This window comes from Bradyrhizobium cosmicum, assembly GCF_032290525.1.
Classification (GTDB): Bacteria; Pseudomonadota; Alphaproteobacteria; order Rhizobiales; family Xanthobacteraceae; genus Bradyrhizobium; species Bradyrhizobium cosmicum_A.
Window position 1 is genome coordinate 1 of record NZ_JASXTA010000006.1, and the last position, 56209, is coordinate 56209.

Annotated in this window: 51 protein-coding genes, 1 tRNA gene and 1 pseudogene (1 of these 53 cut by a window edge); 25 read left to right on the plus strand and 28 right to left on the minus strand. The window is 63.7% G+C overall.

All coding sequences use genetic code 11. From position 1 onward, the window contains the following. Window positions 1-214: 214 nt before the first annotated feature. The 3 genes from QSV46_RS12650 to QSV46_RS12660 all read right to left on the minus strand — a co-directional run bounded on the left by QSV46_RS12650 (window position 215) and on the right by QSV46_RS12660 (window position 2906). Window positions 215-856, minus strand: a complete 642-nt coding sequence (locus QSV46_RS12650; RefSeq protein ID WP_314950974.1) for a hypothetical protein — start codon at window positions 854-856, stop codon at window positions 215-217. An 895-nt stretch (window positions 857-1751) separates the two neighbouring features. Further along, on the minus strand, window positions 1752-1925 hold the full coding sequence (locus QSV46_RS12655; protein WP_314950977.1) for a hypothetical protein: 174 nt from the start codon (window positions 1923-1925) through the stop codon (window positions 1752-1754). Between the two features lie 228 nt (window positions 1926-2153). Then, window positions 2154-2906, minus strand: a complete 753-nt coding sequence (locus QSV46_RS12660; RefSeq protein WP_314950980.1) for a sulfite exporter TauE/SafE family protein — start codon at window positions 2904-2906, stop codon at window positions 2154-2156. 90 nt (window positions 2907-2996) lie between these two features. Between QSV46_RS12660 and QSV46_RS12665 the strand changes: the two genes are divergently transcribed. After that, entirely contained in the window at window positions 2997-3887 is an 891-nt protein-coding gene (locus QSV46_RS12665) for a LysR substrate-binding domain-containing protein (RefSeq protein WP_314950983.1), read from the plus strand. A gap of 34 nt (window positions 3888-3921) precedes the next feature. On the opposite strand, the gene QSV46_RS12670 is transcribed toward QSV46_RS12665, so the two are convergent. The 3 genes from QSV46_RS12670 to QSV46_RS12680 all read right to left on the minus strand — a co-directional run bounded on the left by QSV46_RS12670 (window position 3922) and on the right by QSV46_RS12680 (window position 7110). Then, entirely contained in the window at window positions 3922-4887 is a 966-nt protein-coding gene (locus tag QSV46_RS12670) for a tripartite tricarboxylate transporter substrate binding protein (RefSeq protein ID WP_314950984.1), read from the minus strand. 17 nt (window positions 4888-4904) lie between these two features. Continuing rightward, window positions 4905-5687 (minus strand): histidinol-phosphatase, encoded by a 783-nt coding sequence (gene hisN, locus QSV46_RS12675; RefSeq protein WP_314950985.1) that lies wholly within the window; start codon window positions 5685-5687, stop codon window positions 4905-4907. A gap of 532 nt (window positions 5688-6219) precedes the next feature. Next, on the minus strand, window positions 6220-7110 hold the full coding sequence (locus tag QSV46_RS12680; protein ID WP_314950987.1) for an N-formylglutamate amidohydrolase: 891 nt from the start codon (window positions 7108-7110) through the stop codon (window positions 6220-6222). A gap of 333 nt (window positions 7111-7443) precedes the next feature. On the opposite strand from QSV46_RS12680, the gene cpdR reads away from it, so the two are divergent. Together cpdR and QSV46_RS12690 are read left to right on the plus strand one after the other, a co-directional pair. Next, window positions 7444-7803 (plus strand): cell cycle two-component system response regulator CpdR, encoded by a 360-nt coding sequence (gene cpdR, locus QSV46_RS12685; protein ID WP_028179810.1) that lies wholly within the window; start codon window positions 7444-7446, stop codon window positions 7801-7803. 74 nt (window positions 7804-7877) lie between these two features. Further along, a tRNA-Val gene (locus QSV46_RS12690) sits at window positions 7878-7952 on the plus strand. Window positions 7953-8140: 188 nt separating this feature from the next. Here QSV46_RS12690 and QSV46_RS12695 read toward each other — a convergent pair. Next, a complete protein-coding gene (locus QSV46_RS12695) occupies window positions 8141-8659 on the minus strand; it encodes a DUF4440 domain-containing protein (RefSeq protein ID WP_314951000.1) in 519 nt (172 codons plus the stop codon). 212 nt (window positions 8660-8871) lie between these two features. Between QSV46_RS12695 and QSV46_RS12700 the strand changes: the two genes are divergently transcribed. Both QSV46_RS12700 and QSV46_RS12705 read left to right on the plus strand, forming a co-directional pair. Further along, window positions 8872-9345, plus strand: a complete 474-nt coding sequence (locus QSV46_RS12700) for an L-2-amino-thiazoline-4-carboxylic acid hydrolase (protein WP_314951003.1) — start codon at window positions 8872-8874, stop codon at window positions 9343-9345. Between the two features lie 10 nt (window positions 9346-9355). Continuing rightward, window positions 9356-9601: a hypothetical protein gene (locus tag QSV46_RS12705; RefSeq protein WP_314951005.1), complete on the plus strand. Its 246-nt coding sequence runs from the start codon at window positions 9356-9358 to the stop codon at window positions 9599-9601. Window positions 9602-9755: 154 nt separating this feature from the next. Here the strand turns inward: QSV46_RS12705 and QSV46_RS12710 are convergent. Then, window positions 9756-10228 (minus strand): annotated as a pseudogene (locus QSV46_RS12710) (NUDIX hydrolase). A gap of 178 nt (window positions 10229-10406) precedes the next feature. On the opposite strand from QSV46_RS12710, the gene QSV46_RS12715 reads away from it, so the two are divergent. Further along, window positions 10407-10829 (plus strand): RidA family protein, encoded by a 423-nt coding sequence (locus QSV46_RS12715; RefSeq protein ID WP_314951008.1) that lies wholly within the window; start codon window positions 10407-10409, stop codon window positions 10827-10829. Between the two features lie 9 nt (window positions 10830-10838). On the opposite strand, the gene QSV46_RS12720 is transcribed toward QSV46_RS12715, so the two are convergent. Both QSV46_RS12720 and QSV46_RS12725 read right to left on the minus strand, forming a co-directional pair. Beyond that, window positions 10839-11930, minus strand: coding sequence for an enolase C-terminal domain-like protein (locus tag QSV46_RS12720; RefSeq protein ID WP_314951011.1), 1092 nt, complete (start codon window positions 11928-11930; stop codon window positions 10839-10841). Window positions 11931-12334: 404 nt separating this feature from the next. Beyond that, on the minus strand, window positions 12335-13552 hold the full coding sequence (locus QSV46_RS12725) for an ABC transporter substrate-binding protein (RefSeq protein ID WP_314951014.1): 1218 nt from the start codon (window positions 13550-13552) through the stop codon (window positions 12335-12337). A 222-nt stretch (window positions 13553-13774) separates the two neighbouring features. Between QSV46_RS12725 and QSV46_RS12730 the strand changes: the two genes are divergently transcribed. Both QSV46_RS12730 and QSV46_RS12735 read left to right on the plus strand, forming a co-directional pair. After that, complete coding sequence (locus QSV46_RS12730; protein ID WP_314951017.1) at window positions 13775-14002, plus strand: hypothetical protein; 228 nt, start codon at window positions 13775-13777, stop codon at window positions 14000-14002. Between the two features lie 80 nt (window positions 14003-14082). Beyond that, window positions 14083-14244 (plus strand): response regulator, encoded by a 162-nt coding sequence (locus tag QSV46_RS12735; RefSeq protein ID WP_314951018.1) that lies wholly within the window; start codon window positions 14083-14085, stop codon window positions 14242-14244. A 224-nt stretch (window positions 14245-14468) separates the two neighbouring features. Here QSV46_RS12735 and QSV46_RS12740 read toward each other — a convergent pair whose 3' ends face one another. The 4 genes from QSV46_RS12740 to QSV46_RS12755 form a co-directional block, all read right to left on the minus strand. Then, window positions 14469-16472 (minus strand): putative bifunctional diguanylate cyclase/phosphodiesterase, encoded by a 2004-nt coding sequence (locus QSV46_RS12740; protein WP_314951021.1) that lies wholly within the window; start codon window positions 16470-16472, stop codon window positions 14469-14471. Between the two features lie 6 nt (window positions 16473-16478). Beyond that, on the minus strand, window positions 16479-17483 hold the full coding sequence (dctP, locus tag QSV46_RS12745; protein WP_314951024.1) for a TRAP transporter substrate-binding protein DctP: 1005 nt from the start codon (window positions 17481-17483) through the stop codon (window positions 16479-16481). A gap of 258 nt (window positions 17484-17741) precedes the next feature. Beyond that, the gene (locus tag QSV46_RS12750) at window positions 17742-18674 is read right to left on the minus strand and encodes an alpha/beta hydrolase (RefSeq protein ID WP_314951027.1); all 933 of its coding nucleotides are present in this window, start codon (window positions 18672-18674) and stop codon (window positions 17742-17744) included. Between the two features lie 442 nt (window positions 18675-19116). Further along, complete coding sequence (locus tag QSV46_RS12755; RefSeq protein ID WP_314951030.1) at window positions 19117-19686, minus strand: alpha-ketoglutarate-dependent dioxygenase AlkB; 570 nt, start codon at window positions 19684-19686, stop codon at window positions 19117-19119. A 79-nt stretch (window positions 19687-19765) separates the two neighbouring features. On the opposite strand from QSV46_RS12755, the gene QSV46_RS12760 reads away from it, so the two are divergent. Then, window positions 19766-19906, plus strand: a complete 141-nt coding sequence (locus tag QSV46_RS12760) for a hypothetical protein (RefSeq protein WP_164718835.1) — start codon at window positions 19766-19768, stop codon at window positions 19904-19906. Here the strand turns inward: QSV46_RS12760 and QSV46_RS12765 are convergent. From QSV46_RS12765 to QSV46_RS12775, 3 genes are read right to left on the minus strand one after another with little or no spacing between them, the layout of a single operon-like run. Further along, window positions 19903-21489, minus strand: a complete 1587-nt coding sequence (locus QSV46_RS12765; protein ID WP_314951038.1) for an ATP-binding protein — start codon at window positions 21487-21489, stop codon at window positions 19903-19905. The genes QSV46_RS12760 and QSV46_RS12765 overlap by 4 nt on opposite strands. Beyond that, window positions 21486-22190, minus strand: coding sequence for a response regulator transcription factor (locus QSV46_RS12770; RefSeq protein WP_314951041.1), 705 nt, complete (start codon window positions 22188-22190; stop codon window positions 21486-21488). Before QSV46_RS12770 ends, QSV46_RS12765 begins: the two co-directional genes overlap by 4 nt. 12 nt (window positions 22191-22202) lie before the next feature. Then, complete coding sequence (locus tag QSV46_RS12775) at window positions 22203-23693, minus strand: DUF4173 domain-containing protein (protein ID WP_314951989.1); 1491 nt, start codon at window positions 23691-23693, stop codon at window positions 22203-22205. Between the two features lie 189 nt (window positions 23694-23882). Here QSV46_RS12775 and QSV46_RS12780 point away from each other — a divergent pair, with 189 nt between their 5' ends. Beyond that, complete coding sequence (locus QSV46_RS12780) at window positions 23883-25226, plus strand: glycoside hydrolase family 3 N-terminal domain-containing protein (protein ID WP_314951044.1); 1344 nt, start codon at window positions 23883-23885, stop codon at window positions 25224-25226. Here QSV46_RS12780 and QSV46_RS12785 read toward each other — a convergent pair. The 4 genes from QSV46_RS12785 to QSV46_RS12800 form a co-directional block, all read right to left on the minus strand. Continuing rightward, complete coding sequence (locus QSV46_RS12785; protein ID WP_314951048.1) at window positions 25223-26833, minus strand: ABC transporter substrate-binding protein; 1611 nt, start codon at window positions 26831-26833, stop codon at window positions 25223-25225. The two genes, QSV46_RS12780 and QSV46_RS12785, sit on opposite strands and share 4 nt — an antisense overlap. Window positions 26834-26981: 148 nt before the next feature. Further along, complete coding sequence (locus QSV46_RS12790) at window positions 26982-28259, minus strand: DUF892 family protein (protein ID WP_314951051.1); 1278 nt, start codon at window positions 28257-28259, stop codon at window positions 26982-26984. A 129-nt stretch (window positions 28260-28388) separates the two neighbouring features. Further along, a complete protein-coding gene (gene hydA / locus QSV46_RS12795) occupies window positions 28389-29843 on the minus strand; it encodes a dihydropyrimidinase (RefSeq protein WP_314951053.1) in 1455 nt (484 codons plus the stop codon). An 87-nt stretch (window positions 29844-29930) separates the two neighbouring features. Continuing rightward, window positions 29931-30539: a TetR-like C-terminal domain-containing protein gene (locus QSV46_RS12800; protein WP_314951992.1), complete on the minus strand. Its 609-nt coding sequence runs from the start codon at window positions 30537-30539 to the stop codon at window positions 29931-29933. 103 nt (window positions 30540-30642) lie between these two features. Here QSV46_RS12800 and QSV46_RS12805 point away from each other — a divergent pair, with 103 nt between their 5' ends. The 3 genes from QSV46_RS12805 (at window position 30643) to QSV46_RS12815 (ending at window position 32058) form a co-directional block, all read left to right on the plus strand. Then, complete coding sequence (locus QSV46_RS12805; RefSeq protein WP_314951055.1) at window positions 30643-31338, plus strand: PspA/IM30 family protein; 696 nt, start codon at window positions 30643-30645, stop codon at window positions 31336-31338. A 37-nt stretch (window positions 31339-31375) separates the two neighbouring features. Next, a complete protein-coding gene (locus tag QSV46_RS12810) occupies window positions 31376-31651 on the plus strand; it encodes a YiaA/YiaB family inner membrane protein (protein WP_018321499.1) in 276 nt (91 codons plus the stop codon). A gap of 200 nt (window positions 31652-31851) precedes the next feature. Then, on the plus strand, window positions 31852-32058 hold the full coding sequence (locus tag QSV46_RS12815; protein ID WP_148778869.1) for a hypothetical protein: 207 nt from the start codon (window positions 31852-31854) through the stop codon (window positions 32056-32058). Window positions 32059-32171: 113 nt separating this feature from the next. On the opposite strand, the gene QSV46_RS12820 is transcribed toward QSV46_RS12815, so the two are convergent. Further along, window positions 32172-33017: an SDR family NAD(P)-dependent oxidoreductase gene (locus QSV46_RS12820; protein ID WP_314951067.1), complete on the minus strand. Its 846-nt coding sequence runs from the start codon at window positions 33015-33017 to the stop codon at window positions 32172-32174. 188 nt (window positions 33018-33205) lie between these two features. Between QSV46_RS12820 and QSV46_RS12825 the strand changes: the two genes are divergently transcribed. The 4 genes from QSV46_RS12825 to QSV46_RS12840 all read left to right on the plus strand — a co-directional run bounded on the left by QSV46_RS12825 (window position 33206) and on the right by QSV46_RS12840 (window position 38417). Next, entirely contained in the window at window positions 33206-34702 is a 1497-nt protein-coding gene (locus tag QSV46_RS12825; protein ID WP_027547444.1) for an aldehyde dehydrogenase family protein, read from the plus strand. A gap of 119 nt (window positions 34703-34821) precedes the next feature. Then, window positions 34822-35949, plus strand: coding sequence for an alkene reductase (locus QSV46_RS12830; protein WP_314951075.1), 1128 nt, complete (start codon window positions 34822-34824; stop codon window positions 35947-35949). Between the two features lie 196 nt (window positions 35950-36145). Beyond that, window positions 36146-36649: a GFA family protein gene (locus QSV46_RS12835; RefSeq protein WP_314951078.1), complete on the plus strand. Its 504-nt coding sequence runs from the start codon at window positions 36146-36148 to the stop codon at window positions 36647-36649. 106 nt (window positions 36650-36755) lie between these two features. After that, window positions 36756-38417: a thiamine pyrophosphate-binding protein gene (locus tag QSV46_RS12840; protein WP_314951080.1), complete on the plus strand. Its 1662-nt coding sequence runs from the start codon at window positions 36756-36758 to the stop codon at window positions 38415-38417. Between the two features lie 158 nt (window positions 38418-38575). Here the strand turns inward: QSV46_RS12840 and QSV46_RS12845 are convergent, their stop codons facing one another. After that, entirely contained in the window at window positions 38576-39955 is a 1380-nt protein-coding gene (locus QSV46_RS12845; RefSeq protein WP_314951083.1) for an LLM class flavin-dependent oxidoreductase, read from the minus strand. A gap of 261 nt (window positions 39956-40216) precedes the next feature. On the opposite strand from QSV46_RS12845, the gene QSV46_RS12850 reads away from it, so the two are divergent. From QSV46_RS12850 to QSV46_RS12875, 6 genes are all read left to right on the plus strand, one after another. After that, window positions 40217-41602, plus strand: coding sequence for a M20 family metallopeptidase (locus QSV46_RS12850; RefSeq protein ID WP_314951085.1), 1386 nt, complete (start codon window positions 40217-40219; stop codon window positions 41600-41602). Between the two features lie 100 nt (window positions 41603-41702). Then, on the plus strand, window positions 41703-42614 hold the full coding sequence (locus QSV46_RS12855; RefSeq protein WP_314951088.1) for an amino acid ABC transporter substrate-binding protein: 912 nt from the start codon (window positions 41703-41705) through the stop codon (window positions 42612-42614). A gap of 120 nt (window positions 42615-42734) precedes the next feature. Next, a complete protein-coding gene (locus tag QSV46_RS12860) occupies window positions 42735-43466 on the plus strand; it encodes an amino acid ABC transporter permease (RefSeq protein WP_314951090.1) in 732 nt (243 codons plus the stop codon). A 4-nt stretch (window positions 43467-43470) separates the two neighbouring features. Continuing rightward, window positions 43471-44163, plus strand: a complete 693-nt coding sequence (locus QSV46_RS12865) for an ABC transporter permease subunit (RefSeq protein ID WP_314951093.1) — start codon at window positions 43471-43473, stop codon at window positions 44161-44163. 12 nt (window positions 44164-44175) lie between these two features. Next, on the plus strand, window positions 44176-44907 hold the full coding sequence (locus QSV46_RS12870) for an amino acid ABC transporter ATP-binding protein (RefSeq protein ID WP_314951096.1): 732 nt from the start codon (window positions 44176-44178) through the stop codon (window positions 44905-44907). A gap of 204 nt (window positions 44908-45111) precedes the next feature. Further along, window positions 45112-45972, plus strand: a complete 861-nt coding sequence (locus QSV46_RS12875; protein WP_314951098.1) for a D-amino-acid transaminase — start codon at window positions 45112-45114, stop codon at window positions 45970-45972. A gap of 160 nt (window positions 45973-46132) precedes the next feature. Here the strand turns inward: QSV46_RS12875 and QSV46_RS12880 are convergent, their stop codons facing one another. From QSV46_RS12880 to QSV46_RS12890, 3 genes are all read right to left on the minus strand, one after another. Beyond that, window positions 46133-46594 (minus strand): carboxymuconolactone decarboxylase family protein, encoded by a 462-nt coding sequence (locus tag QSV46_RS12880; protein ID WP_007615070.1) that lies wholly within the window; start codon window positions 46592-46594, stop codon window positions 46133-46135. A gap of 23 nt (window positions 46595-46617) precedes the next feature. Next, on the minus strand, window positions 46618-48231 hold the full coding sequence (locus tag QSV46_RS12885; protein WP_314951120.1) for an MDR family MFS transporter: 1614 nt from the start codon (window positions 48229-48231) through the stop codon (window positions 46618-46620). Window positions 48232-48347: 116 nt separating this feature from the next. Then, complete coding sequence (locus tag QSV46_RS12890) at window positions 48348-49529, minus strand: HlyD family secretion protein (protein WP_314951122.1); 1182 nt, start codon at window positions 49527-49529, stop codon at window positions 48348-48350. Window positions 49530-49821: 292 nt separating this feature from the next. Here QSV46_RS12890 and QSV46_RS12895 point away from each other — a divergent pair, with 292 nt between their 5' ends. Continuing rightward, window positions 49822-50733, plus strand: coding sequence for a LysR family transcriptional regulator (locus tag QSV46_RS12895; protein WP_314951124.1), 912 nt, complete (start codon window positions 49822-49824; stop codon window positions 50731-50733). Between the two features lie 120 nt (window positions 50734-50853). On the opposite strand, the gene iaaH is transcribed toward QSV46_RS12895, so the two are convergent. Then, window positions 50854-52272 (minus strand): indoleacetamide hydrolase, encoded by a 1419-nt coding sequence (gene iaaH / locus QSV46_RS12900; RefSeq protein WP_314951127.1) that lies wholly within the window; start codon window positions 52270-52272, stop codon window positions 50854-50856. Window positions 52273-52347: 75 nt separating this feature from the next. After that, window positions 52348-55797: an indolepyruvate ferredoxin oxidoreductase family protein gene (locus tag QSV46_RS12905; protein ID WP_314951129.1), complete on the minus strand. Its 3450-nt coding sequence runs from the start codon at window positions 55795-55797 to the stop codon at window positions 52348-52350. Between the two features lie 152 nt (window positions 55798-55949). On the opposite strand from QSV46_RS12905, the gene QSV46_RS12910 reads away from it, so the two are divergent. Then, on the plus strand, window positions 55950-56209 hold the 5' portion of the coding sequence (locus tag QSV46_RS12910; RefSeq protein ID WP_314951131.1) for an Lrp/AsnC family transcriptional regulator. 196 nt of this gene lie beyond the right edge of the window; only the first 260 of its 456 coding nucleotides appear in the window; the start codon lies at window positions 55950-55952; its stop codon lies beyond the right edge, outside the window.

Below are 56209 nucleotides of genomic sequence, written 5' to 3' on the forward strand. Positions count from 1 at the left end.
CTCAGCAGTGCCCATATTGCCGAAAGCAAATCCTTGAAAAACAGTGGCGCAAACACATTCTGCCAAAGTAGTGCTAGGGCGTGTACTCATAAATCGGGGACGCGGTTTGATGTCCGCTACCGTCGATAACGGCGCGAAATCGGAGAGTTGCAGGACTTCCGCGTTGGGCCAGGAGCTGACGCGCTAGTTCGCTCCCTTCAGGGCTGCGAGTTTGTCAAAAGGATTTGGTCGGAACACTCCAGCGCTGATTGGGCGACTGCTTTGTGCGCTTCGGTGCCGACGACGGTAATCGTTCGTATCCGGCAGGCACACCGGCCGGGTCATAGTTCCAAGGTTTCGGCGGAGGAGTGTGAATCCAGGTCGGCTCCATAATGCCGTGTACAACGTTGGCAATAAGTTCGACGTCGCTGGCGGCGTCGAGCAACATCTGAGTCGAAAAGTGGAGGTTATTATTCTTCTCAATTTCTCTTATGGCTGTGCTGTTGGATGTGGAGAACCAGCCTCTGTTGTTGAGATCAGGATACCCCGCGTTGTGCGCCAACCGGTTTCGAAGAGTCGTTATGACACTAAGGTGATTGAGCACAAACGCCAGATCTTTCTGACGAGGTGCCGGCGCCTTCGTGACGCGCAAAAGTCTTTTTAAAGTGTCGGATATCGCGGAAATTCCAATTGGCCCCATAACAGCGCGAATGGCGAACGCATCTTGAACATCGCGCGCTACAAACCGGGCTGATAGGAAGTTTGCAGCGACCGCGTGAAGAGAATCCTCTGTCCGAGCGAACATGTGGATGAATTTGCCAAGTGCGTAATAGTAGTCATCCCAAATGCGAGGCAGATCGTCTTCCAGCTTATTCATGAAGGTTTTCCGATACGAATGGCAGTGATGCCTTCTGACTTCGCTGAGCTGACGGTTATTTCGGGAGGGGGGTCGGGCGGAGCGGAGAAGGGCTCGAACACCTTCCAATATGCAGCTTGGATCGCATCAAGCACCGCGGCCGTTGCCTCGGAGATATCGCAAGACACGAGCTGTCCCTTCCATATCGAAGAGAAAAGCGATCCTTGAGAGACTCGTCAAGCTGAAGGGTATCTCCTGGTGCAACTTCAATGCTCAATCCCGGCGAGTTGGCTGCGGCGGGGCCGTGCATCACATGCTTCTTCGTGGAGCGCGGTGAGTTGCACCGCTCTCCCGTATGCGCCAGAGCGTGGCGGAGTTTCCGAGCCCATGGAAAGGCTTTGGCATAGCGCCGCTGAGCCGAGCGCATGTGCATCGATCCTATTTCTGAAAGTCGGGCACAAGCCCAGCGTCTCGTAGACGCCCTCAATAACCTGGCCAAAGTGATCGACGCTCATACAGGCATCGCGGGCTGCGACGTGCGCCCAATCGAAGAATGAGAGGGCGCCGCCTTCGTCACCTGTCGATCCGGCGTGACCCTCTCCACTGTGCAATATTGAAACAGCTCAACGCAGTGCGGAACTTTTCCGCCCAATGGGCGAGATCGTTCAGCGCGTTGAATCCGTCGATAACGTGCCGCTCCTTTTCAGGCACTAGGTTTCGATCAACGTGCATGAAAATCAATCCGAGTTACCGCGCGACGTAGTCGCTCAATTCGCTATCGTGGAGCATCTGCGTAGGTCGGCCTACAGAGACAACTACGAGCTGATCCACATTTCCAAAGAAATCACAGGCCGTTAAGGCTGTCCGTCACGGGCGCGGGTCACCCCTCCGGAGGGCCAATAGCGGGATGCCGCCCTCAACTGAGGGCGGCGATAGCGGCTGGGTCGGTTATATCGAGGCGGATGGTAGTCACGTACGTCTGAGGACGTCTCGCACCTGCCTGTAGCGCCGCGGCCTCGGTTCGGTGGGCGATACCACTGAAATAGATGTGGCCTTCGGAGTTGCGGAAAACGTTGGTGAAATAGGTCATTTGTAATCTCCAATTTTTGAAAGAATTCGGAGATTGTACGCCGTTTGGGGGTGCTTTCAAATTTCTGGACCGAAAATCTTTCTGATCCGCGCCCTCAGGCGCCCGTCCACTCCCTTCAAGAAAGAGCAAAAGCAGTGGCAAAGTCCGCTAAGGGTCATAAACGTCGATGCCGACCGAATGGGGGACTTCCGCTTAACCCTCGGAAGCTGACGTTTATGAGTACACGCGCTAGGCGAACTCTTTCACCAGCGCGCTGCCGGCGAGATAGAGTCCCAGCAAAATCATCGCGATCAGGAACCAGCGGCGAAATGCTTCGGCCGGCATCCGCGCCCGCACCGACTGACCGATATACATGCCGGCAAAGGCGCAGGCCATGCCCACCGCGCCAGGCACCACATTGGCCGGCGTCAGTAATCCGCCGGCGGTCAGGTTGAAGGCGAGCGCCAGCGTCGCTGTCGTGAAGAACACGCCGAGCGCCTGCACCAACTCGTCCTTCTCCATGCCGATCGCCTGCATGAACGGCATCGAGGGGATCACCTGCACGCCGGTCGAGGCCGAGATCACGCCGGTGATCACGCCGACCACGCCGCCGACCCATTTCTCGTTCTGCGGCGCGACGCGGAACTGGAATTTGTTCAACCCGATGACCGCGTAGATCACCAGCAAGACGCCGAGCACGATGGTGCCGTAGCGCGCATGCGGGCCGGTCAGCGCGCCGGCATTGAGCCAGCATCCGATCACGGTGCCGATCATCAGCGGCCACAGCCGCCTCAGGATGTCGCGCAGGTGAGGGCCGACGAAGGTCTGCCAGATGTTGGTGACGATGGCGGGCACGATCACGATGGCGATCGCGCGGCTCGGCGCCATGCTCACCGCGAGCAGGCCCATCGATACGGTCGGCAGGCCGAGCCCGACCACGCCCTTGACGAATCCGGCGATCAGGAAGACGGCGGCGATGAGAATGAGGAGCGGGTCGATCATATCTCGCACATTGACCGAAGCCGCGGGCCGGCACAATCTGAAGCTTACGGAGACTGCCTTCGGCCACGACGAAGGCTGAGGAAACCCGCCATGCGCTTCGACCTCGTCGACCTCCAGCTCTTCATCGCGGTTGCCGACCAGCGCAGCATCACCCGCGGCGCCGAGCGGTCGCATCTGGCGCTGGCCTCGGCCAGCGCGCGCATCAAGGGGCTCGAGGACGCGCTCGGCGTCGCGCTGCTCAAGCGCGGGCGCCGCGGCATCGAGCTGACCGCGGCCGGCGAGAGCCTGCTCGACCATGCGCGGCTCGTCATCCACCAGATCGACGCCATGCGCGGCGACCTCGCCGGATTTGCCAGCGGCGTGCGCGCCAGCGTGCACTTGCTCGCCAACACCTCCGGGCTCTCGGAGCATCTGCCGAAGGCGCTGGCCGGCTTCCTGCGCGAGCATCGCGACGTCGCCATCGACATCGAGGAGCGCGAGAGCACCGACATCGCGGCAGCGATCACCGCGGGGGCCGCCGATCTCGGCTTCGCCGCCGAGCACGCGCTGCCCGACCATATCGAGCGCTTCGTCTTCAGCGAGGATCGCCTGACGCTGGTGACGTCCAGGCGGGGTCCGTTCGCCGGCCGCCGCCAGATCGATTTCCAGGAGGCGGGGACTTGCGAGTTCGTCGGGCTGACCAGCGCCACCGCGCTTCAGATGCATATTTCGAAGCATGCGGCCCGGCTCGGCATGCGTCCGCATTTTCGCGCGCGGCTGCGCGATTTCGACGCGATCTGCCAGTTGGTCGCCGCCGAGGTCGGCGTCGCGCTCGTGCCGGAAGCCGCGGCCCGGCGCTGCGCCAAGCTGATGCCGCTCGCCATGGTCCGCCTGCGCGATGCCTTCGCCAACCGCAGGCTCGTGATCTGTGCGCGCAGCTTCAAGGCGCTGCCGAGGCCGGCCAAGATGCTGGTGGAGCATCTGCGTGCGGCGGCGGTGTGAGGGCTTACCCTCCCCCTCCAGGGGAGGGTGAGAGCTACTTCCCCGTCTCCACCCCGGCGTCCTTGATCACCTTCGCCCACTTCCTGGTCTCGTCGGCGATGAATGCGCGAAAATGCTCCGGCTCGTCGCCGACAAGCGTCGCGCCCTGGGCTGCCAGCTTCTCCTTCACCGCGGGATCCGCCATCGCCTTGGTCGCGAGGCCATGCAGCGCGGTGACGATCTCCTTCGGCGTGCCCTTCGGCGCGACCATGCCGTACCAGTTCTCGATGCGCAGATCAGGAAAGCCCGCTTCCGTGGTGGTTGGCACGTCAGGCGCGGTCGGTGCGCGCTGGACCGAGCCGACCGCGATCGGCCGCAGGGCGCCGGCCTTGACCTGCGGCAGCAGCACCGGAAGATCGAGGAACGCCATCTGCACCTGCTGGCCCAAGAGATCGTTCACCGCGGGAGCTGCGCCGCGATAGGGCACATGCACGATGTCGATCCTGGCCGTCAGCTTGAACAGTTCACCGGCCAGATGCGGCAGGCTGCCGGGGCCGGAGGAGGCGAAATTGAGCTTTCCCGGCTGCGCCTTGGCCAGCGCGATCAGCTCGCCGATGTCTTTCGCCTGCACATTGGCGGCGACGACGAGCATTTCCGGCACGGTCGCAACCAGCGTCACCGGCGTGAGGTCGCTCGAGGTGTCGTAGGCGACCCGCTCCATGCTCGGGCTGATGGCGAGCGCGCCGGCTGAGGAGATCGCGATGGTGTACCCGTCGGGCGCGGCCTTCGAGACCGCATCGGTGCCGAGCACGCCGCCCTGGCCGCCGCGATTGTCGATCAGCACCGGCTGTCCCGACAGTTCCGACATGCGGTGCCCGATCACTCGCGCAATGATGTCGTTGGGGCCGCCGGCTGGGAACGGCACGATCAGCTTGATCGGCTTGGCTGGAAAATTCTGCGCGGATGCCGCTGACGGCAGCAGAAGCAGGATTGCGAGGAGGAGCGAGCGGCGGGATTTCATGCAGGCTCCCAATTCGCCTATCCGTTGAGCAGCTTCATTGCTTCTTCGTGAACCCTGGGGTCGCCGGCCGCGATGATGCGGCCGCCGCCCTGCGCGGGCTTGCCTTCCCAGGTGGTGACGACGCCGCCTGCGCCGGTCACGATCGGGATCAGGGCTGCGATATCGTAAGGCTTCAACTCGGTCTCGACCACGAGATCGACGTGGCCGGCCGCCAGCATGCAATAGGAGTAGCAGTCGCCGCCATAGCGCGACAGACGCGCGCCCTTCTCGATGCGGCCGAAGATGGCACGGTCGCGCTCGTTCATCAGCAGCGGGCTGGTCGTATAGGTCGTCGCCTCCGAGAGCGAAGCGCAGCGGCGGACCTGGAGCCGGCGCTCGCCCGAGGGGCCTTTATAGTGGGCCGAGCCGTTGTCGCCGGAAAATCGCTCGCCGATGAAGGGCTGGTGCATCATGCCGTACACCGGCGTGCCCTTGTGCAAGAGTGCGATCAGCGTGCCCCAGATCGGAAATCCGCCGATGAAGGATTTTGTGCCGTCGATGGGATCGAGCACCCAGACATAATCTGAATCCTCGCGCTCATTGCCGAATTCCTCGCCGACGATACCGTGCTGGGGGAAGCTGGCCTTGATCACCCGCCGCATCACCGCCTCCGCCGCACGATCGGCCTCAGTGACGGGGTCGAATTCCCTGGTCTTGCTCTTGTCGTCGATCGACAGCGAGGTGCGGAAGAACGGCAGGATGGTTTCGCCGGAGGCAGTGGCGAGTCGTCCGATGAAGGCGGAGAAGTCGATCACCGTCACGGCGTATCCTCAAAAGCGAAAGTCGGATGAAGTTCGTTCCTGCCTAACCCAAATCGCCGTGCGCGTGCAGCGTTGTCTTGATTTGCACCCTGGTATTTTGAATGCCGGAGCCGGCTGTCAGACCAAGTCACCAAGCTGGCCAAATATCGATCACAGACTTGAAAACTTAGTTCCGAACATGCCTTGTTCGTATGCAAATGACTATCAACCCATTGAATTTCCTTATCAAAGAAACTGAATCCGGGTTTCGCTAGAAGCAACCGAGCCATGTGCATATCGCATGGGAAACCGCTCAAAAGCCCTTGCGCTTTGTGCGTCGCGGTCGCATATTGTTGCGGTGCGGTAGCGCTTTGCGTTATCGCTGCCCTCCTTGGGCGTTTCCTCCCTAGACTTGGGCCGCTTCTTCATCAGAAGCGGCCCTTTTTTCTTTGGCCCATCTGTTTCGCTTCGCGCGCGTGAAAACGCGAAGTGAAGATGCGGCGTTCGATACGCGCGTTGTTTTTCTTCCAGCGCGACGCGGCGCGGCGAGCGCCTATTCCGCCGCGGCCTGGAACGGGCCGAGATCGCCGAACGGGATCGTGGTTGCCAGCACGTCGGCGAGGACGCCGAAATCGCTTGCGACTTGCGCAAAGCGCGGACCACGCTCGCGCCGGCGCTCATCCATGTAGATCGCGCGGTTGAGCTCGAGCTGCACGGCGTGCAGCCCGCTCGCCGGATTGCCGTAATGCTCGGTGATGAAGCCGCCGGCATAGGGCTTGTTGCGGCCGATCGAATAGCCGAGCCCCGTCATGGTCTCCTCGACCCGATCGGGCAGCAGCGGCGTGCAGCTCGTGCCGTAACGGTCGCCGATGACGACGTCGGGCCGGCGCGGCTCGTCGCGGGAGACGCCGACCGAGGGCATCGAGTGGCAGTCGACCAGCACCACGGTGCCGAACATCTGGTGCACCTTGTTGATCAGCCGGCGCAGCGCGCGATGATAGGGCTTGTAGAGCGTCTCGATCCGCGCCAGCGCATCGTCGACCAGGATGCGGTCGCGATAGATCTCCTGGCCGTCGCCGACGACGCGCGGAATCGTGCCGAGGCCGCCCGCGACCCGCATCGAGCGGGTGTTGGCAAAGCTCGGCAGGCGCCCGGTGAACATGCGCGGGTCGAGCTCATAGGGCTCGCGATTGACGTCGACATAGGAGCGGGGAAAGTTGACCCGCACGGTCGGAAAACCGCGCGCGACGAGATGGCCGATCAGCTCGTCCATGAAGGAATCTTCGGACCGCCGCAGCGTCGGCAGGTCGATCCTGGAGGCGCTCAGGAATTCGTCCGGATAGGTCGAGCCGGAATGGGGCGAGTTGAAGATGACAGGCGCGCGCCACTCGGCGGGCTCCACGATCTCGAAGGCTGGCGACATCTCGCCGTCAAACCGGGTCATCTGAGGGGCTTCGTCCCATTGCAGCCGCAGGATCCGGCAAAGCCCGGATCGAATTGATTCGGCCGGTCGAGCGGCTCTTATGTGTCGTCATTGTCCGGAATCGCAACCATTCTGCCAAGCGAAAAGATGTGATCGGTGGTGGAACATGTCTTAACCGTGCGGGCATCGCGCCGGGGACACGCCGGCGCGGCTCGATTGATTCGTGCGGCATTCCGGTTCACAAGGGACCGGCAGCGCGAGCCGGCCGAGGTTAAAGATTTTCACCTCAAATTTACCCTCTGTCGGGCTTAGTGACCTCTGCTGATACTCTCTGGGGATGCGACGTTTCCTGCCATGGCAAAAATCCTGCTCGCCGAAGACGACAACGACATGCGCCGTTTCCTGGTCAAGGCGCTGGAAAACGCCGGTTTTCAGGTTTCGTCCCATGACAACGGCATGGCCGCCTATCAGCGGCTCCGGGAAGAGCCGTTCGAGATGCTGCTGACCGACATCGTGATGCCGGAGATGGACGGCATCGAGCTCGCCCGCCGGGCCTCGGAACTCGACCCCGACATCAAGATCATGTTCATCACCGGCTTCGCCGCAGTCGCCCTGAACTCGGATTCGGACGCGCCCAAGAACGCCAAAGTGCTGTCCAAGCCCGTGCATCTGCGCGAATTGGTCAGCGAAGTGAACAAGATGCTGGCGGCCTAAATCGGCCCCGTTCCGTCCTTGCACCGGCTCCCGTGAGCCGTTATAGGGACCCGACCCGATCTAGACGACATCTAGGGCGCGTAGCTCAGCGGGAGAGCACTACCTTGACATGGTAGGGGTCACAGGTTCGATCCCTGTCGCGCCCACCATCCTTCGCTCGCGATAGCGAGAGAAGGATGCCACGCCAAAGCCCAAAGGGCGAAGGCGGACTGCAGCCGCGAGCTACGGCTCGGCAAGCCACCAATCTCATTGCGAGAAGCGTGTCCGGCGCAGCCCGAAGAGCGTAGACGGACTGGTGCGCCTTGTCATCTCCCCCAGCCGAGGACTCGGCTCGCCGCTATTTCAGTTCTGTGTTTGCGACCGGCAGGATGGAGGCGACGTGCCAACCGTCGGCATCCTGAACGTAGGTCTGGCTGATCAGAAACGTATTTTGTTGTGGCGGCTTGCCTGGAAGACCGCGCGTGAAAACGATCGGGACGAGGATCTGCATGACCTCGTTCGAGATTACGGCGACGTGGAATTTCGACATGTCGGGTTCCAGGTGCCAGGTGCCTTCGTAATACGCCTTGAAGCGGTCGGCGACCGTATCACGACCTCTGGTCTCGATGCCTCTCGCAAACAATAGCGTGCTCGGCGAATTCCAGAGCATGGCTTTCACATCGTCCGCGTTATGCGCATTCTGCGCGGTAATGAACTTTTCGAAGATGGTTCGTGCCTCGGCATCGTTTGCCGCCGCCAGCGCAGGTCCGGCCGACCAGAACGTTGCGGCGAGAAACAGCGCTGCGGCCGCAAGACGAGGGCGTCGTGCAAATAGTCGTGGCTTAACGCTGGCTGGAGACATATCGGACGGGGGCATGTTCACCTCTCTTTTGGATGACGATAATCATACCACCGATCGCCTCGCCGGCGTTTCAGGATCGCGCGAGTAGCGGTCACCGCTGCATCACAGATGCGTAAGGTCAGGTCATGCCGGATGCCGCGGGACGTAGCCGGCAAACTCTCGCCGCCAGCGACAAGTTGAGTTATTGTGGCGCGATGTGAAGTGTCGCCTTAGACGTGAGCCCGCCCATGACAGTTTCCGTCATCCAACAGGCCAAAATCCAGGCACAGGTGCTGGTGCCGCTGGTCAGGGCATTGCAAGCCGAGCTCGGCGAGGCGCGTGCCAACGCGCTGGTGCGCAAGGCGCTCGGCGATCTCTATCGCGGCTTCGGCGAGGAATTCTGGAAGACGAAGAACGAAAGCGATCTCGGCAAGGCGGTGTCGTCGGCGTTCAAAACCTACGCCCGCGACGATGCGCTCGCTTACGACGTGATCGAGCTGACCCGCGATGCCTTCGCGTTCGACGTGAAGCGCTGCGCCTATGCCGAGTTCTACAAGGCACTGGGCGAGCCGGAGCTCGGTTTCCTGCTGGTCTGCACAGCGGACTTCGCGACCGCGGAAGGATTTGGCCCCGATGTCAGGCTCACGCGCACGCAGACTATCATGCAGGGCGCCGATCATTGCGACTTCCGCTACCGGCGCGATGGAGGCGGGTCACCGTGAAGGCATGCAAATGATGCGGGCGAGCTGTCTTGCCGTGGCGGTGCTATTGCTGATCGCATCACGCGCGGACGCGGCGATCGTCGACTGGCAGGCCGAGCTGCAGCGCTGCCGCGAGCTGCGCCAGAATGTTGCGCCGCTGCTTCAGGCCGGCGAGGGGATATCCGCCGTCGGCCGCTCCAACAGGTCCGTGCGTCGCTGTATCTGGATCCAGCGTATCGCGGTGCGCAGGAAAATCCCCGGCGCGGAAGTGTGGTAGCACTCCGTCATTGCGAGCGCCCCGATCTCACACCGTCACCCTGAGGTGCTCGCCTCTTCGGCGAGCCTCGAAGGATGAACGGCCCCGCTGCATCCGGGCCGTTCATCCTTCGAGGCTCCCGGCGCGATGCTTTTCGCATCGCGCCATTCGCACCTCAGGATAACGGAATTGAGAGCTTGCTCCCGCGCAGCAGGCCCTTCAATCCGGTCGGATAGAGGCTCGGTGCGCCATCCCCGTCGAGATCGTCAAGATCGAACCAGCGGGCGACGATCTGCTCGCCGCTATCCTCGTGGAAATCGATGCGATCCTGGGCGCCGAACGTGCCGCCTGGAAACGCGACCTCGGCGATGAACATTACCTCGTGCCCGGTCGCTCCCTCGTGCACGAAAATGTTCTCCATCACCAGCGGCTCGCCGACGACGGTGACATCGATGCCGAGCTCTTCGTTGAATTCCCGTACCAGCGCCGTCCGCCAGCTCTCACCGAACTCGATCTCGCCGCCGAGAGGGCGCACCCCTTGATCCGCCCCGCATCGTCGCGCACCTCGGCCGCGAGCAGCCGCCCGTCCCGCCAGTGCAGGCCGATCGCGACGACGCGGATGTGGGGATGAGGGCGCCATGTGGTCATGAGGGATCGTTATCGTGCGCGCCGTCGCTGCGCAATGCGCGGAGGCGAGGCCTCGTCGGGCAACCTTGATCCGTGACTCGCCCCCTGCCATTGTCCGATCCTTCACCGCGGCGACGAACCTGGCGTTCGGCGAAACTGTATCGCTTCGTGGGATGTGGAAAGAAGGCAGGTGACCGAGATGAGCAGCGTGAACAAGCCCGGCGGCAACTATCTGCCGGTGATCATCCATGGTGGGATTGCGTATGTCAGCGGCCAGCTGCCGCGTCGCGGCGAAAACCTGCTGTACGCGGGCAAGGTTGGCGCAGCCGTCGATCTCGCGGCCGCGCAGGAAGCTGCTGCCCTCTGCGCCGATCTCTGCATTGCCGCCATCAACCACGCAACGGGCGGAGAGGACAGGATCATCCAGGTCCTGCAGCTCGTTGGCTACATTGCGTCAGCGCCTGGATTTACCCAGCAGTCGCAAGTCATGAACGGGGCCTCCGACCGGCTGATCGACCGCCTTGGCGATCGCGGTCGTCACACGCGGACGTCCGTCGGCGTTGCCGAGCTGCCGCGGGGGGCTCCGGTCGAGCTGAGCATGATTGCCGCTGTTCGGTCATAGCAGGCAGCCTTATCCGACGAGATACTTCTTCACCGCCGCCTCGTCCCACGCAATGCCGTTGCCGGGCTCCTCGCCCGGCAGCGCGAAGCCGTCCTTGATCGTCAGCCGCGTCGCCAGCACCGCATCGGCCCAGTCGACATATTCCAGCCAATGCGCGGTCGGCGTGACGCAGAGCAGGTGCGCGCTGACTTCCGAGAACAGGTGCGTCGACATCTCGATTCCGGCGGCATGCGCCAGCGCGGCGGCGCGCAGCCAGCCGGTGACGCCGCCGATGCGCTGCACGTCGGGCATCACGTAGTCGCAGGCTTCCGCCGACAGGGCGGCCTGCATCGCGAACGCGCTGTCGAAATTCTCGCCGATCTGGACCGGGGTGCGCAGCGCGTCGGCAATGCGGGCGCAGCCCTCGTAATCGTCGTGGCGGATCGGCTCCTCGATCCAGCTCAACCCCTCGTCGTCGAGCATCTCGCCGCGGCGGATGGCATCAGTGACCGTAAGCGCCTGATTGTAGTCGCACATCAGCGTGACCTGATCGCCGACGGCTTTGCGCACCGCGCGCACCACGGCGAGGTCCTCGCGCGCATCCGGCCGGCCGACGCGGATTTTTGCGGCCTGAAACCCCTCGGCAAGCAGCTTCTGCGCCTCGTCAACCGCGGCGCCCGCCGGCATGATGCCGAGGCCCTTCGAATTGTAAGCCTTGACCGGCTTCGGTGCGCCGCCGAGCAGGCGCGCGAGCGGCAGGCCTTTGCTGCGCGCCAATGCGTCCCACGTCGCCATGTCGATGCCGGATTGCGCCAGCCGCTGCAGGCCGGCGAGGCCGAGCAGGGTGAAGCGCTGGGCCAGCTTGCGCTCGATCTCGAACGGCAGCAGCTCGTCGCCTGTGAGCAGCTCCGACATTTCTATGACCATCGCGGTCAGCGGCTTCAAGGCCGTAGGCGTGATCGAGAACAGATAGGCATGCCCCACCGCGCCCTGGTCGGTCTCGCAGTCGATCAGCACCAGCGGCGCCTTGGCGACTGCCCCGGTCGAGGTCTTGAGCGGCAAATTCATCGGCACGATCACGGCGCGCGCATTGAATCGCTTGATGCGGATTGTCTCAGTCATTTGCAGGATCTCCCGGCGGGGTGAATGCTGGTTAACGCCGATCTTAAACATTCGTGATGAAACGAAAAGCCGCTTGCCGGGACCACCATAAAATGGGGTTGCGCCGCCCAGCGTTTGTTGGCTGTGTGCCGCCGCAGGGCCTTGCCGCAAATCCCGGGAGTTTGCGTCGATCCCGCGGTGGTGAAATCCGGCGACGCCGCGCTGGTGCGCTCGCTGCTGGAGAACGCGCTGGCTTCGCTGAAGCCGGTGTGAGGTCTCAAAAGCCTCACAGCGTCATGGCCGGGCTTGTCCCGGCCATCCACGACCTTCCTTTGCAGGTCGAAGAACGTGGATGCCCGGGACAAGCCGGGGCATGACGGCGTCTTGTGAATCCAGATGCGATGGCCCTAGCGGACCGGGTAAACTCACCGCGCCGCCCCTTCCGTGAAGGCCGTCTCGATCACATCGCCAAAAGGCTGCCAGGACCGGCCGTCGAACTGGACGAGCCGCATCTGCCTGATCGGCAGGTAGTTGTTCGGCGAGGTGTTCATCCTGATTTTTGGCAAAGCCACCGAGGGCTGATAATCCCTCAGCGAAGCCGCCTGACGCATGATGTTCTCGCGCGAGAGGTCGTCGCCGCACTGCTTCAGCACCTGCGTCAGCGCCTCGGCTGCGGCGTAGCCGTAGAGCGCGGCGCTGCTGTTGGTGCTTTCGTCGTGATGGTATTTGTCCATGAAGGCGAACCAGTCCCTCATGGCGGGATCGTCCTTCCATGCTGGATCGCTCGGATCCTTCAGGAAGGCCGCCGAGATCACGCCAGAAGAATTCTCCAATCCTGCGGGCGCCATCGCGTTGGCGATCGAGGCCGAGGCGTCGTTGACGATGAAGACCGGGCGCCATTTCATCGATGCCGCCAGCTTGATCACCTTCGACGCCGTCGACGGCACGCCGAGGAAGACGAAGATGTCGGCGCCGGCGCGCTTGAGGATCGAGACGTGTCCGTCGAGATGCTCGTCATTGATGTCGAAGGCGATGTCGACGAGGACGAGACGGTTCAGGTCGCCGAGACCTTCCTCCATGCCCCTGAGGAGCGCTCGCCCAAACTGGTCGTTCTGCCAGAGCACCACGATCTTCTTCCTGGGATAATAGGCCTGGATATAGTTGGCGTAGATGCGCCCCTCCGACCGGAATGACGGTTGCCAGCCCATGGTCCAGGGAAACGCCCTGGCCTGGCTCAGTTCCTCGTCGCCGGAGGCGACGAACAGCTGCGGGATTTTCTTCTCGTTCAGATACCAGCGCGCGGCGAGATTGCCGGGCGTGCCGAACGAGCCGAACATCACATGCACGTCGTCCTTCTCGACCAGGTTGCGCGTCAGCTCCAGCGCGGTCGCGGGATCGGAATTGTCGTCGCGCGTGATGAAGCGGATCTTGCGGCCGTTGATGCCGCCGCGCGCATTGACCATGTCGAAATAGGCGGCTTCCGCCTGGCCGATGGCGCCGAATTCCGACAGCGGTCCCGAATACGGCATGACATTGCCAATGCGGATTTCCGTGTCGGGTTGCTCGGCCCGCTCCTGGGACATCGCCCCCAGCGAGGTGACGGCGGCGATCAAAACGAACAGCAGTCTGCCGGTGACGCGCATGCTCGGCACCTTGTCGTTGGCCCCCAACGAAGTCGGCTCAATCCGCGCCCAATCGAGTTGATCTACGTCAAGCGTTTGTCATTCGTGTGGCCTGGCGGCTCGTTTCGAAGCAGCGCACCTGTCATCCTCGAAGGAAAATGGCAGGCGTGCTGACGCGGCGCCGACTGTGGCGCGCGGCTAGGGCAGCCCGCGGACTTTGAACTCCATCTCGACCGGGCGGTCGTGAAATCGGGCGATGCAGCCCGGGTGCGCTCGCTGCTGGAAAGCGCGCTGGCTTCGCCGAAGCCGGCGGGAGGACGTGCGCCGATGAAAAATGAATCGATCTGTGAAAGATCACGTTTGGGAAAGCGGCGCTTAATTTGGGTGATGGTCAAAATTGACCCGGGGGCAGCAGAGCTTTCGGTCTATGATGGCCCATCACCGCCCCCATTGGCATCCATCGGTGACTGAGAGTATCGCGCTCCCGCCGGACCCGGGCGAGCCTCATGACCATTCAGCGACCATCTTGTCCAAAATGCCAGGCAACGACGATGCTGGCGCGCATCACACCCGGCCCCGCCGGTTTTCACATTCGTACCCTCGAATGTCCCGCTTGCGATTTCGTCGATCAGATCGCGGTCGAGCTGGTCGACCCGATGAGATCGGCTAATACCCTGGCTTGGTTTCAGAGCGAATTGCGGGCGCCTACGTAGGACGCGCGCTACCGGGAACGATCAAGCGCCGAAGGCCTGGATGTCTGCATTGGTCGAGAAGAACCGATCGCAGCGAGCGACTTGGCAATGACGGTGACGTGCTGAGTATGGATCGGTGTCCGGCCTTGAATGTTCCGCTCAGCGATATTTTTCAGCGATCATAGTGCTGCGCGTCGACCAACATGTCGAAGGATGATTTCCGCCGAACGGGCACAGGGTCGGTGCTACCGTTCGGCTGATAAGTTGACGAGGTGCAGCCTGGTCGCTTGGGCCGTCGCGGGCGAAGCCGGCGGCATTGCCTTCTCAAAGTCCGCGAGAATGCTGGCGCCGAGCCCCGAGGCGGGGATCGGCCGGCCGAAGAAGAAGCCCTGGACCTGATCACCGTCGGCCGCGTCGAGAAAAGCTGCCTGGTTGGCGGTTTCGACGCCTTCGACCGTCACGCGCATGTGCAACTCCCGTCCGAGCGCGATGATCGCTTTCACCACTGTCCCGACCTGAAAATAGGAGCCGTCAAGGCCCTGCATGAAGCTTCGATCGATCTTGATCTTGTCGAACGGAAAACGCCACAGATAGCTGAAGCTCGAATAGCCAGCCCCGAAATCATCCATCACGATGGCTACGCCCAACTCCTTGAGCGTCAGCAGCTGCGTCATGATCGTTTCGGTATTGCCGAGCAGCAGGCCTTCGGTGATCTCCAATTCGAGCCGGTGCGGCGCGAGTCCCGCCTCCTTCAGTGCGGCGGCGACGATGTCACTGATATTGCCGGCCGCGAACTGCGCGGGTGACAGGTTCACTGCAACAGTCAGGTGCGCCGGCCAGGTCGCAGCCGTGCGGCATGCTTCCCGCAACACCCACGCCCCGATCTTGTCGATAAGCCGCAAGTCCTCGGCGACGGGAATGAAGGTCAATGGCGGAATCAGCGTTCCGTCCGCCGCGGGCATCCGGATCAGCGCTTCGAAGCCGGCAAGGCGGCGCTGGAATATTTCGAAGAGCGGCTGGTAGTGCAGTTCGAAGCGATCATTGAGTACCGCCCCGCGAACCGTTCTCTCGAGCTCGATGCGCGCTTGCAGCTCGGTATCCATTTCGGGCACGAAAAATCGGATGCAGTTACGGCCGGCGGCCTTGGCCGCGTACAGCGCGAGGTCGGCACTCTTGAGCAATCGCTCGGGGGTGGTGTCTTCCTCCATCGCCAGCGCGACGCCAATGCTGGCGGTGGCGAGGATCTCGTGCTGCCTGAATTTCACGGTTGCATTTACGGCGGCGGCAAGATAGCGCGCAAGCGACTCGGCCTGCGCCGTATCGGCGATGCCGCTCTGCACGACGACGAATTCGTCGCCGCCGAGCCGGGCCACTACGTCGTCGATTCTGATCGCAGCGCGCAGACGCTCGGCGATGGACTTGAGCAGAAAGTCGCCGCCGTCATGACCAAGCGTGTCGTTGACCTCCTTGAAGCGGTCGATGTCGATGAAGTGTACGGCAAGGCTGCCGCCCCGCATCGGCAGGCGCGCGATGGCACTCTCCAGCTTTTCGATCAGCTGGGGGCGATTGGCCAGCCCGGTCAACGCGTCATGATGGGCGAGAAACCGGATGCGCCGGTCAGCGTGTTTCACCTTTGTTTCCCGGTACCAGGCAATTGCGGGAATGGAGAAGGCTAGTCCCGACAGCAGGCAAAGGAACACGGCCGCGGTCCGGAACGTATTGTGGAAATTCTTGCGTTGCTCGGTTTCATCCACATAGGCCGCAACGACTGCGGTGAGGCGACCATCGGTCTGGACCGGGACATAGGCGCGGGCGAAGAATGCCGGTCGGTCGGGCGACGTTCCCTCCCTGACGTCGACGATCGGTTGACCGTCAACCACTGATCGCGCCGCATCGGGGCTGTATTCAGACAAGTCGACGAGCGCGATCTTTTCGCGGGTCGAAACGAGCTGTGAGTAGCCATTACGGTTGAATATTTCGTAGTGAAAGACCTCGCCGGAATTTCGCGCCGACAGGAAGAACGCTATGCTCGCCGCGGAAGGCTGCTCGCCGCCGGCGATCTGCTCGAGATCGGTGACGCTGGCCGCCAGGAACCTTGCCCAGCTGCGAGCGGTCGATGTCGCATCTTGACGGAGAAGGTGATCGGTCGTGATCTTCAGGGTGGCCCCGGTGCCCAGCAACAGAATGGCGAGCGCGGCGACGATGGTGACGATGTTTCGCGGGGGCCAGACACCGGCGAGGGATGGCATCCGTGGCTACCGGGTTGATCGCATTTTCGTGAGCTCGGCCCGGACCGTTTTCAGCAGCTCGGCATTGCGCTCACTTTTCGAAGCCCAATCATCGGCGATGGCCGCGAACACGGCATTTGCCGCATCAAGGTCCGACGGCGAGGGTATGATCACCTGGCGCTTGGGGTCGGACTTCAGCTCACCCATGATGCTGTTTTCTACGGCTTCGTAGGTATCCATGAAACGTCCGGCAGACCACGCACCACTGTATTTGAGGATAATCGCCTGTGCAGATTTCGGCAGCCGGTCGAATGTTTTCCGGTTCATCAAAACCATCAGCGGCGCGCCGCTGATTCCGAGAAGGTAATGATAGGTCGCAACGCGTTTGATGCCGTAATCGACCAATGGAGATGGCGGTACGAGGGCGCCATCGATGCTGCCGTTGCCGATGGCTTCTGAGATCTTGGTGACCGGCAGAAATACGGGCTGCGCTCCGAGTTTTTCCAGGGCGGCGGCTTCGCCCGGATTGTTGACGCGAATTCTCTTGTCCTTCAGATCGTTCAGCGACCTGATCGGGATATTGCTGTGGATCGTCTCGGGCTCGGTGACGTAAGCGCCGATCACCGTGTAGTCTTCGTATCCTTGCAGCGCGTTGGCGGCCATGAGCTGGGTGAACACCGCAACGGACTCCCGCATGCTTGCAAACAGGCCGGGCATCTCGATGATTGCGTTATCTGCGAACCGGTTGCGAGTCAGTCCCGTCACGACGTAGGCGATGTCGGCCGTACCATCGAGCACGAGCTGAGGTTGCTGAGCCGGATCCTTGCCAAGCGCGCCGCTGAAATAGGTCTCGATTTCGATCTGGCCTCTTGCCTCGGCGTTGACCGCGTCGACGAATGGCTTGACCGCAGCGAGATAACTCGTCGAGCGGTCGGAACTGGGGAAGGCCAATTTGAGCTTGACCGGTTCGGCGGCGGACGCCGAAATCAACGCTAAAAAGATCACCGCGCATCGTGCAAGCAAATTTAGCATCGGTTTTCCAATCGTGGCGGCGGCGCGTCACACAGTTGTGCGAGACGCCGATTTCCTTGGTCCCCAACGAACCCCACAGATAGAAATGCTTCAGATAACTCTCCTAGATAGCACGCGGCGGTCCGGGCGGCGACCAGATCGCGAATCGTGGTTTGAGGCGTGCTAACGCCGGGGAGACAATTGTCTGAGAAGGCGCGGCCGGAAGGGGGCGGCCCAGCCAAAGGTGGACGTTATCAGCGCGCTGCCGGCAACACGCCGCTACGGCAATCCGCGCGCCTCGAGCTGATGCACCAGCAGCAGCGTCGGTTCGGCGAGGCTGTCGCCGGAGCCGTCGAGGCCGAAGGCGCTCGCGATGCCGTCGCGGCTGCGCAGCAGCGTGCTGCGCGGACAGTGGCCGGCGCCGCACAATGTCTTCTTCAAGGTCTCGCCCTGCGCCGCGACGTTTGCAGGATCGTCCGCGGCCCAGGCCAGGACGATCGGCACGTCGACATTGAGGATGCCGGGGAAGACCGATCGGCTGTTGTACTGGCCGGCGTCGCTGCCGAGATAGGCCTTCTCGCTGTCGCTCGCGTCCTTGCCGGCCCGGTAGATGCCGGACACCAGCACGACGGCGGCGACATCGGCGCGATCGGTCTGGAATTCGGGATGCGCCAGCAGGGTGGCGACGTGGAAGGCGCCGGCGCCATAGCCGACCGCGACGATCTCGCGGGCATCGCCGTTGAACAGATCGATATTGCCGTGCACCCAGGACAGCGCCGCCGCAACGTCGGTCGCACCCGTCGGCCAGGCCGCCGATGGCGCAAGGCGATAGTTGACGCGGACGCCGATCATGCCGTTGCGGGCGGCAAAGCACATCACCTGGTCCTGGATCTCGCGGGACAGCTCAGGCGCGGCGCGGTCGCCGGTGAAGGTGTCGCCGGCCACGAACAGCAGCACGGGCCGCGGCGTATCCGCCTTCGTCTCGCTGCTGGTGGCGACGTCGAGCACATTGGCCTCGCTTTCGCCGTAGCGCAGCCCCCGCGAGAACGAGACCTGCTCGCACAGCCGCGCGGTGCCGCCGGCGGTGGTGTCGTTGTCGGTGAGGCCGACCCGGACGAGGTCGGACGGCGCCGTGAGCCGCGCCGGCAACGGACCCTGTGCGGAGGCTGCCGTGATGCTCAGAACAAGGAATAAAACGAGATAATTCTTCATCTTGGTGCCGGCCCTGCGTGCCTGATATGGGCTCGCGCATTTGGCCTGTCTTTTCAATTCGCCTTATTAGTTAGGTGGTCTGAGGCGATTTCACGGCACCCCGTTTCTTCCCCCATGCGCGTTCAATTCCCCGGCTGGAATGTGCGATCCGCCCCACTGCCGTCCTTGTGCTCGATGGCATTGCGGTTGATCGTGCAGCTCAGCTTGCTCAGGCTCTCGAAGTTCGATCCCGCTGCGCCATGCCGGGGGAATGCCGACCCTGGAACCAGTCTAGTACGCACGGCGAATTGGAAGGCAAGTCGCCAGGCCCTGCGCCTTTGTGCGATGCGGCTGTTTTGCCCCGCGACACCAAGCCGTTACGCCGCACGGCCGAGCGTCGCGCCGGCAAGGCGGTTCTACTGTGCATGGGGTTGTTTTCGCGTTTTTTGTTTTGGACGGCCTGTCAGGTCCGCTTCATCGTCCGGAAGGTGATGGAATAGCGGCGTGCCTCGACCGGCGGGATGCTGTGCTCCCATTGCGAGCGTGCTTCGCCGTCCATCATGTAAAGCGAGCGGGGTCCGGCTTCGAGCGTGTGGCGCTCCCATTTGTCGCCGTTGCGCCGCCGAAAGCGGAATTTGCAGGGCGAGCCCAGCGACAGGCCGAGGATCTTGTCGAAATGCGGCTTGTCGCGGTGCCAGCCGATACCGACGCCGGCCTCGTACTCGGTGCAGAGCACCTGCCGGACGCTGCCGCCGGCGAGGCCCGCCCATGCCTCGACCTGCCGTGCGATGGGCCGGACCCAGTCCGGGATCGGCTCGGCCTCGGCCAGCCGCCGCAGCGCATAGTCGTAGCGATAGCCGAACGACGCCACCCGGCGGTTGCCCTCGAAGGCGCCGAATTGGAAGCGCTGGAGCGGCAATGCTGCGATGCGGCTGATCAGCGCCTGCTCGGCGGCGGCTTCGATAAAGTTGTCCGTATGGCGAAGTCCCGCAGGACCTCCTTCCGGATCGGTGAACAAACCAAGCTGCGTCATTCCTCGCATTTCCGTGATGGAACCTAATGACGGCTGATGCGACTTATCTATGACGCGGGGGTAAACTTGCGAGGCTGTCATGGCACAGAAGCATACCGCCGATCCGGCAGAGATCATGCGGGCGACTGGTCATCCTGAGCTGGAATATGCCGCCGGCTGGACCATCGCCGGTCTGGTCACCATCGGTACCATCGTCGCCGCTTGGGTGTTTGCGATCTAGCCCAAAGGAAACTGGAGCTCGAAGGCCGCGCCCTCGGCGGTCGGCTTGAGCCTGATCGAGCCGCCATGGCTCGCCATCACCGCGCGCGCGATTGCGAGCCCCATCCCCGTGCCGCCCTGGTCGCGGCGGGTGGTGAAGAAGGCGTCGAAAATCCTGTCGCGGTTCGGCGCCGAGATCCGCTCGCCGTCATTGCTCACCGTGAGGAGCAGGGTCGTGCGCTCGTCCACCGCCTCAAGCCTGATTGTCCCGGCCTTGTGCCGCATCGCGTTGTCGGTGAGGTGCGACAGCACGATCAGAGCCTTCTCGCCCGACATGCCGATCGCCCGGTCGAGGCTGCCGCTGGCCTCGATGGAGCTTTCCGGAAACCGGCTTTTGAGGTCGGCAATGACGGGTGCCAGCTCCGTGCGCTCGTTCTGCGGCAGGCTTTCGGCGCGGGCGAGTTCGCGCAGCCGCTGCGCCATTGCTTCCAGTCGCTGCGTGTCCGACAGGATGTTGGCGATGAACGTTCTCTGCTCCGCCGGCGTCAGGCCCTCGGATTTGCCTTGAACCGAATCCTGCAGCAGCTCGGCCGCGCCCTTGATCGAGGTCAGCGGCGATTTCAGCTCGTGGGTGAGGTGGGCCGAAAACGTCGCGATATAGTCGGAGCGCCTTGCCAACTGCTCGGCCATGCCGAGGAAGCTATGCGAGAGCTGGGCGAACTCGCGGGTGCCGTAATGCCGGAGGGGCTGGAAGGCTTCGCGGTCGCCGCGGCCGATCCGCGTGGCGCGATCGATCAGCTCCCGCATCGGCAGCGTGATGGTGCGAGAGAACACGAGGCCGATCGCGATCGTCCCGAGGATCACGGCAAACCCCGCCAGCACGAACTTGGCCCGCTCCTGGTAGAGATGATCGAAGATGTTGCTGGGCGTGCGCGTGGTGTAGATCACCCCCGCGACGCTGTTGTTGACGATGACGGGCATCGCCGAGAACACGTGCACGCCGAGGCCGCGACTGAAGGAATAGATCGGTGGCGGCGGCTTGTCCGGCACCCGGTTGCGCAAGGTGGCGCGGTATTGCCCGTGCAGCGCGTCCGCGACCTCCTCGATATGGGCGAGCGACTGCCCGACCTCCTGTCGGCCGGCGATCACGACGCCTTGCGGATCGAGGATGCGAAAGCCCGCCAGCGTCACCTTCTGCGTTTCGCGGATGATCGGCGTCAGTCTTGCGCCGATCTCGACATAGGCTTGCTGCGCCGGCTGTGGCGCCGCCAGCGCATCCGGCCGCCGCCGCAGCAGATCGTTGGCGGTGAGGTCAAGCGCGGGCCGGATCGGGGTGACCTGGTCGCCCGGATCTGGCAGCACGCCGGGCGGGACCTCGGCGCCGAGGATCAAGCCGCTGTCGAGCCTTGCTGTGACCTCCTGAGCATAGATCGTCGCCAGCACCCGGCTCTGCGCGATCAGCTCGGCCTGGGTCTGGCGGATCAGCTGGTTGTCGTAGAGCCGGAAGAAGAACAGACCGACCAGCGGCAGCACGCCGACGCTCGCCAGCACCGTGAAGATCACGAGGGTGAGCGACGGCCGCCACTTGTCGGGGGCTGCGCTCATGCCTCTTTCTCGCAGCGGCCGAGCTTGAAGCCGACCCCGTGGATGGTCTCGATCACGTTCTCGCAATTGAGCGCCGCAAGTTTAGCGCGGATGTTGCGGATGTGGCTGTCGATGGTGCGGTCGGAGACCTGGATGTTGAGCTGGTAGGCCGCCCGCATCAGCTGCTCGCGGTTGAACACCGAACTCGGCCGGGTCAGGAATGCGCGCAAAATGCCGAACTCGATCGCGGTCAGCTTCAGCGGCGTGCCGGCAAAGGAGGCGACATGCTGTTCGGGGTCGATCAGCAGGCCGCCCTGCGACAGCGCGGTGGGGCCGGCTTTGATCTCGCCATTGCGCGGGCCGAGGCGGCGCAGGATGACATTGACCCGCGCCACCAGCTCGCGCGGGCTGAACGGCTTTGTCACGTAATCGTCGCCGCCGATCTCGAGGCCAAGCACGCGGTCGATCTCCTCGTCGCGCGCCGACAGGAACAGGATCGGCACGTCGGAGCCCTTGCGGACCTCGCGGCAGACGTCGAGGCCGTCGAATTCCGGCATGCCGATATCGAGCACGATCAGATCCGGCCTGTCGGCGGCAAAGCGGGCGAGCGCCTCCTTGCCGTCGCGTGCCTCGATCACGTCCATGCCGGCCTTCTTCAGGGCGACGCGGACGACCTCGCGGATGTGGGCCTCGTCGTCGACAATGAGAATGCGATGCGCCAAGAAATTCTCCGCTCAACCTGCCGGTTGGCTGGCGGGCGAGCCTTTGGCTTGCGCGTCGAGCCGGCGTTGCAGCCGCCAGCTTCGAAAGCCCCAGGCCCGCCAGGCCAGACCCTGCCGCTGGACTTCTACAAGCCGATCGCGCCCCGACACAAGGCAGTTGTCGCCCCAGCGATGAGCGATGACCTTGTCGAGGGCCGGCAGCGCCTGCGGTCCGAGTGTGAGCAGATAGTTCGCGTCGATACTCACGCCTTTCCCCGATATTTCGCTGCTGTGGCTCAGATTGTAGTCGGCTATGAACGCATCGAAGTTCACGAGCGAGCAGCTGTAGAGCACGATCGCTAACGCGATCAGGTTGGCGCTGACGAGCCACCGGTTGGACCGATCGAGCGCGATGCGCGCGACGATCAGGATCAGCCCCAGCGCCACCAGCCCCATCCAGATGAAGGCCGCGATGCGCCAGTAGGTCAGCATGTAGATGTCCACGTAGCGGTCGAGCCGGAGGATGGAGGAGGCGACCAGGAGCACGTTCTGCCCGACCCAGAGATAGACCAGTGGCCGGATCACCTTCGACTTTTCGGCCGGCCCGCCCGGACGCATCGCAACCAGCACGAAGGCGGCGGCGAGCACGGCGGTCGCGATCAGCGGGTAGGCGCCGCGATGGGCGTAGGCCGCATAGGTCATGTTGGCCGGCAGCGTCACGTGGCCCCAGAGATAGATGCCGTCGAGAATCGACTGTGCCGCGAACAGCAGATTAAACAGAATCAGCGAGCGCAGGATCGTCGAGGGTCCCAGAAACTCGGCCGAGACCAAGGGCGGCGCGGGGCCGTCGACAACGGTCGTGGCGAGGACCGTCTTGCGCCGCCAGCGCACCTGGATGAACGGCCAGACCAGCGCCAGCATCATGGTCCAGAACAGCACGCGCGGGACGCTGATATAGTCGAGGATGAGTTTTGGATTGAGCAGGAACACCCACTGCTCGATCACCGGATTGGCCATGGCGAACAGGGCGACAAAGACGGCGCCGAGGGCTGCCGGCAGCAGCCAGAGCGCAACGCCGCGGGTGAAGGCCGACATGTTGAAGACCTGGAATACTTCGAGGAAGAACCTGAAAGGACCGAACAGGAAGAAATTGCGCAGTGCGCGGGCGCGCTCGGCGAGCCCGATCGTTTCCGGATTGGTCGTGAGCAGAAGCGCACTGGCCAGTGCCATGGTGAGGATCACGAAAGACAACGTATTGAGCTCCTCGATCGCCGGCACGAGACCGGCAACGAGAATGGCCGTACCGATCATGGCTCGCCGCAGATTCAGGCCCGCATGATTGAAGATCACCGACGCGCAAGCCATCGCGATCGCAAAGAGCGCCAGCGACAGTCCGATCCGCGCGCCGTAGAACAGCCAGTCGGCGAGTGCGGCCAGCACCAGTGCGAGGCCGACCTTGGCCGCAATGGAGGAGTGCCTGATCGGAGGGATCTCCGCTGCGATCGTCGAAGCCAGGCTCGTCATGTCCAGAAGACCTTTCGTGATGGGTGTCATCGCGAACTCTGAACGGTGCTTGTGCAGAAGGCGGGATCATCGTCTGCACGGTTTCAGGAGTCTTTTGCAGTTTTCGTGCAGGCGCCCTTTTGCCTCTCGCGCAGCAGGATTCGCTTTGATAGGTGCGAAGCATTCGCCACTTCCAGCGTGTGACGCATCATGCAATTCCTCGGTCGTATCGGTCTCATCGTGCTCTGGCTGGCCGCGCCCCTCGTCGCATTCGCGGCCGCGAACAAGAATGATCCCTACCTGCTGATGCTGCGCGGCGCCGGAAACATCGCCCTTGTCGTCGCAAGCATCGCGATCGTCATCGTGCTGCTGCGCGGGGGACGTTGGCGTACCATCGCGGGCAAGCTGCTCGTCGTGCTCTGGTGCCTGCCGCCACTGCTGATGTCGGCGGCGCATCTCAAGTTCGAGCTGCGCAAACACGATGTCCTTGCCGCCAGCGCCGCCGAGGCGCGCCAGCTCGGGCCTCACTTCATGGTCGGCTACACCTCGTTTCCCGATGTCGCGCGCCTCGCCGAACGGGGCCTGATCGGGGGTATCTACGTCACCCGGCACAACATTCGCGGCCGGAGGATCGAGGCGCTGCGCGCTGAGGTCGCGGCGCTGCAGGACAAGCGTCGCGCAGCTGGCCTGCCGCCGCTGGTCGTCGCCGCGGACCAGGAGGGCGGCATCGTCGGGCATCTCGCGCCGCCGCTGACGAAGGTGCCGGCGCTGGCGACGCTCACCGGGCTTGCCCCCGACGAGCAGCAGGCCAAGGCCGAAGAGTTCGGCCGCATCCATGGCCGCGAGCTCGCCGGCCTCGGCGTCAACCTCAATCTCGCTCCGGTGCTCGACCTCAAGCCGCCGGCGCGGCGCAATCGTCTCGATTTCCACACGCTGATCGGCCAGCGCGCGATTGCGACCGATCCCGCCGTCGTCAGTGTGATCGCAAGCGCCTATGTCCGCGGGCTTGAACAGTCTGGCGTCGGCGCAACGCTCAAGCACTTCCTCGGCATCGGCCGCGTGCGCACGGATACGCATCATTTCAGCGCCAGCCTCGAAACACCGGTGAAGGAGCTCGAGGCCGCCGACTGGCTTCCGTTCCGCGAGGTGCTGTCGCATTCACGCAGCGCGCTCATGGTCGGGCATGTCACGCTCACCGCCGTCGATCCCGACCGCGCCGCCTCGCATTCGAAGCGCGTCGTCGACGGCATCATCCGTGACAGATGGGGTTATCAGGGCGTGGTGATGACCGACGATCTCGTAATGGGCGCGATCTACCAGAACGACGTCTGCAAGGCCGTGGTCGAGGCGATCAATGCCGGCGTCGATCTGCTTCTGGTCGCCTATGACGGCGCGCAATTCTACCGGGTCTTCGCCTGCGCCCTGGAGGGATCACGGCAAGGCAAGCTCGACGCGGCGATGCTGCGTGCGAGTGAGGCGCGGCTGGAGCGGGGCTTTTCGACCGAGCAAGCGCGAGCTGCTTCGCGTGCCGTCCGCGTCGTCGACAGGAATTAGCCCTTCGCGAACTGGCGGTAGTCGGGCTCGCGATGAAACCAGAATTCGTAGCCGGTGACGGCCTTCTGCATGGCGACATCGTGGATCGGCTGGTTGAGTGGAATGACGGGGACATCGCGCATGCAGAGCGCGATGAAATCCTTCACGGCCTTGTCGTATTCCGCCGCATCCGTGGTGAAGCGGGCCTTGTCGATCAGCGCGTCCATCGCCTTGTTCTGGTAAGAGGAAATGTTGAAGATCGAATTGTTGCCGTGGAAATTCCAGTAGAAATAATATTCGGGATAATCGAGCCAGCCGCTGAAGCGGTTCAGCACGAGCGGCAGCTCCTTCTTGTTCAGCGTCGTGCGCCAGTTCGCGCCGGGGATCTTCTCGATCGACGCCTTGATGCCGATTTTTGCGAGGCTCTCCTGGATCAGGATCGCGGTCGGCTCGCCGACAGTGGCAGTACCTGTGTCGAGCGACAAAGTCGTCTCCAGGCCAGACTCAAAACCAGCTTCTTTCATCAGGGCCTTGGCCTTGTCGAGATCGGTGACGTAGGGAGAGGGCTGCGGCCAAACCGGCTTTGAAACCTCGGCCGCTCCGCCGTACATGGGAACGGCGCGTCCGAAGAAGGCGCTGCTCTGGATCTGCTCATAGGGCATCGCCCAGGCGACGGCCTGGCGCAGCTTCACATTGTCGAACGGCGGTTTTGCGGTGTTCAGCGCAACGTACCAGAGTGCGTTCGGGATCGGTACGCCCGAGACCTTGACCTTTCCCTCTTTGATAATCTGCTCGAAATCTCGCGGTGCGAAACCGCTCGAGATGTCGGCATCGCCCCGCTCCAGCATGGCGCGGCGCGTGCCGGCGGAGGGGACGTCGCGCGCGATCACGCGCTTGACCTTCGGCAGCGGTCCGCTCTTCCAGTCGTCGAACCGCGCCAGCACGGTCTCGCTGCCGGGCTTCCAGCTTTCGATTCTGTAGGCACCGCCGCCGGCCTCGTTGTTTTTCAGCCACGCGAGCGCCCAAGGGTCTTCCGGCGTCGCGTTCTTTTTCGCAAGCTCTGAGTTGATGACGAAGGGCACGACGACGGCGACGTTGAACAGCAGCATCTTGTCCTTGCGGACATAGTCGATGCGGAAGGTATGGTCGTCCACCACCACGAACTGCTCGGGCTTTTCCAGCGATCCCGCCGACATCTGGAAGGTTGGGAAGCCGCCGACCTTCACCGCGCGGTCGAACGACCATTTGACGTCCTTGGCGGTGACCGGCGTGCCGTCGTGGAATGTCGCGTCCTTGCGAAGCTTGAAGGTGCAGGACATGCCGTCGGCGGCGACCTCAAAACTCTCGGCGAGCTCAGGCGCGAGCTTCTCGCGGTCATAGGACAGCGTGCCGTCGGGCAGCCTCTTCGAAGCGTAGCTCAGCAGGCGGTCGTAGCAATTCCAGGACAGCCCGTTCACGGTCTGGTTGGAGCCGACGCCCTGCATGTCGAGCGAGTTCGGTCCCAGCTCCTGCACCACCAGCAGCGTCTCGCTGCGCCCTTGCGCAGAGGCGAGGGCAGGGGCAACGGCAGCTCCGAAGCTGCCGAGCACGACGCCGCGACGGCTGATATGGAAGGGTGAAACGCTCATGGATGCCTCCTGCCCGGGAATTGACCGGCATCGAGAGGCAAGGTGTATGCCACCGTGCCATGGCGTCGCATCCGTTTTAGCTCTGCCCCGGGCGATAGTCCGAGGCAGCCTGTAGCAGGTGCGTCTGCGGCTTGCGCCCCGGTGCTTCCTATTCGGCCTCGGCCTGCTCGAGTGCCGCGGGCATCTTTGCCACCGACATCAGCGAACGCGCCACTTGATTGAGCAGGAGGTCGGCATTCTCCTCCTCGGCGAGGGATTTGGAGAGCAGGGCGACAATCGCGCTGTGCCGAAGCTGCTGCGCCAGGTTGCGCGCGGTGGTGTAGCCGGCCATCTCGTAATGCTCGACGCGTTGCGCCGCCCCGATCAGCGCGAGGTCAGCGGCGGCGTCTTCCTTGTCCTGGCCCTCCTTCATGACTTCCTGGCCTTCCTCGACCAGGCCCATCATGCCCTTGCAGGGCTTGGCGCGGGCGGTCTCGCCGAGCAGCTCGAAGCATTCGTTGATCCGCTCGATCTGGTTCTGGGTCTCGCCCAAATGCTGTTCGAACAATTCGCGCAACTGGTCGAAGCGCGCGGCCTGCGCCATCTTCGGCAGCGCCTTGGTCAACTGCTTCTCGGCGTGGAGGATGTCGCGCAGCTCATGGAGCAGGAGATCGGTTAACCCGGCCTCGCCGACGGGCGGCGAACTCTCGGTCACGATCGGACTGGCGGCCCCGGGTTCCGTGGACTGAAGCGCCGGGGACTCCGTGAACACCCACTCTTCTCCCTCATTCCAGGGACCGCGGGTGTCGATTTCGCCATGGTCGCCGCTGCCGGTGGAGTCGTTGAAATACTGGTTCACCAGTCCGGGCGTCGGCGCGATCCTGCCGACACTGAAGGCCGGCTTCGACAGGCTTTCGAGCGCACGCGCGAAGGCCTTCATATGCGTGATCTCTCGCGTCATCAGGAATTGCAGCGCGTCCTTGCTGCCGGCATCGTCGCAGAAATTGATCAGTCGCTCGTAGACGATCTTTGCGCGCGCTTCGGCGGCGATGTTGCTGCGGAGGTCGACGTCGAGCTCGCCGGTGATCTTGAGATAGTCGGCAGTCCAGGGATTGCCTTGTGAATTGAACAGATTGACACCGCCGCCGCCCGCGATCGCGATGAGCGGATCGGCTTCGGCCGCCTGGCGGTCGTTTTTCGACGGCGCAAGGTGCATCCGCGCAAGGCAACCGACGACCTCGAGATGGCTGAGCTCCTCGGTGCCGATGTCCATCAGGAGGTCCTTTCGATCCGGATCTTCGCAGTTCAGCCCCTGAATCGAATATTGCATCGCGGCCGCAAGTTCCCCATTAGCGCCTCCGAACTGCTCGAGCAGCATATTGCCGAAGCGCGGGTCGGGTTCGTCGACGCGAACGGTGAACATCAGTTTTTTGACGTGGTGATACATGGGGGCCTCGGCTCAAGGAGGAAAGACGACGCGACAACGAGGCCTCGAAGCGTTCGTTCCTAGCGGCATTGAAGCGTTCAGCCCGGTTGCGTTGGTTCAGCCAAGGCGAATTGCGGGGCTGCCCGTCGATCAGGGCGTGACCGCGCCGCGCGCCACCGCACGCGGAGCGGTCAGCTCTTTCCATGTCGAATTCGCGACGTGCACCGGCGAGAACGCGGGCCGCTCAACGTAACGGCCATCGCCGGCCTCGGCGCGCAGGTCTCCGTCCTTCCAGACGATACGGCCGCGCGACAGCGTCACCGCTGCGCCGCCGGTGCAGGCAAATCCTTCGAACACGTTGTAATCGATCCGGCTCATCTGTCGCTTCGCGCTGATGGTCTTTGTCGCCTCGGGATCCCACACCACGACATCGGCATCGGAGCCGACCGCGACAGCGCCCTTGCGCGGGTAGATGTTGAGGATGCGGGCGATGTTCGCCGACGTCACCGCGACGAATTCTTCCTTGGTCAGCCGCCCCCTTGCGACCCCGGCGGTCCAGAGCAGCGCAAGGCGATCTTCGAGGCCGCCGGTGCCGTTCGGGATCTTTCTGAAATCGCCGAGCCCGAACCGCTTCTGCTGGGTGGTAAAGGCACAATGGTCGGTCGCGACCACCTGGAGCGAGCCCGATTGCAGGCCGGCCCACAGACTGTCCTGGTGCGACCTGTCGCGAAACGGCGGCGACATCACGCGCTGGGCGGAATGATCCCAGTCCTTGTTCTGGTATTCACCGTCATCGAGCAGCAAATGCTGGATCAGCGGCTCGCCATAGACGCGCTTTCCCGCCGCGCGCGCCCGTGCGATCGCCTCATGCGCCTCGCGGCAGCTGGTGTGCACGATGTAAACCGGCGTGCCCGTCATGTCCGCGATCATGATGGCGCGGTTGGTGGCTTCACCCTCGACCTCCGGCGGCCGCGAGTAGGCATGTCCCTCGGGGCCGGTGACGCCGCGAGCGATCAGCGCCTCCTGCATCAGGGCGACCACATCGCCGTTCTCCGCATGCACCACCGGCATGGCGCCGAGATGAGCGCAGCGCGCGAACGAATTGTAGAGCTCGTCATCGTTCACCATCAGCGCGCCCTTGTAGGCCATGAAGTGCTTGAAGGTGTTGATGCCGTAGGTTTTGACCACGGTCTCCATCTCGTCATGGATCTGCTTCGACCATGACGTCACCGCCATGTGGAAGCCGTAGTCGGCGGCCGCCTTCTCGGATTTGTGCCGCCACTCCTGATAGGCTGCGAGCATCGACTGGCCGGGATCGGGCAGGCAGAAATCCACCACCATGGTGGTGCCGCCGGTCAGCGCCGCTTTCGTTCCCGATTCGAAATCGTCGGCGGTGACGGTGCCCATGAACGGCATTTCGAGATGGGTATGCGGATCAATCCCGCCCGGGATAATGTAGGCACCGCCGGCATCGAGGATCTCGGCGCCCGTCGGTGTATCGAGCGATGTCCCGACCGCGACGATGGTCTCGCGCTCGATCAGCACGTCCGCGCGGCGCGAATGATCGTGATTGACGACGGTGCCGCCGCGGATGAGGAGGGACATGGGAGGCTCCGGAGAGAAGGCGAGACGCCGCGAAAGCTAAGCGTGCCGCCGGCGATACGACAGGCGAAATTTTAGTCAGTCGAGCGGCTAGCTCTGTCGCGCGATCAGCCCGTCGATCATCGCGCGCACGAGGACCGCGATTTCCTTGCGCAGCGCCGGCAGGGGAACAGCGACCAGCTTCTGCTCCAGCCCCAGCGCCACCATGCCATGAACCGCCGAGAACAGGCTGCGCGCGGTGATGCCGAGCTCCTCACGGCTGCGCTTCGGAAACAGCGCGGCCAGCGGCTGGTAGATGTGGCGGAATAGCTGCAGCTGGTCGTCGATGGACCAGTCGGGCAGGACCTTGTCGGCTTCCATGCGATGCTCGAACAGTGCGCGCCAGAGTTCGAGGTTTTCCGCGGCGAAATCGCAATAGGCAATGGCAATGCGGACCAGCGTCTCCTGCGGCGACGGCTCGCCCGCATGTTCCGCAGCGCTGAGCACCTCGTCGAGCCGACGCAGCGTGCGCGAGCCGGCGCGCAGGATCAGTTCGTCGACATCGGCGACGAGATTGTAGACCGCGCCATTGGCGCAGCCGATCTCGCGGGCCAAATCGCGGGTTTTCAGACCCGCCAATCCCCGTTTCGCGATCATGCGCTCCGCCGCCAGGATCAGGTCTACCCGCAGTTTCTCTCGACGTTCCAAGGCTTTAGACATGTATGCGCCAAATTTGTGAGCGCCGCTCAAGTTTTTCTTGAACGATGTTCAAGGTTCCTGCTACAAACCATCCGTGAGCAGCGCTCATAACAGGGAGATGCAGATGTTCAAGACCGTAGTGACACTTTTCCGCGGCAGTGTTGCCGCCGCGGGCGAGGAGCTGGAGGACCGCACGGCCCTTCTGATCCTCGACCAGCAGATGCGCGATGCGGCTGCGGCCGTCGAGCGCAGCAAGCGGACGCTGGCGCTTGCGATTGCCCAGGACCAGCAGGAAGGCCGCAAGCTCGAAGCGACCGTCGCTCGCATCGCCGACCTCGAGACCCGCGCGGTTGCGGCGCTCGATGGTGGCCGCGAGGATCTTGCCAAGGACGCCGCCGAAGCCATCGCAGGGCTCGAGGCTGATCGCGACGCGGCGATGACGGCACGCGCCTTGTTCGCGACCGAGATCATCCGGCTGAAGCGGCACGTCGCAAGCGCGCAGGCCCGCATCACCGAGCTCGACCGCGGCCGTCGCGTCGCCCGCGCCTCGGAAGCGGTGCGCTCGCTTCGCCGCAGCGGCATCGAGGCGGCACGCCCCTACGAAACCACATTGCCGGAGGCGGAGAGCACCTTGAGGCGCCTGCGCGACCGACAGATGGAAGCCCAGGCTGCCGACGATGCGCTGGTCGAGCTCGATGCGGCCACTGGTCCGCTCGCCACCGCCGAGAAACTCGCCGAGCAGGGCTTCGGCCCCCGGCTCAAGACGACCGCGGACGATGTGCTGGCGCGGTTGAAGTCCCTGCGCACACCGACGGCCTGATCCCACACCTCATCATTCGAACCAACAGGAGACCATCATGAACCAGAACGGCCAGCCCCACAGCAGCGCCTGGGTGACCTTCACTTACGCGTCCTTCGCAGCCTCCGCGTTCCTCATCGCTATCGGTATCTTCTTCCTGCCGATCGACCTCTGGATGAAGGGCTATCTTACCATGGGAATCGTGATGCTGATCCAGACCTGCATCACCCTGACCAAGACGGTGCGCGACAATCACGAGAGCAGCCGCCTGGTGAACCGCATCGAGGACGCCAAGGCCGAGCGGCTGCTGATGGAGGTGTCGAAGGCGGCTTGAAAAGGCGGCGTGAGGCGCGAGCGCATGGAACATGTGAGGCGATCTGCAACATGGGGCGGTGGATGCTGAAACATCCGCCGCCGCGCCTGCGCCGTCGCTGGACAGTGATGTGATTGCCGAGGTCTGAACCGGCATTGCCGATTGAGATTCCAATGCAGGTGCGATATGGCTCTCGCGCTTTCCAGAGGCGGAGATGAGCTTTGTCGAAACAATCCCTGCGTGAGGAGGCCGAGCGCCTGATCCGCGAATCGATGGAAAAGAAGACCATCGTCGTCAAGCAAGGCTCGACCCGCATCGAGGCCGTCTGCGGCAAGTGCGGCGCGCCGAACCGGGTGCAGGCGGAAAAGGGCCAGAGCCGCGCCAAGTTCGCCTGCAAGAATTGCGGGCATCAGCAGGAGACGCTCTAACCCCTCATCCTGAGAGCCCGCTGGAAGCGGGCATCTCGAACGATTGAGGCCCCGACTGGGCCTACATGGTTCGAGACGCGCGTTCCGCGCTCCTCACCATGAGGGTCTGACAGTCAGTCCCCCTCCATAAATCTCCTGAACGCATCCGTATAGTCCGGGTGCCACCGCGACAGCGGTGGGCGGTTCTCGACGATGTCGCCTGCCGCCCACAGCATGCGCTTCTCGTCGAGCGCGCGGGGCACGTCGTTGTCCGGGCAAAGGATGTAGAAGTCGCCAGCCTCCAGCCGGGTCAGCATGAAAGCCACGGTCTGCTCCGGCGTCCAGGCGCCGGCCGGCTTTTCGGTGCGGCCCTTCGCGGTCAGGCCGGTGAACACGAAGCCGGGGATCAACAGGTGCGCGGTGATGCGGCAGTCCTTGGCGTTGCGAAGCTCGTGCTGGAGCGCTTCGGTAAAGGCTTTCACGCCGGCCTTGGAGACGTTGTAGGCGGGATCGCCGGGCGGCGTGGTGATGCCCTGCTTCGAGCCGGTGTTGATGATGAGGCCGCACCTGCCGCGTGCGATCATGTTGGGCGCGAAGATGCGCGAGCCGTTGATGATGCCCCACATGTTGACGCCGATGATCCGCTGCCAATTGTCAGGCTCGCCGAACAGCGTGCTGCCGGGCTGGATACCGGCATTGTTCATGAGGATGTCGGTGCCGCCGAAACGCGCGCCTACGGCGCGCTCCAGTTCCGCTACGCTCTCCGCCTTGCTGACGTCGGCGGCGAAGGTCATCACATGTGTGCCCGAAGCGACCGATGACAGTTTTGTTGCAGCCTCGACCAGCCGAGCATGGTCGACATCTGCGATGCACACCTTCATGCCCGCGCGTGCGAACGCCATGGCGGCGGCTAGTCCTATGCCGGACGCGCCACCCGTAATCACGGCAACATTGTCTTTGACGATAGCGGGGTGCGGCATGGTTCGTCTCCGGGGGAGGAGGAAGCTCGGTCGTGCTATAACACGGCGCTCGCGCGACCCTGCACAAGTCGGCATGGGAGGTCTTCGTTCCACGCTGCCTTTACGCCCATCCGGCGCCGCTGTATTCTTGCCGCCTAACGATCCCGCCCAGATCGAACCCCAATCAATCACTGACAGGGAGTGCAGCCATGGCTGTGTCGCAGGCTATTCCGATCACGCGCCATCCGTTCGCCAACGGGTCCTACAAGCAGATGCTGATCGACGGAAAGTGGGTTGACGCCGCTTCTGGCAAGCGGTTCGAGACCCACAACCCCGCAACCGGCGAATTGCTCGCGACCGTCGCCGAAGGCGACAAGGAAGACATCGACCGTGCGGTCGCTGCCGCCCGCCGCGCCTTCGAGGGGCCGTGGAGCAAGGTCAAGCCGTTCGAGCGGCAGAACCTGCTCCTGAAGCTCGCCGACCTCGTCGAGAAGAATTTCGACGAATTGTCGCAGCTCGACACCCTCGACATGGGCGCGCCGCTCAGCCGCACCCGCGCCTATCGCCTGCGCGCCGTCGGCATGCTGCGCTATTACGCCGGCCAGACCACCGCGATCCACGGCGAGACGATCGAGAACTCGCTGCCCGGCGAGATATTCTCCTACACGCTGAAAGAGCCGATCGGCGTCGTCGGCGCCATCATCCCCTGGAACGGACCGCTGACCGCGACGATCTGGAAGATCGGTCCGGCCATCGCGACGGGCTGCACCGTGGTGCTCAAGCCGGCCGAGGAGGCGCCGCTGACCTCGCTGCGCATTGCCGAGCTCGCGATGGAAGCCGGAATTCCGCCCGGCGTTATCAACGTCGTGCCCGGCTATGGTGAAACCGCAGGCGCGGCGCTCGCCTCGCATCACGATGTCGACAAGGTCGCCTTCACCGGCTCGCATGTCACGGGCCAGTCGATCATCCGGGCGTCAGCCGGCAACCTCAAGCGCGTCTCGCTCGAACTAGGCGGGAAGTCACCTGACATCGTGTTCGCGGATGCCGATCTCGATGCCGCCGTGCCCGGTGCCGCGATGGCGGTGTTCGCGAATTCCGGCCAGATCTGCAGCGCCGGCACGCGCCTGTTCGTCGAGCAGTCGATCTATGAAGAGTTCGTCGGCCGCGTCGCCGAGTTCGGCAAGAAGCTCCAGGTCGGCAACGGCCTCGATCCCAACGTGCAGATCGGCCCGCTCGTCTCCGAACAGCAGCTCGAGCGCGTCACCGGCTACCTCGATATCGGCCAGAAGGAAGGCGCGCGAGCGCTCGCCGGCGGCGGCCGTGTCACGGAAGGGGCGTTGTCGAAAGGTTTCTTCGTCTCGCCGACGGTGTTCGCGGGCGTGCAGGACAACATGCGTATCGCGCAGGAGGAAATCTTCGGTCCGGTGATCTCCGCCATCGCGTTCAAGGACATGGACGAGCTGGTCAAGCGCGCCAACAACACCACGTTCGGTCTCGGCTCGGGCTTGTGGACGCGCGACGTCAGCAAGGCGCATGCGGTTGCGAAGTCGCTGCGCGCCGGATCGGTGTGGGTCAATTGCTACCAGGCGATGGATCCGGCCGTGCCCTTCGGCGGCTACAAGATGAGCGGCTATGGCCGCGAGTCCGGCAAGCAGCATGTCGAGGAATATCTCAACGTGAAGGCCGTCTGGATCAAGACGGCGTAAGGCCTGCTTTCTCCCGCGTTCCGCGCGAGGGAATATCTGCTTTCATAGGGGCGGCGTCTTTTCCGGCGGCCGCCCCTCGCTATATGATCCGCATCCTTCCATAGCCATCCGGGGCCCATATGAAATTCGAGGCGTTGTTTCAACCGTTGCAGGTCGGTCCGTACAAGCTTGCGCATCGCGTCGCGATGGCGCCGTTGACGCGCATGCGCGCCGAGCGCGAGAGCTTCTCGCCGCGGCCGCTCAACGCCGAATATTATGGACAGCGCGCGACGGCGGGCGGCCTGATCATCGCGGAAGCCTCGCCTGTGGTCTCGCATGGCCGCGGCAATCCGGCGACGCCCGGCATCTATTCAGAAGCGCAGGTCGCAGGTTGGCGCAAAGTGGTCGATGCCGTGCATGCCAAGGGCGGCATCATTTTCCTCCAGCTCTGGCATGTCGGCCGCGTCTCGCATTCGTCGTTCCACGCCGGTGAGCTCCCGGTCTCGGCCTCGGCGATTGCGATCAAGGCCGAGGGCATGAAGGCGATGACCGCCGACGGCAGGATCGCCGATTATGAGACGCCGCGCGCGCTGGAGACCGAAGAGGTCAAGGACATCGTCGAGGCCTTCAGGCAGGGCGCGAAGAACGCGCTCGCCGCCGGCTTCGACGGCGTCGAGATCCATGGCGCCAACGGCTATCTGCTCGAGCAGTTCCTGCAGTCGCGCAGCAACCAGCGTGTCGATCGATACGGCGGTTCGATCGAGAACCGCGCGCGGCTTCTGCTCGAGGTCACGCAGGCCGCGATCGACGTCTGGGGCGCGGGCCGCGTCGCCGTGCGGCTGTCGCCTCACGGCATCGCCAACGATTCCGGCGAGCCTGATCCGATGCCGCTCTACACCCATGTCGTGAAGGCGCTCGACAAGCTCGGTCTTGCCTATCTGCATTTTATCGAGCCGCGCTCCAGCGGCGCCGGCCGCGCCGACGTCAACTGGCAGAACGTGCCGTCGGCGATGGTGCTGTTCCGCCCGCTCTACAGCGGCGTGCTGATGACCGCCGGCGGATTTGTCGGCGAGACCGCCAATGCGGCGATCGCCGATGGGCATGCCGACATCATCGCCTTCGGCCGCATCTTCATCTCCAATCCCGATCTGCCGCGTCGCCTCCAGCACGACTACCCGATCACGCCGTACAACCGCGCGACGTTCTATGGTGGTGAGGAGAAGGGGTATACGGATTATCCGGCGTATGACGAACTGACGCCGGCGTAAGCTTTCTCCTCCGTCGTTCCGGGGCGATGCGAAGCATCGAGCCCGGAATCCATCTCGCCTCTGGGTATGCCGTACCATGGATTCCGGGCTCGCGACTTCGTCGCGCCCCGGAATCACGAACTTGATTTGTTGCGCGATCGCACCACAAACTCTGCCATTTGCTTCGCTGCGTTCGCAATGATGACGGAGAGAGACGATGGCCAAAGCCGCAGCCGCCGCAGGTATAGCCACCGGGCAATGCCTCTGCGGCAAGGTCACCTTCGAGATCGACGTTCCCGCGCGCTGGGCCTGGCATGATCATTCCGCCGCCAGCCGCCGCGCCCATGGCGCAGCTTATGCGACCTATGTCGGCAGCTGGAAGAAGCGCTTTCGCATCATTTCGGGCAAGACCGCGCTGACCCGCTACGAGGACAAGGCAACCGGGACTACGCGCAGCTTCTGCGCACATTGCGGCACGCCGATTGCCTATGAGCGTCCGCGCGGTCCGCACATGGTCAACATTCCCCGCGCGCTCTTCAACGAACGCACCGGCCGCCAGCCGCTCTATCACATCGCGATCGAAGAGCTGCAGGAATGGGCCTACACCGGTGAGCCGCTGGTGCCGCTGAAGGGCTTTCCCGGCGTGGTCTGGCAGCGCTCGAAAAAGAAGAAGCGGGCGAGCGGCGAGGATCCGTTCGATCTGGGGCGGGAGGAGATGTAGCGCGCCCGCGCAACGCAGCCATGACCGCGCTTCCTTGCGCGCATCCCGTGACTTCGGCCATCATGCTGCCGTCCCTGCGGCAATGCCCGCGAGGCCTGGAGGAAACATGAAGAACAAGATCACCGGCCGCTCCGCCTTTCTCGCGCTGCTCAAGGACGAGGGCATCACCCATCTGTTCGGCAATCCCGGCACTACCGAGCTGCCGATCATGCATGCGCTGAAGGACCATCCTGACCTCACCTACGTCATGGCGATGCAGGAGAGCCTAGTGGTGGCGATCGCCGACGGCTACAGCCGCGCCTCCGGAAAGCTCGTCGCCTGCAACGTCCATGTCGCGCCCGGTCTCGGCAACGCCATGGGCTCGCTCTACAACGCCCAGTTCACGGGCACGCCGATGATCCTGACCGCCGGCCAGCAGGAGCAGGGCCACGGCCTGATGGAGCCGGTGCTCTATGGTCCACTGGTGCGGATGGCCGAGCCGCTGGCGAAATGGGCGGTCGAGGTGACGCGGCTGGAGGATCTGCCGCGCATCGTGCGCCGCGCCGCCAAGGTCGCGATGACGCCGCCGACCGGACCGGTGTTCATCTCGCTGCCCGGTGATATCCTCAACAGCGAAGCCGGCATCGATCTCGGCCGCTCCACCCGCATCGATGCACGCACCAAGCCGTCCGACGAGGCATTGAAGGCTTTCGCCGCGCGGCTACTCAAGGCCGAGCGGCCCGTGATCGTCACCATGGATGAGGTGGTCAAGAGCGATGCGCTGAAAGAGGCTGCTGAACTCGCCGAGCTACTGGGCGCGGCCGCCTATCAGTCCTCGACGCCCTATGGCGCACACTTCCTTTCCGAAAGCCCGAGCTTCGTCGGCACGCTGGCGCGCGTGCAGAAGATCGCGCGCGACACGCTGGCGCCCTACGACCTCCTGATCGCGCTCGGCGGCGATCCCCTGCGCATGTCGGTCTATAGTGAGGTCGATGCGCTGCCGGACGGTCTTGGCATCGTGCAGGTCGGTCTCGCCGATTGGGAGATCGCCAAGAACTATGGCGCCGAGATCGCGCTGAAGGCGGATGTGAAGGAGACGCTGCGCGCGGTGATCCCGGTGCTCAAAGAGATGGGCGGCGCTGCACTGGCGAACCGCGCCAGGCAACGCCTCGCCGAACTGGCACCGAAGAACTGGACCGCGCGCCGCGCCGCACTGGTCGAGCAGATCGGCAAGAGCGCGGGCCGCAACCCCATCGATCCCGACTACCTGGTGCTGCAAATGGTCGAGGCGATGCCCGACAACGCCATCCTGGTCGACGAAGGCCTCACCTCCAGCCGCCAGATCACCGCATTGCGCGCACATCGCGACCGCTTCGGCTATCACGGCCTTGCCTCCGGCGGCATCGGCTGGGGCCTGCCGGCCTCCGTCGGGGCCAGCATCGCCAATCGGGATCGCCCGGTGGTGTGCTTCTCCGGCGACGGCAGCGCGATGTATTCGATCCAGTCGCTGTGGACCGCGGCGCATCACAAGCTGCCGCTCAGCGTCGTCATTGCCAACAATGGCGGCTACCGCATCATCAAGCAGCGCCTGCTCGCCTTCCACGGCGATGACAATTACGTCGGCATGGATTTCGTCGATCCGCCGGTGGATTTCGCCGGGATTGCGAGGTCGCTGGGCTGCGAAGCGATCAAGGTCAGCGATGCCGGCGAGCTGAAGGCGACGCTGTCGTCGGCGTTCAATCGTCCCGGCACGAAGCTGATCGAGGTGATGGTGGACGGGAAAGTGTAGGGCGGCGCCCTCGCGCTGGTGCTCGCCACGTTCTCAGCTGTCATCGCCCGACTTGATCGGGCGATCCAGTATTCCAGAGACGGCTGTGATTCCTCGACAGGCCGCGGCGTACTGGATGCCCCGGTCAAGCCGGGGCATGACACCGTATCTAGGGGTTTCTACCCCTTCTTCCCCACCCGATACCCCGCTGCCGGATGCGGCACGCTGAGCCTTGCGCCCCCTCCGCCGAACAGCTTCTCCCGCAGCGTGCCTTTCGCGTATTCCGGCTTGTACCGCCCGCGCCGGGTCAGCTCCGGCACCAGCATGTCGGCGATGTCCTCGAAATCGCCGGGCGAGATCGCGAACGCGACGTTGAGGCCGTCGACATCGGTCGCCTCGAACCACGCCTCGATCTTGTCCGCAACCATCTCCGGCGCTCCCACCACGACGGGCCCGGCGCCGCCAATGCCGACATGCTCGATGACGTCGCGCACGGTCCAGACGCGGTCCGGATCGGCGCGGGTGACGTTGTCCATGGCGCTGCGGCCGGCGTCGTTCTGGACGTGGCGGACCTGCTGGTCGAGGTCGTAGCCGGAGAAGTCGACGCCGGTCCATCCCGACATCAGCGCCAGCGCGCCCTCCGGGCTGATGTGGCGGCGATAGTCGGCGTATTTCTCCTTGGCTTCCGCCTCCGTCCTTCCGAGGATGATTGTCATCATCGAGAACATCAAAATTTCCGTCGGATTGCGGCCGAGCGCGGCGGCCTCCTGCCGGATCGCGGAGACGCGCGGTGCGATCACCTTGGCTGACGGCCCCGATATGAACACACATTCGGCATGCTTGGCTGCGAATTGCCGGCCGCGCGGCGAGGTGCCGGCCTGGTACAGCACGGGGGTGCGCTGCGGTGACGGCTCGCTCAGATGGATGGTATTGTTGATGCGGTAATTCGCGCCCTCGTGGTTGACGCGGTGAACTTTGGTGGGATCGGTGAAGATGCCGCGCGCCCGATCGCGCAGCACGGCGTCGTCCTCCCAGCTGCCTTCCCACAGCTTGTAGACGACCTCCATATATTCGTCGGCGATGTCATAGCGGTCGTCATGGCCGGTCTGCCTGTCCTTGCCGGCGCCGCGCGCGGCGCTGTCGAGATAGCCGGTGACGACATTCCAGCCGATCCTTCCTTCGGTGAGGTGGTCGAGCGTCGACATCCGCCGCGCGAATGGGTAGGGCGGCTCGAACGAAAGATTGCTGGTGACGCCGAAGCCCAGATTCTTGGTCACAGCCGCCATCGCCGCGAGCAACAGCAGCGGCTCGTTTGACGGCGTCTGCGCCGCGTTGCGCAAGGCTGCGTCAGGGCTGTTGCCATAGACGTCGTAAACGCCGAGCACGTCGGCGAGGAACAGCCCGTCGAAACGGCCGCGCTCCAGCGTCCTGGCGAGATCGATCCAGTAGGGCAGGCGGTTATATTCGGCCGTGCGGTCGCGCGGATGGGTCCACAGGCCCGGTGACTGGTGTGCGACGCAATTCATCGCAAAGGCATTGAGCCTGATCTGCTTGGCCATGCTGGTCCCTCGGCGCCCTGTACCGGGCGCTCTTCGAATGATAGACGTGCGCCCCAACTTGGCGAAGTTCTTGCATATAACTTGCGCTTGGCAAGGCCAAATCAGCGGCGCTCCCGCTCTTGGCAAGCCAATCTCAAGAGAGCAAGAACGAAATCCCAAGAGAAGTACAAGCGAACTACAAGATCATCCAACTCCCCGCCTCTTTCGAAGAGCATCCTGTCTCGGGTATGCTCCTTCGCCTCGCAGTCCGAAAAGCAGATCATGACCAGAGCCGACGCCATCGCCCGCGCCCGTGAGGATTTCAAATCCGGTGCGTTCCTCGCCGAACTCGACCGCCGCGTCGCCTACAAGACCGAGAGCCAGAATCCGTCGCGCGGCGCTGAGCTGCGCGGCTATCTCGAACAGGAGATGCAGCCGGCCTTCGCGGCGCTCGATTTCACCAGCCGTCTGGTCGAATCCCCGAGCGGCAAGGCGCCGTTCCTGTTCGCCGAGCACCACGAGAGCGCGTCCGCGCCGACCGTACTGATCTACGGCCACGGCGACGTCGTCGACGGCATGGAGGGCGAATGGCGCGAGGGCCGCGATCCCTGGCGCACGACGATTTCGGGCGCGCGGCTCTACGGTCGCGGCACCGCCGACAACAAGGGCCAGCACAGCATCAACATGGCGGCGCTCCGCGCGGTGCGCGAAGCCCGCGGCGGAAAGCTTGGCTTCAACGCAAAATTCATCGTCGAGATGGGCGAGGAGATCGGCTCGCCCGATCTCGGCAAGGTCTGCGATCTCAATCGCGACGCGCTCAAGGCCGATCTATTCATGGCCTCCGATGGGCCGCGTTTGTCCGCCGACCGGCCGACGCTGTTCCTGGGCTGCCGCGGCGGCATCCGCATCCATCTCGACGTCAATCTGCGCGACGGCGGTCATCATTCCGGCAATTGGGGTGGCGTGCTCGCCAACCCAGCGACCATTCTGGTCAACGCGATCTCGACGCTGGTCGACGGCCATGGCCGTCTCCAACTCGATGCGCTGAAGCCGCCGCGGCTCACCAACCAGATCCGCAGCTATCTGGCCGACGTTCAGGTGGTGCCGACCGAAGACGAGCCGGCGCTCGCCGAGAACTGGGGCGAGGAGGGGCTGTCGGCGGCCGAGCGGCTCTATGCCTGGAATACACTCGAAGTGCTGGCGATGTCGTCGGGCAATATCGAGAAGCCGGCCAACGCCATCCCCAGCCACGCCAATGCCGTGCTGCAACTGCGTTTTGTGGTCGGCACCAAGGTCGACGGCCTGATCGAAGCCGTCCGTGCGCATCTGGTCGCAAAGGGATTTCCGATGGTTGAGGTCCGGGCGGCCCAGAGCTTTGCTGCATCGCGTACAGATTTCGATAGCCCCTGGATCAAATGGGCGGCGGAGTCGGTGCAGCAGACCACCGGCAAGGCGCCGGCGGTCCTCCCAAACTTCGGCGGCTCGCTGCCCAACGACGTGTTTTCCGAGATTCTGGGCCTGCCGACGATCTGGGTGCCGCACTCCTATCCCGGCTGCTCCCAGCATGCGCCCAATGAGCACATCCTGCTGCCACTGACCGAAGAAGCCTTGACGGTGATGGCCGGGCTGTTCTGGGATCTCGGGGACTTGCAGAGCCCGCTGACCTGAGCCGTTAACCTGAGCAGACGGTCCAGCCGAAAGTCACATTCTAATCCGGCGTGATTTGTGCTTGCATCCCGCCGCATCATCCTGAAAGGGGACCAAAAAAGTGAAACATTTCTGTAGCATCGGCCTCGCGCTTGCCGCGACCTTCGCCGTCAGCCAGGCCGGGGCCCAGGAGCTGACGGGCACGCTGAAGAACATCAAGGACACCGGTGCCATTACGCTGGGCTTCCGCGACTCCTCGATCCCGTTCTCCTATCTCGACGACAATCAGAAGCCCATCGGCTACGCGATGGACATCTGCTACAAGATCGTCGATGCCGTGAAGAAGGAGCTCAAGCTCGACAAGCTCGAGGTCAAGCTCAACCCGGTGACCTCGGCGACGCGCATTCCGCTGATGGCCAACGGCACCATCGATCTCGAATGCGGCTCGACCACCAACAATGCCGACCGGCAGAAGCAGGTTGCCTTCGCGCCCACACACTTCCTGACCGCCAGCCGCTACGTCTTCAAGAAGTCGAGCGGCCTCAAGTCGATCGACGACCTCAAGGGCAAGACGGTGGTCTCGACTGCCGGCACCACCAACATCAAGCAGCTCACCGAAGCCAATGTCGCGAAGGGCCTCGGCGCCAACATCATCCCGGCCAAGGACCATGCCGAATCCTTCCTGATGGTCGAGACGGATCGCGCTGTTGCGTTCGTGATGGACGACATCCTGCTCGCGAGCCTCGTTGCCGGCTCGAAGTCGCCTGACGATTTCGTCATCTCCAAGGACGCGTTCTCCAAGCCCGAGCCCTACGGGATCATGCTGCGCAAGGACGATGCGCCCTTCAAGAAGGTGGTCGATGCGGCGGTTGGCGCGGTCTATACCTCCGGCGAGGGCCAGAAGATTTACGAAAAGTGGTTTACGCAGAAGATCCCGCCGAAGGGCCTCAACCTCAACACGCCGATCTCGGCGGAGCTGAAGAACCAGTTCGCCAAGCCGACGGACTCGCCGAACCCGGACGACTATAAGTAAGATGCTGTTTCCCTCTTCCCGCAAGCGGGGAGAGGGAGCATATTCCGGCCATTCTGGAGGGAGTGGCCGGACATTTGCATAGGCGCCTGGCACATCTGGGCGCGTTCGCGCGGGGGACACGTGAACTACCACTGGAACTGGGGAATTTTCTTCGAGCCGAACCCGATGGGGACCGGCACCTATCTCGACATGCTGTTGTCGGGCCTGGTGCTGACCCTGAAGACGGCGGCGCTCGCCTGGGTCATCGCGCTGATTTTCGGCTCGCTGGTCGGCGTCATGCGAACGCTGCCCTCGAAGGGGGCCAATTGGTTCGGCTTCTGCTGGGTCGAGTTCTTCCGCAACATGCCGCTGCTGGTGCAGCTGTTCCTGTGGTTCTTCGTGCTGCCGGAATTGCTGCCGAGGTCCGCCGGTCTCTGGCTGAAGCAGTTGCCGAACGCGCCGTTCTGGACTGCGGCGATCGGCGTCGGCTTCTTCATGTCGGCCCGCGTCGCGATCCAATTGCAGGCCGGTATCGGATCGCTGCCGCGCGGCCAGAAGATGGCGGCAACCGCGCTCGGTCTGACCACCGTGCAGGGCTACCGTTACATCTTGTTGCCGATGGCGTTCCGCATCATCCTGCCGCCGCTGACCTCCGAGTTCCTCAACACCATCAAGAACACGGCCGTCGCCATCACCATCGGCTTGATCGAGCTAACCGGACAGGCGCGCTCGATGCAGGAATTCTCGTTCCAGGTGTTCGAGGCCTTCACGGCCGCGACCATCCTCTACCTCCTCGTCAACGCGGTCGTCGTGACCGCTATGCGTTTCCTCGAGCGCTGGGTCGCGATCCCCGGCTACATCACGGGGAAATAGCGCCATGTTCGATAATCTCGATTTCGACGTCATCCGCCGCGCGCTGCCCTATCTGTTCTACGAGGGCATGACCTTCACGCTGACGCTGACGGGGCTTGCAGCCCTTGGCGGTCTCATCTTCGGCACGGCGCTCGCCCTGATGCGGCTGTCCGGCTTCAAGATCCTTGGCCGAATCGCCGGCGTCTATGTCGACTTCATGCGCTCGCTGCCGCTGGTGCTGGTGATCTTCTGGTTCTACTTCCTGGTGCCCTATATCGGGCAATGGGTGACTGGCGCCTCGCGCCCCATCAGCGTCGGCGCGTTCGCCTCCTCGCTCATCACCTTCATCATGTTCGAGGCGGCCTACTTCTCCGAGATCATGCGCGCCGGTATCCAGTCGATCTCACGGGGCCAGCCGGCCGCCGCCAATGCGCTGGGCCTGACCTACGCCCAGACCATGCGCTACGTCGTGCTGCCGCAGGCGTTTCGCAACATGCTGCCGGTCCTGATCACGCAGACCATCGTGCTGTTCCAGGACACCTCGCTGGTCTACGTTCTGTCGATCACGGACTTCCTGGGCGCGGCGAGCAAGGTCGCGCAGCGCGACGGCCGTCTGGTCGAGATGTATCTGTTCGCGGCCGTCGTCTACTTCACCATTTCCTGTGTCGCGTCCTTCGGCGTGCGTCGCCTGCAGGCGCGCATCGCCATCATTCGATAGAGCGTGTCGGTCATGATCGAAATCAGCCACGTCAACAAATGGTACAGCCCGACCTTCCAGGTGCTGACCGACTGCACCACCAGCGTCACCAAGGGCGAGGTCGTCGTGGTCTGCGGCCCCTCGGGCTCGGGCAAGTCGACGCTGATCAAATGCGTCAATGCGCTTGAGCCGTTCCAGAGCGGCGACATCAGCGTCGACGGCACCAAGGTCAATGATCCCAAGACCAATCTGCCGAAGCTGCGTTCGCGCGTCGGCATGGTGTTCCAGCACTTCGAGCTGTTCCCGCACCTGAAGATCATCGACAATCTCTGCCTCGCACAGCAGAAGGTGCTCGACCGGTCGCGCGAGAAGGCATTGGCGAAGGGCATGCAGCTGCTGGAGCGCGTCGGCCTGAAGGAACAGGCGCAGAAGTTTCCGGCGCAGCTCTCCGGTGGCCAGCAGCAGCGCGTCGCCATCGCCCGCGCGCTCGCCATGGATCCCATCGTCATGCTGTTCGACGAGCCGACCTCGGCGCTCGACCCTGAAATGGTCAGCGAGGTGCTCGACGTCATGGTCGATCTCGCCCATGAGGGCATGACCATGATGGTGGTGACCCACGAGATGGGCTTTGCCCGCAAGGTCGCCAACCGCGTCATCTTCATGGATCGCGGCGAGATCGTCGAGGACGCGGCGAAGGAGGATTTCTTCGGCAAGCCGCGCAGCGACCGTGCGCAGAAGTTCCTGTCGAAGATTCTGTCGCATTAACCACCGGCGTCATCCCGGGGCGCGCGTAGCGCGAGCTATGGTGCGCAATTGCGCACCTGAGGATCCATACTCCCGATGGTGGTTATGGATTCCGGGCTCATTCGCCCTGCGAATGCCCCGGAATGACGAAACGAGGGGTGATCGCTCCTTCCGATTGGCGTATAACGCCGCCAAATCCTCACTTTCCTCCCCAGGAGACCCGCCTTGGACTCGATCGCCTACGTCAACGGCTCATTCGTCCCGCTCTCGGACGCCAAAGTTTCGGTGCTCGATCGCGGCTTCCTGTTCGCCGACGGTATCTACGAGGTCTCGGCGGTGCTTGGCGGCAAGCTGGTCGACAATGCCTCGCATCTGACGCGCCTGGAGCGCTCCGTCGGCGAGATCAAGCTGAAACTGCCGGAGACGGTCGAGCGCATCACCGAGCTCCAGAAGGAGCTGATCGCGCGCAACAAGGTCGAGAATGGCCTCGTCTATCTCCAGGTCACGCGTGGCGCCGACAGGGGCCGCGACTTCGCGTTCCCCAAGGGCGACGTCAAGCCGAGCCTCGTGATGTTCACCTCCGAGAAGGACATCATCAACGCCGCCTCGGCCAAGACCGGCATCAACGTGATCACCGTGCCCGACATCCGCTGGGAGCGCCGCGACATCAAGAGCGTCGCGCTGCTCGCGCAGGTGTTGGCGAAGCAGGCCGCGGCCGAAGCCGGCGCAGGCGAAGCCTGGATGCTGGAGGACGGCTATGTGACTGAAGGCGGTTCATCCTCGGCCTTCATCCTGACCAAGGACGACGTCATCGTCACCCGCAAGAATTCCAACGCCATCCTGCCGGGCTGCACCCGCAAGGCCGTCGTGGCGCTCGCCGAAGAGCGCCAGCTCCGCGTCGAGGAACGTTCCTTCACCGTCGCCGAGGCGCTGGCTGCCAAGGAAGCCTTCGCCACCTCGGCGTCGCTGTTCGTCCAGCCGGTGATTGCGATCGACGGCAAGAAGATCGGCGACGGCAAGCCCGGCCCGATGGCGACGCGCCTGCGCGAGATCTATGTGGAGTTCGCCAAGGCGACCGCGGTTTAAGCCACACCCACCGCTGTCATCGCCCGGCTTGACCGGGCGATCCAGTACTCCGCGACAGGAGTGCTTGAATCGAGAAGCTGCGGCGTACTGGATGCCCCGGTCAAGCCGGGGTATGACAGTTGAATGTGTAGAGGCAGTTTGGCCTCCATGCGTCTGCGCCTCACGCCACCGACGCTTTCACCTTCACCGGATGCACCGCGCGGAATGCGATCGCGATCCTGTTCCAGGCATTGATGGCCCCGATCAGCATCGTTAGGTTCACCGTCTCCGCATCGGAGAACTGTGCGCGGACTTGCTCATAGACGTCGTCGGGCGCGTGCGTCTCGGAGATCAGTGTCACTGATTCCGTCCAGGCCAACGCAGCACGCTCGCGGTCGGTGTAGAGCGGGGATTCGCGCCAGGCGTTGAGCAGATAGATGCGCTGCTCGGTCTCGCCGCGCTTGCGGGCGTCCTCAGTATGCATGTTGATGCAGAAAGCGCAGCCGTTGATCTGCGACGCCCGGATCTTGACGAGCTCGATCAGCGATTTTTCCAGCCCGGTCGACTGGATCTGCTCTTCCAGTGCCATCAGCGCCTTCATCGTGTCGGGGGCGGCCTGGTAGAAGTTCATGCGGGGTTTCATGGTCGTTCTCCTTGCTTGCTGGGTTAGTGGGCACCACCGGCCGAGGTCTGGCCGGTCTTCAGGAACAGGACGGCAGCGAGTGCCACGATCAGAGCGACGCCGAGCAGATAGAACGTGTCGCTGAAGGCGAGGATATAGGCCTGCTTCTGCACGGTATGGCCGATCGCAACATAGGCACGATGCGACGCATCCGCAGGGTCGAGGATGCCGTGATTGACGAAATACTGCGTGAGCTGCTCCAGCCGCGTCCGCGTCGCCTGCTCGAACACCGAGACCGACTGCATCAGGACGTTGGAGTGATACTGCTCGCGCTTCGTCAGGACTGTTTGGAGCAGCGCGATGCCGACGGCGCCGCCGAGATTGCGCATCATGTTGAACAGGCCGGAAGCCGAGCCCGCATTCTCCGCCTCGATGCCTGATGCTGCGACCGCCGACAGCGGTGCCATCACCAGTGCCTGGCCGACGGCGCGGACGACGTTAGGCCACAACAGCTGGTCGGCGGCATAGTCGTTGGTCATATAGATGTTCATGAAGTTCGAGGCCGCGAACAGCACGAAGCCGACGCCGATGATGATGCGCGCATCGAGCTTCTGCATCAGGCGCGGCACCAGCGGGATCAGCAGGAGCTGCGGCAGGCCGGTCCATGCCAGCACCATGCCGATCTGCTCGGAATTGTAGCCCTGGATGCGCGACAGATATTGCGGCAGGATGAACACCGAGCCGTACAGCGCGACGCCGAGCAGGAAGTTCGCGAGCATGCCGAAGCCGAAATTGCGGCGCACGAGCAGGCGGAGGTTCAACAGCGGCTTCTTCACCGTCAGCTCGATGATCAGGAAGACGATCAGCGCGACGGCCGCGATCACCGACAGCTTGACGATGAACGGCGAGCCGAACCAGTCGTCCTTGTTGCCTTCCTCCAGCACGGTTTGCAGCGCGGACAGGCCGATCGCCATGGCGATGATGCCGGCCCAGTCGCCCTCGCGCAGCAGCGAAAGCTTCATCGGCTTGGGCTCCAGCGCGTACCAGAGCATGCCGACCATGATCGCGCCGGGCACGAGGTTGACATAGAAGATGTACTGCCAGCCGAAATTCTCGGTGAGATAGCCGCCGATGGTCGGGCCGATCGCCGGGGCGAACGTCGCCGACAGCGCGAACAGCGCAAGGCCGACCGATTGCTTGGCACGCGGCAACAGCGTGATGATCAGCGTGAACGCCATCGGGATCAGCACGCCGCCGGTAAAACCCTGCACGGCGCGCAGCACGATCATCTGCGGCAGGTCCTGCGCCAGAGCGCAGGCCGCTGACAGAACCAGGAACAGCAGCGCATTGGTGAGCAGATAGATGCGGATCGAGAACACCTGCGCCAGCCAGCCGGACAGCGGAATTACCACGATCTCGGCGATCAGATAGGAGGTCGAGATCCAGCCGCCATCGTCGATGCCGGCACCGATCGCGCCCTGGATGTCGGCGAGCGAGGCGTTGACGATCTGGATGTTCAGCACCGCCATGAAGGCGCCGAGCGTCGCCCCGATCACCGCGATCCAGGTTTTTACCGAAACCGCCGCTGTCGCGGGAGCGACAGGAGCAGGGATGTTGGTGGCGGATGCAGCGTTCAAGGTCGGTTGGAGCGTGCTCATGGAAGCCTCGTCTCGGGTACGGAGACAGGATGCATCAGGTGGGTGGGTTCGATAATCGACGACGTCTTGGAGGGACCGTCCGGCGGGACTTGATAATCCCACTGGCTTTCCCGGCTTCAGCCGCCGTTCGGGCGCGTCGTATTGTCGGCGAGGTGCCTTGCGGTCTCGCGCTCGGCCAGCACGGCGGCCTTGGTGTCGATCGTCGGGACCGCCGACATGCCGGGCCGTAGCAGGCCGGTCAGGCTGTGGACGTCGAGCACGATCTTCACCGGCACGCGCTGCACGATCTTGGTGAAATTGCCGGTGGCATTGTCCGGCGGCAGCAGTGCGAATTCCAATCCGCTGGCCGGCGAAAGGCTATCGACGTGGCCACGCAGGGTCTGGCTATGGAAGCTGTCGACATGCAGCTCGACCGGCTGGCCAGGGCGCACATGCGTGAGCTGCGTCTCCTTGAAGTTCGCGACGACATAGACCGCATCGAGCGGCACCACCGCCATCAGCTGCGTGCCGGCCTGCACGAACTGGCCAACGCGCAAGCTGCGGGCGCCGATCGTACCGTCGACCGGGGCGCTGACGTCGGTATAGGACAGGTTCAGCGCCGCCTGCTGTGCGACCGCGCGGGCGCGGTCGAGCTGGGCCGTGGCCTGGGCGCGCTGGGTGGTGAGCACGTCGACCTTGCGCTGCGCGGCCACGAGGCCCGATCTGGCATGCTGCAATTGCGCGTTGCTGGCGCGCAGCGCAGCATCGGTCTGCTGTGCACGCTGGATCGTGCCGGAGCCCGACTTCATCAAATCGTCGTAGCGGGCGCGCTCCTCCTGCGCGAATTTTAGGTTGGCGTCGGCCGCAGCAACATCGGCCGTGCTCTGCTCGATGATCGGTTGTTGCAGTTCGAGCTGGGCGTCGATGTTGCGCACCGAGGCTTCGCCGGCGGCGACGTCGGCTCTGGCCTGGTCGAGCGCCGCCTTGAAGTCACGGTCGTCGATCCTGGCCAACACCTGGCCGGCCCTGACCTTCTCGTTGTCCCCGACCAGCACCTTTGCGATGTAGCCGGAAACCTTCGGCGCGATAATCGTGGAGTCCGCCTTCACATAGGCGTCGTCGGTGGTCTCGAGGTAGCGGCCGTCGGTCCAGTAGTCGTGTCCGTAATAGACAAGGGTAGCCGTGCCGGCGAGGAGCGCGAGCGCCAACGCCGCGCGCCGAACCATATTCCGGGTCGGGACAGCCGGTGAGGCCTTGGGAAAATCATGAGTTATTTCAGTCGCTTGCTGGAAGTTCTCGGTGCGGGGCATCTCGGACATGGTGGTCTCCTGTCGGCTTGCTCGGACTATCGGCCTTTCCAGCTTGGGTGATAATTGACGAAATACCGGAAGGATTATCCATCAGGGGTGGATAGTCGGAGAGCATCGTCTTGATTGCCATGGTCTACCGAACCAGGCCTGTGAGTGCCCCAGAGCGATTGCCGCCTCTGTCGCGCAATTGCTGCTAACGCCGGTGCTCTGCTGGAGGCCGCGAGCGACTAGCTGGTGTTCTGATCGATAATCGGGCCGAATTCCTTGCGATTATCGATCGAAAGCGGATAATCAGGCCACGATGGACCGATTGACCAGTCTCGAAGTCTTCAGCCGGGTGGTCGAGACCGGCGGCTTCTCCGCAGCAGCTCGCAAGCTCAACATGTCGACCACCATGGTGAGCAACCATGTCCAGGCACTGGAGGACCGGCTCGGCGTGAGGCTGCTTCAGCGCACCACGCGCAAGGTCAGCCTGACCGAGATCGGCAAGGCATATTACGACCGTTGCATCCAGATTCTCGCCGATATCGAGCAGGCCGACGACATCGCCAGCGAATTGCAGTCAGTGCCCCGCGGCACGTTGCGCGTCCACGTCGCCACGCACATGGTGCCGTTCGTCGCGCCGGTGGCGGCGAAACTCCTGTCGACCTATCCGGAGCTCAAGATCGATCTGCGCATGGGCGAAGCCGAAATCGACCTCATCGAGGAAGGTTATGACGTTGCCCTGCGCATGACCTCGCCGCCGGATTCGAGCCTGATCGTCCGCAGTCTTGCCACTTGGCGCCACGTGCTGTGCTGCTCGCACGACTATCTCGAAAGGCACGGTCGCGTGCAGAAGCTCGATGAGCTCACCGCGCATAATTGCGGCCGTCATTTGAATTATCCCTTCGGTGACGAGTTGCGCTTCTTCGATCGCAAGGGCACGCCGGCATCGGTACGGGTTTCCGGCAGCTTCATCACCAACAGCGGTGAGGCCCTGCGCAAGGTGGCGCTGGAAGGCGCTGCGATCTGCCTGATGGCCGGGTTTCTCGTTCGGGACGATCTCGAGGCCGGTCGGCTCGTTCGGCTCCTGCCCGAATATCGTCCTGTCGAGATGTCGATGAACGCGGTCTATCCGCACAAGCATCATCTGTCGGCGAAGGTCAGGACCTTCATCGACATGCTCGTGCACCACAGCGCCGAGCAGCAGAAGCTTATCAATCCGTATTCATGAGCGGCGCGGCGGTGGCAGGACCGTAGGGTGGGCAAAGGCGCCCTTGCGCCGTGCCCACCATCTCTCCGCGAATCCGCAGAACCGGTGGGCACGCTTCGCTTTGCCCACCCTACGATTCCGTCAATGCGGCGGCGGCAATCGCCCGAACACGCCGTCGAGCGTCATGCCGATCGCGAGCAAGCGGCGGTCGCTTCCGGCGGGGCCATCCAGCTCAAGGCCGATGGGCAATTTGCTTGTGTCGCCGAGTGCAATCGGAATCTGGATGCCGGGAATGCCGGCATTACTTCCGGGATCGGTGTTTTGGATGAACAGGCCGAAGTTCTCGAAGCTGCTGGATTCCGGGTTGGAGGCAATCGCGACACGCGGCGTGGTCGGGAAGGCGATGGCGTCGAGCCGGTTGTTGGCGAAAGTCCTGCTGTAAAGCCCCTGCAGCGCGGGCCGTGCAGTCTTGATTGCGGCGTCATAGATCGGCTTGGCGTCAACCAGCGTGCCATCGGGAGCGGGCAGTTTGCGCGGAATCACCAAGCCATCATAGGTGCCCTTCACGTCGGCGCTGGAGATGGCCTGCGCCAGTGCCTCGATGCTGAGGCCGGTGCCGGTGTGCTTGAGATAGGCGACCAGATCGTCATAAGCCTCGTACAGCGCGACGGGAAAGCTGACTTGGGCGTTGAGCTCGGCCAGTTGCGGCATCTCGATGTCGACGACCGTGACACCTTGCGTCGTCATTTTCGCGATTGCCGCTTGGAACGCGGCGTCGGTGTCGGCATCGAGATTGGTCAGCATCGACCTGACGATGCCGATGCGAACCTGCTTCAGATCAGCCGGCGCAATTTCGTCTCCACCCGCGATGACGCGGTCGAGCAGCGCGACATCCGCCATCGTCGCGGCCATCGGCCCAGCGGTGTCTCGGGTGTGCGAGATCGGCGCGATGCCTTGCTGCGGATAGCGGCCGACGGTCGGGCGCAGCGAGGCGCAGCCGTTCAGCGCAGCCGGCACCCGGACCGATCCGCCGGTGTCGGTGCCGAGCCCGCCCGCCACGATCCGAGCGCCGATCGCGGCGCCCGTCCCGGAGGAGGAGCCGCCGGCGATCAGGGCGCGATCATAGGCATTGCGCACGCCGAACTCGGCGCCGGTCTTGAAGGCGGTGTTGTAGCCCGAGATGCCGAAGGCGAGCTCATGCATGCTGGTCTTGCCGATGACGATCGCACCGGCGGCTCGCAGCTTTGCGACAACCGGCGCATTGGTCTTCGGAATGTAATCCTTCAGTGCGGGCGTGCCGGCGCTGCAAGGCAGCCCTGCCACTTCGATATTGTCCTTGATCACGATGGGAACGCCGCCGAGCGGCTTTGTCTTTTCTCCCGCCGCGTCGAATGCGGCAGCGGCCTTTAGGGCGCCGGCCTCATCCAGGGTGACAAAGGCATTGAGGTCAGTATTGGCTTTGGCGCGGGCAAGGGCTTCCGTCGTGAGTGCGGTGCTCGTCACTTTGCCGGCGCGGAGGTCGGCCGCAGCCTGGGTCAGGGTCCACTGGTCGAAATCCATGATACGTCACCTGATTGCAGGGGGGCCGACAGGGCGTCCTTCAGAGCCCGAGGCTGATGCCTCACCGATGCCGCGTCAACCGTGGGCGTGCATCTTTTGTGTTACCGATGTCGTCAAGTTCGCGAGCAGCCGCTCGACCTCGGGCTTCACCTTGGCGATCGCTGTGTCCTTTACCGGTCCGTAGCCACGGATATCCATGGGCGCTTTTGCGATGACAACGAGGTCGGGCAGATGCGCTGCGTCGAGCCGGCCGAGGATGCGTTCGATCAGACCTTCATACCAGGCGATCAGCTCCCGCTCGGTACGTCGTTCCTCGGTGTAGCCGAACGGGTCGAACGGCGTTCCGCGCAATCCCTTCAACCGCGCCAGCACGGCGAGCGGCATCTGAATCCACTGACCGAAGGCGCGCTTGCGCGGCCGGCCGCGCGCATCGCTCCCGGACGGCAGGAACGGCGGGGCAAGGTGATACTGGACGCTGAAGCCGTCCTCGAATTCGCGCTTCAATTCGTCGAGGAAGCCGCTCTGCATGTGCAGGCGTGCCACTTCGTACTCGTCCTTGTAGGCCATCAGCTTGAACAGGGCGCGCGCGACTGCCTCGGTCAACGCCTCACTGTTCAGCTCAGTTTCGGCGCTGCGGACTTTCTCGATCATCAACCGATAGCGCGCCGCATGGGCATCATTCTGATAGGCGGTGAGGAAATCGGCGCGACGGTCGATGATCTGGTCGAGCGTCTCGGCCTCGGGCGCTTCGTCCACCCCAGGCAAAAAGGCCGGATCGGCCGCCGCAATCCGGCCCCAGGCAAAGGCCTGTCTGTTGCGATCGACCGCGACGCCGTTGAGCTCGATCGCGCGCAGCAGCGCTTGCAGCGAGACCGGCACCAGCCCGCGCTGCCAGGCAAAGCCGAGCATGATGATGTTGGCATAGACAGCGTCGCCAAGCAGCCGTTCGGCCAGAGCGTTGGCGTTGATCGTGTCGAGATTGCCGTCGCCGATCACGCCGCCGATTGCGCGCAAGCGGGCTGGCGAGGCGAGATCGGCGTCGCGAAAGCGGACGACGTCGCCGGTCGGCATCTCCGCGGTGTTGACCGCGGCGCGGGTGCCGCGGCGATAGGTGCCGGACGCCTTTGGCGAGGAGCTGACGACGAGGTCGCAGCCGATCAGCGCATCGGCCGCGCCCTGGTCGATGCGGACCTGGTGCAGCGCCTCGGGCGAGGCGGCAACGCGGATGAAGCTCAGCACCGGTCCGAATTTTTGCGCAAAGCCGGTGAAGTCGAGGACCGAGACGCCGCTTCGTTGGAGATGTGCGGCCATGCCGATCAGCGCGCCGACCGTGATCACGCCGGTGCCGCCGACGCCTGTTACCAGCAGGTCGTACGGACGGTCGAGCGCGGCGATAGCCGGCAGGGGAAGTGTGGCGGCGTGGCCGACCGCGTCGATCTGGCTCGCGCTCTTCCTCCGTCGTGTCGCGCCTTCGACGGTGACGAAGCTCGGGCAGAAGCCGTTAAGGCAGGAAAAATCCTTGTTGCAGGCCGACAGGTTGATCTGGCGCTTGCGCCCGAATGGCGTTTCCTTCGGCTCGACGCTGAGGCAGTTGGATTCGACCGAGCAGTCGCCGCAGCCCTCGCAGACGAGATCGTTGATGTAGGCGAAGCGCTTGGGATCTGCCATCTGGCCGCGCTTGCGCCGGCGCCGCTTCTCGGTGGCGCAAGTCTGCTGATAGATCAGCACGGTGACGCCGGAGACGTCGCGCAGCTCGCGCTGCACGGCATCCATCTCTTCCCGCGGATGGATGGTCACGCCTATCGGGAAATCGGCTGGCGCAAACTGCGCGGGATCATCCGATACCAGCGCGATCCGCGAAACACCTTCGGCGCGGACGCTATGCGCGATGGCATGGACACTGACGGGACCGTCGACCGGCTGACCGCCGGTCATGGCGACGGCGTCGTTGAACAGGATCTTGTAGGTGATATTGGCTTTGGCCGCGATCGCCTGCCGGATCGCCATCGAACCGGAATGATAATAGGTGCCCTCGCCGAGATTCTGGAAAATGTGCTTGCGGCCGGTGAATCTCGACGAAGCCGCCCAGTTCACACCTTCGCCGCCCATCTGGATCAGCGAGGACGTCTCGCGGTCCATCCAGCTCGCCATGAAATGACAGCCGATGCCGGCCAGAGCCTTCGATCCTTCAGGTACCTTTGTCGATGTATTGTGCGGGCAGCCCGAACAGAAGTAGGGCGTGCGCGTCGCGCCTGAGACATTGATCGTGCGCTCGGCCTCCGGCACCAGCGCGGCCGCGCGCGCGGCGAGATCGAGGCCCGGAAACATCGGATCGAGCCGGCGAGCCAGCACGCCGGCGAGCGCGCGCGGCGACAATTCGCCGATCCATGAGATCAGCCGTGCGCCGGTTTCGTCATGCTTGCCGACCATGCGCTCGGGCTTGCTGCCGGGATAGTCGTAGAAATATTCCTTGAACTGGCTCTCGATGATACCGCGCTTCTCCTCGACCACCAGGATCTCGCGCTTGCCCTTCACGAAGTCCATGGCGTCGTGCAGCGCCAGCGGCCAGACCATGCCGACCTTGTAGACGTCGATGCCGATGCTGCGGCAGGCCGCTTCATCGAGGCCCATCAGCCGCAGCGCTTCCATCAGATCGAGATGCGCCTTGCCTGTGGTGACGATGCCGTAGGTGGCACCGGGAATGTCGTAGATGTGGCGATCGATCGGATTGGACTTTGCGAAGGCGTAGACCGCGTGCTTCTTCGCTTCCAGCCGCTCCTCGATCTGCGGGCCCGGCAGGTCGGGCCAGCGATAGTGCAGGCCGCCGGGCGGCGGCGTGAAGTCTGGCGTGCGGAAGGCACGCGGCCGGCGCAACGCGACGGATGCACCCGACTCGACGATCTCCGAGATCGCCTTGAAGCCGACCCACATGCCGGAGAATCGGCTCAACGCGTAGCCATATTCGCCGAACTCCAGGTATTCGCTGACGCTGGCGGGGTGCAGCGTCGGCATGAACCAGCTCATGAAGGCGACGTCGGACTGATGCGGCATCGACGATGACACGCAACCGTGGTCGTCGCCGGCGACCACCAGCACGCCGCCATGCGGTGAGGAGCCGTAGGCATTGCCATGCTTGAGGGCGTCGCCGGAGCGATCGACGCCTGGGCCCTTGCCGTACCAGAGCCCGAACACGCCATCGACGGCGCGATCCGCCTGCGTCTCGACCTGTTGCGAGCCGAGCACGGCGGTCGCCGCGAGGTCCTCGTTCACTGCGGGGAGGAATTCGATGCGGTCCCGCTTCAGCCGGTCCTGGATGCGCCAGAGCTCGAGATCGACGCCGCCGAGCGGCGAGCCGCGATAGCCTGAGATGAAGCCCGCGGTGTTCAGCCCCGCGGCACGGTCGCGCCGCACCTGATCAAGCGCGATGCGGACGATGGCCTGCGTGCCCGTGAGGAAGACGCGGCCGTCCTCGCGGTCGTAGCGGTCGGAGAGCTCGTAAGCATCGAGTGACGGAATGGCGTCCATGGCGGACCTCGCGGGCAACCTGCCGAATAGCCGAAGGGTATGCCTGGGAGGGTGGTAAGTCTTACCTATTCGCCCGCCGTCGACCGATTATTCGGTAAAACTTTGCAAATGGTGGCATCATTCGGTGGAAGTTACCGATTTCCGGAGTTTTCATGATCGAAGAGCAGGACACGCGGATTCTCGTCCATCTCCAGAGGGACGGCCGCGCCACCAACCAGCAGCTCGCCGACGAGGTCGGCATGTCCACGTCGGCGTGCTGGCGCCGGGTGCGTGCGCTGGAGGAAAGCGGTGTCATCCGGGGCTATGCGGCGCTGGTCGCGCGCGAGCAGGCGGGTTTTGCCATGTCGGCGATCCTCCACGTCTCACTGGAACGGCACGACGCGAAATTCGTCGACGAGTTCGTCGCGCGGGT

Bases quoted from the DNA above. Each gene is read 5' to 3' on its own strand.
- QSV46_RS12680 (WP_314950987.1), bottom strand. From the start codon at position 7,110: ATGACCCGGTTTGACGGCGAGATGTCGCCAGCCTTCGAGATCGTGGAG.
- QSV46_RS12650 (WP_314950974.1), bottom strand. From the start codon at position 856: ATGAATAAGCTGGAAGACGATCTGCCTCGCATTTGGGATGACTACTAT.
- QSV46_RS12750 (WP_314951027.1), bottom strand. From the start codon at position 18,674: ATGAAGAATTATCTCGTTTTATTCCTTGTTCTGAGCATCACGGCAGCC.
- QSV46_RS12905 (WP_314951129.1), bottom strand. From the start codon at position 55,797: ATGGACGCCATTCCGTCACTCGATGCTTACGAGCTCTCCGACCGCTAC.
- iaaH (WP_314951127.1), bottom strand. From the start codon at position 52,272: ATGGATTTCGACCAGTGGACCCTGACCCAGGCTGCGGCCGACCTCCGC.
- QSV46_RS12850 (WP_314951085.1), top strand. From the start codon at position 40,217: ATGACCAGAGCCGACGCCATCGCCCGCGCCCGTGAGGATTTCAAATCC.
- QSV46_RS12780 (WP_314951044.1), top strand. From the start codon at position 23,883: ATGCAATTCCTCGGTCGTATCGGTCTCATCGTGCTCTGGCTGGCCGCG.
- QSV46_RS12705 (WP_314951005.1), top strand. From the start codon at position 9,356: ATGATGCGGGCGAGCTGTCTTGCCGTGGCGGTGCTATTGCTGATCGCA.
- QSV46_RS12825 (WP_027547444.1), top strand. From the start codon at position 33,206: ATGGCTGTGTCGCAGGCTATTCCGATCACGCGCCATCCGTTCGCCAAC.
- dctP (WP_314951024.1), bottom strand. From the start codon at position 17,483: ATGCTAAATTTGCTTGCACGATGCGCGGTGATCTTTTTAGCGTTGATT.
- cpdR (WP_028179810.1), top strand. From the start codon at position 7,444: ATGGCAAAAATCCTGCTCGCCGAAGACGACAACGACATGCGCCGTTTC.
- QSV46_RS12740 (WP_314951021.1), bottom strand. From the start codon at position 16,472: ATGCCATCCCTCGCCGGTGTCTGGCCCCCGCGAAACATCGTCACCATC.
- QSV46_RS12895 (WP_314951124.1), top strand. From the start codon at position 49,822: ATGGACCGATTGACCAGTCTCGAAGTCTTCAGCCGGGTGGTCGAGACC.
- QSV46_RS12820 (WP_314951067.1), bottom strand. From the start codon at position 33,017: ATGCCGCACCCCGCTATCGTCAAAGACAATGTTGCCGTGATTACGGGT.
- QSV46_RS12660 (WP_314950980.1), bottom strand. From the start codon at position 2,906: ATGATCGACCCGCTCCTCATTCTCATCGCCGCCGTCTTCCTGATCGCC.
- QSV46_RS12810 (WP_018321499.1), top strand. From the start codon at position 31,376: ATGAACCAGAACGGCCAGCCCCACAGCAGCGCCTGGGTGACCTTCACT.
- QSV46_RS12890 (WP_314951122.1), bottom strand. From the start codon at position 49,529: ATGTCCGAGATGCCCCGCACCGAGAACTTCCAGCAAGCGACTGAAATA.
- QSV46_RS12865 (WP_314951093.1), top strand. From the start codon at position 43,471: ATGTTCGATAATCTCGATTTCGACGTCATCCGCCGCGCGCTGCCCTAT.
- QSV46_RS12790 (WP_314951051.1), bottom strand. From the start codon at position 28,259: ATGTATCACCACGTCAAAAAACTGATGTTCACCGTTCGCGTCGACGAA.
- QSV46_RS12835 (WP_314951078.1), top strand. From the start codon at position 36,146: ATGGCCAAAGCCGCAGCCGCCGCAGGTATAGCCACCGGGCAATGCCTC.
- QSV46_RS12800 (WP_314951992.1), bottom strand. From the start codon at position 30,539: ATGTCTAAAGCCTTGGAACGTCGAGAGAAACTGCGGGTAGACCTGATC.
- QSV46_RS12695 (WP_314951000.1), bottom strand. From the start codon at position 8,659: ATGCCCCCGTCCGATATGTCTCCAGCCAGCGTTAAGCCACGACTATTT.
- QSV46_RS12885 (WP_314951120.1), bottom strand. From the start codon at position 48,231: ATGAGCACGCTCCAACCGACCTTGAACGCTGCATCCGCCACCAACATC.
- QSV46_RS12715 (WP_314951008.1), top strand. From the start codon at position 10,407: ATGAGCAGCGTGAACAAGCCCGGCGGCAACTATCTGCCGGTGATCATC.
- QSV46_RS12655 (WP_314950977.1), bottom strand. From the start codon at position 1,925: ATGACCTATTTCACCAACGTTTTCCGCAACTCCGAAGGCCACATCTAT.
- QSV46_RS12785 (WP_314951048.1), bottom strand. From the start codon at position 26,833: ATGAGCGTTTCACCCTTCCATATCAGCCGTCGCGGCGTCGTGCTCGGC.
- QSV46_RS12805 (WP_314951055.1), top strand. From the start codon at position 30,643: ATGTTCAAGACCGTAGTGACACTTTTCCGCGGCAGTGTTGCCGCCGCG.
- QSV46_RS12755 (WP_314951030.1), bottom strand. From the start codon at position 19,686: ATGACGCAGCTTGGTTTGTTCACCGATCCGGAAGGAGGTCCTGCGGGA.
- QSV46_RS12765 (WP_314951038.1), bottom strand. From the start codon at position 21,489: ATGAGCGCAGCCCCCGACAAGTGGCGGCCGTCGCTCACCCTCGTGATC.
- QSV46_RS12845 (WP_314951083.1), bottom strand. From the start codon at position 39,955: ATGGCCAAGCAGATCAGGCTCAATGCCTTTGCGATGAATTGCGTCGCA.
- QSV46_RS12775 (WP_314951989.1), bottom strand. From the start codon at position 23,693: ATGACGAGCCTGGCTTCGACGATCGCAGCGGAGATCCCTCCGATCAGG.
- QSV46_RS12880 (WP_007615070.1), bottom strand. From the start codon at position 46,594: ATGAAACCCCGCATGAACTTCTACCAGGCCGCCCCCGACACGATGAAG.
- QSV46_RS12670 (WP_314950984.1), bottom strand. From the start codon at position 4,887: ATGAAATCCCGCCGCTCGCTCCTCCTCGCAATCCTGCTTCTGCTGCCG.
- QSV46_RS12760 (WP_164718835.1), top strand. From the start codon at position 19,766: ATGGCACAGAAGCATACCGCCGATCCGGCAGAGATCATGCGGGCGACT.
- QSV46_RS12870 (WP_314951096.1), top strand. From the start codon at position 44,176: ATGATCGAAATCAGCCACGTCAACAAATGGTACAGCCCGACCTTCCAG.
- QSV46_RS12665 (WP_314950983.1), top strand. From the start codon at position 2,997: ATGCGCTTCGACCTCGTCGACCTCCAGCTCTTCATCGCGGTTGCCGAC.
- QSV46_RS12735 (WP_314951018.1), top strand. From the start codon at position 14,083: ATGCTGGCGCGCATCACACCCGGCCCCGCCGGTTTTCACATTCGTACC.
- QSV46_RS12720 (WP_314951011.1), bottom strand. From the start codon at position 11,930: ATGACTGAGACAATCCGCATCAAGCGATTCAATGCGCGCGCCGTGATC.
- hydA (WP_314951053.1), bottom strand. From the start codon at position 29,843: ATGTCCCTCCTCATCCGCGGCGGCACCGTCGTCAATCACGATCATTCG.
- QSV46_RS12830 (WP_314951075.1), top strand. From the start codon at position 34,822: ATGAAATTCGAGGCGTTGTTTCAACCGTTGCAGGTCGGTCCGTACAAG.
- QSV46_RS12840 (WP_314951080.1), top strand. From the start codon at position 36,756: ATGAAGAACAAGATCACCGGCCGCTCCGCCTTTCTCGCGCTGCTCAAG.
- QSV46_RS12700 (WP_314951003.1), top strand. From the start codon at position 8,872: ATGACAGTTTCCGTCATCCAACAGGCCAAAATCCAGGCACAGGTGCTG.
- QSV46_RS12725 (WP_314951014.1), bottom strand. From the start codon at position 13,552: ATGCGCGTCACCGGCAGACTGCTGTTCGTTTTGATCGCCGCCGTCACC.